The sequence below is a fragment of the Streptomyces sp. NPDC006435 genome (genome assembly GCF_040612315.1).
Taxonomy (GTDB): Bacteria; Actinomycetota; Actinomycetes; order Streptomycetales; family Streptomycetaceae; genus Streptomyces.
In genome coordinates, this window is sequence record NZ_JBEXPY010000041.1 from 1 (window position 1) to 55,831 (window position 55,831).

50 protein-coding genes and 2 pseudogenes (1 of these 52 cut by a window edge) are annotated in these 55,831 nt (G+C 73.0%); 24 read left to right on the forward strand and 28 right to left on the reverse strand.

Annotation, left to right across the window (positions count from 1 at the left end):
• From ABZZ04_RS30585 to ABZZ04_RS30595, 3 genes and pseudogenes are all read right to left on the reverse strand, one after another.
• Window positions 1–143, reverse strand: a pseudogene (locus tag ABZZ04_RS30585) (electron transfer flavoprotein subunit beta); the annotation flags it as partial.
• 201 nt (window positions 144–344) lie between these two features.
• Window positions 345–851 carry a flavin reductase family protein gene (locus ABZZ04_RS30590; RefSeq protein WP_356935470.1) on the reverse strand — a complete coding sequence of 169 codons (507 nt, stop codon included), beginning with the start codon at window positions 849–851 and terminating at the stop codon, window positions 345–347.
• A 196-nt stretch (window positions 852–1,047) separates the two neighbouring features.
• Window positions 1,048–1,374 (reverse strand): thioredoxin family protein, encoded by a 327-nt coding sequence (locus tag ABZZ04_RS30595; RefSeq protein WP_356935471.1) that lies wholly within the window; start codon window positions 1,372–1,374, stop codon window positions 1,048–1,050.
• A 218-nt stretch (window positions 1,375–1,592) separates the two neighbouring features.
• Here ABZZ04_RS30595 and ABZZ04_RS30600 point away from each other — a divergent pair, with 218 nt between their 5' ends.
• On the forward strand, window positions 1,593–2,315 hold the full coding sequence (locus tag ABZZ04_RS30600) for a lysophospholipid acyltransferase family protein (protein ID WP_356935472.1): 723 nt from the start codon (window positions 1,593–1,595) through the stop codon (window positions 2,313–2,315).
• Between the two features lie 155 nt (window positions 2,316–2,470).
• Here the strand turns inward: ABZZ04_RS30600 and ABZZ04_RS30605 are convergent, their stop codons facing one another.
• Genes ABZZ04_RS30605 through ABZZ04_RS30615 form a run of 3 tightly spaced genes read right to left on the reverse strand, consistent with a single transcriptional unit; the run spans window position 2,471 to window position 5,720 of the window.
• Window positions 2,471–3,550 carry a low specificity L-threonine aldolase gene (locus ABZZ04_RS30605; RefSeq protein ID WP_356935473.1) on the reverse strand — a complete coding sequence of 360 codons (1,080 nt, stop codon included), beginning with the start codon at window positions 3,548–3,550 and terminating at the stop codon, window positions 2,471–2,473.
• Window positions 3,529–4,296: an SDR family NAD(P)-dependent oxidoreductase gene (locus ABZZ04_RS30610; RefSeq protein WP_356935524.1), complete on the reverse strand. Its 768-nt coding sequence runs from the start codon at window positions 4,294–4,296 to the stop codon at window positions 3,529–3,531. Before ABZZ04_RS30610 ends, ABZZ04_RS30605 begins: the two co-directional genes overlap by 22 nt.
• A 26-nt stretch (window positions 4,297–4,322) precedes the next feature.
• On the reverse strand, window positions 4,323–5,720 hold the full coding sequence (locus ABZZ04_RS30615) for a DUF6421 family protein (protein WP_356935474.1): 1,398 nt from the start codon (window positions 5,718–5,720) through the stop codon (window positions 4,323–4,325).
• Window positions 5,721–6,004: 284 nt separating this feature from the next.
• Here ABZZ04_RS30615 and ABZZ04_RS30620 point away from each other — a divergent pair, with 284 nt between their 5' ends.
• The gene (locus tag ABZZ04_RS30620; protein WP_356935475.1) at window positions 6,005–6,688 is read left to right on the forward strand and encodes a glycerophosphodiester phosphodiesterase family protein; all 684 of its coding nucleotides are present in this window, start codon (window positions 6,005–6,007) and stop codon (window positions 6,686–6,688) included.
• 30 nt (window positions 6,689–6,718) lie between these two features.
• On the opposite strand, the gene ABZZ04_RS30625 is transcribed toward ABZZ04_RS30620, so the two are convergent.
• Window positions 6,719–7,270, reverse strand: coding sequence for a GNAT family N-acetyltransferase (locus ABZZ04_RS30625; protein ID WP_356935476.1), 552 nt, complete (start codon window positions 7,268–7,270; stop codon window positions 6,719–6,721).
• Between the two features lie 125 nt (window positions 7,271–7,395).
• Between ABZZ04_RS30625 and ABZZ04_RS30630 the strand changes: the two genes are divergently transcribed.
• A complete protein-coding gene (locus ABZZ04_RS30630; protein WP_356935477.1) occupies window positions 7,396–7,782 on the forward strand; it encodes a VOC family protein in 387 nt (128 codons plus the stop codon).
• Between the two features lie 17 nt (window positions 7,783–7,799).
• On the opposite strand, the gene ABZZ04_RS30635 is transcribed toward ABZZ04_RS30630, so the two are convergent.
• Entirely contained in the window at window positions 7,800–9,218 is a 1,419-nt protein-coding gene (locus ABZZ04_RS30635) for a PLP-dependent aminotransferase family protein (protein WP_356935478.1), read from the reverse strand.
• A 104-nt stretch (window positions 9,219–9,322) separates the two neighbouring features.
• Here ABZZ04_RS30635 and ABZZ04_RS30640 point away from each other — a divergent pair, with 104 nt between their 5' ends.
• From ABZZ04_RS30640 to ABZZ04_RS30670, 7 genes are all read left to right on the forward strand, one after another.
• Window positions 9,323–10,576: a Tm-1-like ATP-binding domain-containing protein gene (locus ABZZ04_RS30640; protein WP_356935479.1), complete on the forward strand. Its 1,254-nt coding sequence runs from the start codon at window positions 9,323–9,325 to the stop codon at window positions 10,574–10,576.
• Between the two features lie 99 nt (window positions 10,577–10,675).
• Window positions 10,676–11,500 carry a phosphoenolpyruvate hydrolase family protein gene (locus ABZZ04_RS30645; protein WP_148837925.1) on the forward strand — a complete coding sequence of 275 codons (825 nt, stop codon included), beginning with the start codon at window positions 10,676–10,678 and terminating at the stop codon, window positions 11,498–11,500.
• Between the two features lie 138 nt (window positions 11,501–11,638).
• Window positions 11,639–12,232, forward strand: coding sequence for a DUF5134 domain-containing protein (locus ABZZ04_RS30650; RefSeq protein ID WP_356935480.1), 594 nt, complete (start codon window positions 11,639–11,641; stop codon window positions 12,230–12,232).
• 85 nt (window positions 12,233–12,317) lie between these two features.
• Window positions 12,318–13,253, forward strand: coding sequence for a M56 family metallopeptidase (locus tag ABZZ04_RS30655; protein ID WP_356935481.1), 936 nt, complete (start codon window positions 12,318–12,320; stop codon window positions 13,251–13,253).
• A 33-nt stretch (window positions 13,254–13,286) separates the two neighbouring features.
• Window positions 13,287–14,000 carry a phosphatase PAP2 family protein gene (locus tag ABZZ04_RS30660; protein WP_356935482.1) on the forward strand — a complete coding sequence of 238 codons (714 nt, stop codon included), beginning with the start codon at window positions 13,287–13,289 and terminating at the stop codon, window positions 13,998–14,000.
• Window positions 14,001–14,134: 134 nt separating this feature from the next.
• Window positions 14,135–14,836: an HAD-IA family hydrolase gene (locus ABZZ04_RS30665; RefSeq protein WP_356935483.1), complete on the forward strand. Its 702-nt coding sequence runs from the start codon at window positions 14,135–14,137 to the stop codon at window positions 14,834–14,836.
• A gap of 69 nt (window positions 14,837–14,905) precedes the next feature.
• Complete coding sequence (locus ABZZ04_RS30670; RefSeq protein WP_148837920.1) at window positions 14,906–15,085, forward strand: hypothetical protein; 180 nt, start codon at window positions 14,906–14,908, stop codon at window positions 15,083–15,085.
• Between the two features lie 159 nt (window positions 15,086–15,244).
• Here the strand turns inward: ABZZ04_RS30670 and ABZZ04_RS30675 are convergent.
• The 3 genes and pseudogenes from ABZZ04_RS30675 to ABZZ04_RS30685 form a co-directional block, all read right to left on the reverse strand.
• Window positions 15,245–15,854: pseudogene (locus ABZZ04_RS30675) on the reverse strand (hypothetical protein); the annotation flags it as partial.
• A 353-nt stretch (window positions 15,855–16,207) separates the two neighbouring features.
• The gene (locus ABZZ04_RS30680; RefSeq protein ID WP_356935484.1) at window positions 16,208–16,588 is read right to left on the reverse strand and encodes a helix-turn-helix domain-containing protein; all 381 of its coding nucleotides are present in this window, start codon (window positions 16,586–16,588) and stop codon (window positions 16,208–16,210) included.
• Window positions 16,589–16,760: 172 nt separating this feature from the next.
• Window positions 16,761–17,177: an acyl-CoA thioesterase gene (locus ABZZ04_RS30685; RefSeq protein ID WP_356935485.1), complete on the reverse strand. Its 417-nt coding sequence runs from the start codon at window positions 17,175–17,177 to the stop codon at window positions 16,761–16,763.
• A 339-nt stretch (window positions 17,178–17,516) separates the two neighbouring features.
• Between ABZZ04_RS30685 and ABZZ04_RS30690 the strand changes: the two genes are divergently transcribed.
• Window positions 17,517–20,537, forward strand: coding sequence for a carbohydrate binding domain-containing protein (locus ABZZ04_RS30690; RefSeq protein ID WP_356935486.1), 3,021 nt, complete (start codon window positions 17,517–17,519; stop codon window positions 20,535–20,537).
• 138 nt (window positions 20,538–20,675) lie between these two features.
• On the opposite strand, the gene ABZZ04_RS30695 is transcribed toward ABZZ04_RS30690, so the two are convergent.
• The 4 genes from ABZZ04_RS30695 to ABZZ04_RS30710 form a co-directional block, all read right to left on the reverse strand.
• Window positions 20,676–21,773, reverse strand: a complete 1,098-nt coding sequence (locus ABZZ04_RS30695; RefSeq protein WP_356935487.1) for an NADH:flavin oxidoreductase/NADH oxidase — start codon at window positions 21,771–21,773, stop codon at window positions 20,676–20,678.
• A gap of 125 nt (window positions 21,774–21,898) precedes the next feature.
• Window positions 21,899–22,300, reverse strand: coding sequence for a hypothetical protein (locus ABZZ04_RS30700; RefSeq protein WP_356935488.1), 402 nt, complete (start codon window positions 22,298–22,300; stop codon window positions 21,899–21,901).
• A gap of 235 nt (window positions 22,301–22,535) precedes the next feature.
• The gene (locus tag ABZZ04_RS30705) at window positions 22,536–23,060 is read right to left on the reverse strand and encodes a hypothetical protein (protein ID WP_356935489.1); all 525 of its coding nucleotides are present in this window, start codon (window positions 23,058–23,060) and stop codon (window positions 22,536–22,538) included.
• Window positions 23,061–23,257: 197 nt separating this feature from the next.
• Window positions 23,258–24,256, reverse strand: a complete 999-nt coding sequence (locus ABZZ04_RS30710; RefSeq protein WP_356935490.1) for a hypothetical protein — start codon at window positions 24,254–24,256, stop codon at window positions 23,258–23,260.
• 159 nt (window positions 24,257–24,415) lie between these two features.
• Here ABZZ04_RS30710 and ABZZ04_RS30715 point away from each other — a divergent pair, with 159 nt between their 5' ends.
• The gene (locus tag ABZZ04_RS30715; protein ID WP_356935491.1) at window positions 24,416–25,009 is read left to right on the forward strand and encodes a GNAT family N-acetyltransferase; all 594 of its coding nucleotides are present in this window, start codon (window positions 24,416–24,418) and stop codon (window positions 25,007–25,009) included.
• 12 nt (window positions 25,010–25,021) lie between these two features.
• Here ABZZ04_RS30715 and ABZZ04_RS30720 read toward each other — a convergent pair whose 3' ends face one another.
• On the reverse strand, window positions 25,022–25,738 hold the full coding sequence (locus tag ABZZ04_RS30720; protein WP_356935492.1) for a cupin: 717 nt from the start codon (window positions 25,736–25,738) through the stop codon (window positions 25,022–25,024).
• A 200-nt stretch (window positions 25,739–25,938) separates the two neighbouring features.
• Here ABZZ04_RS30720 and ABZZ04_RS30725 point away from each other — a divergent pair, with 200 nt between their 5' ends.
• Window positions 25,939–27,027, forward strand: a complete 1,089-nt coding sequence (locus ABZZ04_RS30725; protein ID WP_356935493.1) for an exo-alpha-sialidase — start codon at window positions 25,939–25,941, stop codon at window positions 27,025–27,027.
• 163 nt (window positions 27,028–27,190) lie between these two features.
• On the opposite strand, the gene ABZZ04_RS30730 is transcribed toward ABZZ04_RS30725, so the two are convergent.
• Window positions 27,191–27,868: a uracil-DNA glycosylase gene (locus ABZZ04_RS30730; RefSeq protein ID WP_356935494.1), complete on the reverse strand. Its 678-nt coding sequence runs from the start codon at window positions 27,866–27,868 to the stop codon at window positions 27,191–27,193.
• Window positions 27,869–28,051: 183 nt separating this feature from the next.
• Between ABZZ04_RS30730 and ABZZ04_RS30735 the strand changes: the two genes are divergently transcribed.
• On the forward strand, window positions 28,052–29,125 hold the full coding sequence (locus ABZZ04_RS30735) for a BadF/BadG/BcrA/BcrD ATPase family protein (RefSeq protein ID WP_356935495.1): 1,074 nt from the start codon (window positions 28,052–28,054) through the stop codon (window positions 29,123–29,125).
• 95 nt (window positions 29,126–29,220) lie between these two features.
• On the forward strand, window positions 29,221–30,144 hold the full coding sequence (locus tag ABZZ04_RS30740) for a hypothetical protein (RefSeq protein WP_356935496.1): 924 nt from the start codon (window positions 29,221–29,223) through the stop codon (window positions 30,142–30,144).
• A gap of 93 nt (window positions 30,145–30,237) precedes the next feature.
• Here ABZZ04_RS30740 and ABZZ04_RS30745 read toward each other — a convergent pair whose 3' ends face one another.
• The 7 genes from ABZZ04_RS30745 to ABZZ04_RS30775 form a co-directional block, all read right to left on the reverse strand.
• Window positions 30,238–31,308 carry a lactonase family protein gene (locus ABZZ04_RS30745; RefSeq protein ID WP_356935497.1) on the reverse strand — a complete coding sequence of 357 codons (1,071 nt, stop codon included), beginning with the start codon at window positions 31,306–31,308 and terminating at the stop codon, window positions 30,238–30,240.
• Window positions 31,309–31,434: 126 nt separating this feature from the next.
• The gene (locus ABZZ04_RS30750) at window positions 31,435–32,943 is read right to left on the reverse strand and encodes an FUSC family protein (RefSeq protein WP_356935498.1); all 1,509 of its coding nucleotides are present in this window, start codon (window positions 32,941–32,943) and stop codon (window positions 31,435–31,437) included.
• Window positions 32,944–33,213: 270 nt separating this feature from the next.
• Complete coding sequence (locus ABZZ04_RS30755; protein WP_356935499.1) at window positions 33,214–34,371, reverse strand: glycosyltransferase family 4 protein; 1,158 nt, start codon at window positions 34,369–34,371, stop codon at window positions 33,214–33,216.
• A gap of 268 nt (window positions 34,372–34,639) precedes the next feature.
• Window positions 34,640–35,311: a response regulator transcription factor gene (locus ABZZ04_RS30760; RefSeq protein WP_356935500.1), complete on the reverse strand. Its 672-nt coding sequence runs from the start codon at window positions 35,309–35,311 to the stop codon at window positions 34,640–34,642.
• Entirely contained in the window at window positions 35,308–36,657 is a 1,350-nt protein-coding gene (locus ABZZ04_RS30765; RefSeq protein WP_356935525.1) for a sensor histidine kinase, read from the reverse strand. The genes ABZZ04_RS30760 and ABZZ04_RS30765 overlap by 4 nt, the downstream gene beginning before the upstream one ends.
• Window positions 36,658–36,682: 25 nt before the next feature.
• On the reverse strand, window positions 36,683–37,843 hold the full coding sequence (locus ABZZ04_RS30770) for an acyltransferase (protein WP_356935501.1): 1,161 nt from the start codon (window positions 37,841–37,843) through the stop codon (window positions 36,683–36,685).
• On the reverse strand, window positions 37,836–38,840 hold the full coding sequence (locus ABZZ04_RS30775; protein ID WP_356935502.1) for an alpha/beta hydrolase: 1,005 nt from the start codon (window positions 38,838–38,840) through the stop codon (window positions 37,836–37,838). Before ABZZ04_RS30775 ends, ABZZ04_RS30770 begins: the two co-directional genes overlap by 8 nt.
• Before the next feature lie 228 nt (window positions 38,841–39,068).
• Here ABZZ04_RS30775 and ABZZ04_RS30780 point away from each other — a divergent pair, with 228 nt between their 5' ends.
• The 3 genes from ABZZ04_RS30780 to ABZZ04_RS30790 all read left to right on the forward strand — a co-directional run bounded on the left by ABZZ04_RS30780 (window position 39,069) and on the right by ABZZ04_RS30790 (window position 44,801).
• Window positions 39,069–39,554: an Lrp/AsnC family transcriptional regulator gene (locus ABZZ04_RS30780; RefSeq protein WP_356935503.1), complete on the forward strand. Its 486-nt coding sequence runs from the start codon at window positions 39,069–39,071 to the stop codon at window positions 39,552–39,554.
• A 247-nt stretch (window positions 39,555–39,801) separates the two neighbouring features.
• Window positions 39,802–40,989, forward strand: coding sequence for a serine/threonine-protein kinase (locus ABZZ04_RS30785; protein ID WP_356935526.1), 1,188 nt, complete (start codon window positions 39,802–39,804; stop codon window positions 40,987–40,989).
• A 317-nt stretch (window positions 40,990–41,306) separates the two neighbouring features.
• A complete protein-coding gene (locus ABZZ04_RS30790; RefSeq protein ID WP_356935504.1) occupies window positions 41,307–44,801 on the forward strand; it encodes a M28 family peptidase in 3,495 nt (1,164 codons plus the stop codon).
• A gap of 60 nt (window positions 44,802–44,861) precedes the next feature.
• Here ABZZ04_RS30790 and ABZZ04_RS30795 read toward each other — a convergent pair whose 3' ends face one another.
• Window positions 44,862–46,313, reverse strand: coding sequence for a helix-turn-helix transcriptional regulator (locus ABZZ04_RS30795; RefSeq protein ID WP_356935505.1), 1,452 nt, complete (start codon window positions 46,311–46,313; stop codon window positions 44,862–44,864).
• A gap of 736 nt (window positions 46,314–47,049) precedes the next feature.
• Here ABZZ04_RS30795 and ABZZ04_RS30800 point away from each other — a divergent pair.
• From ABZZ04_RS30800 to ABZZ04_RS30815, 4 genes are all read left to right on the forward strand, one after another.
• Window positions 47,050–47,712, forward strand: a complete 663-nt coding sequence (locus ABZZ04_RS30800; protein ID WP_356935506.1) for a DedA family protein — start codon at window positions 47,050–47,052, stop codon at window positions 47,710–47,712.
• A 164-nt stretch (window positions 47,713–47,876) separates the two neighbouring features.
• The gene (locus ABZZ04_RS30805) at window positions 47,877–49,013 is read left to right on the forward strand and encodes a sensor histidine kinase (RefSeq protein ID WP_356935527.1); all 1,137 of its coding nucleotides are present in this window, start codon (window positions 47,877–47,879) and stop codon (window positions 49,011–49,013) included.
• A complete protein-coding gene (locus ABZZ04_RS30810; protein ID WP_356935528.1) occupies window positions 49,010–49,645 on the forward strand; it encodes a response regulator transcription factor in 636 nt (211 codons plus the stop codon). Before ABZZ04_RS30805 ends, ABZZ04_RS30810 begins: the two co-directional genes overlap by 4 nt.
• Before the next feature lie 186 nt (window positions 49,646–49,831).
• On the forward strand, window positions 49,832–51,160 hold the full coding sequence (locus ABZZ04_RS30815) for a geranylgeranyl reductase family protein (RefSeq protein ID WP_356935507.1): 1,329 nt from the start codon (window positions 49,832–49,834) through the stop codon (window positions 51,158–51,160).
• Between the two features lie 53 nt (window positions 51,161–51,213).
• On the opposite strand, the gene ABZZ04_RS30820 is transcribed toward ABZZ04_RS30815, so the two are convergent.
• Both ABZZ04_RS30820 and ABZZ04_RS30825 read right to left on the reverse strand, forming a co-directional pair.
• Window positions 51,214–52,701 carry an esterase gene (locus ABZZ04_RS30820; RefSeq protein WP_356935508.1) on the reverse strand — a complete coding sequence of 496 codons (1,488 nt, stop codon included), beginning with the start codon at window positions 52,699–52,701 and terminating at the stop codon, window positions 51,214–51,216.
• A gap of 203 nt (window positions 52,702–52,904) precedes the next feature.
• Window positions 52,905–53,735, reverse strand: coding sequence for a LysR family substrate-binding domain-containing protein (locus ABZZ04_RS30825; protein ID WP_356935509.1), 831 nt, complete (start codon window positions 53,733–53,735; stop codon window positions 52,905–52,907).
• Between the two features lie 58 nt (window positions 53,736–53,793).
• Here ABZZ04_RS30825 and ABZZ04_RS30830 point away from each other — a divergent pair, with 58 nt between their 5' ends.
• The gene (locus ABZZ04_RS30830; protein ID WP_356935510.1) at window positions 53,794–54,198 is read left to right on the forward strand and encodes a DUF5997 family protein; all 405 of its coding nucleotides are present in this window, start codon (window positions 53,794–53,796) and stop codon (window positions 54,196–54,198) included.
• A 38-nt stretch (window positions 54,199–54,236) separates the two neighbouring features.
• On the forward strand, window positions 54,237–54,890 hold the full coding sequence (locus ABZZ04_RS30835; RefSeq protein WP_356935511.1) for a GntR family transcriptional regulator: 654 nt from the start codon (window positions 54,237–54,239) through the stop codon (window positions 54,888–54,890).
• Window positions 54,891–55,002: 112 nt separating this feature from the next.
• Here ABZZ04_RS30835 and ABZZ04_RS30840 read toward each other — a convergent pair whose 3' ends face one another.
• Window positions 55,003–55,831, reverse strand: the 3' portion of a protein-coding gene (locus ABZZ04_RS30840) for an MFS transporter (protein ID WP_356935512.1). The gene runs 485 nt beyond the window's last position; only the last 829 of its 1,314 coding nucleotides appear in the window; its start codon lies beyond the right edge, outside the window — the gene reads right to left on this strand; its stop codon occupies window positions 55,003–55,005.

Here is a 55,831-nt window from a genome sequence, read left to right on the forward strand (position 1 = left end):
AACGCCTGCTCCACCGCGTACTCGTCGAGCTCCGACAACAGACCGTCCACATCCTCACGGTCCACCGTCAGATCATCGGCAAAACGCCGCTCACCCGTGGCATCGGGCACGTACTTCACACAGACAACGATCCTCAAGCTCACGCCGGCTCTCCTACTGCATCGTCTTTTCCGGGCTGCCTTGTTGCACGCAGCATAGGCGCCTGATGGGGTGGCTTCCGGTCGGGGTGACCGGCACTCCGAACGAAATATTACTAGCCAGTACACCCAGCGGCCCGCTGATGGGCAAGCGCTCCGGGCTGTGATCTGGCCTACGCCCGGAGCCCTTGTGCCGCCTGGCCGTTCTCAGTCCCGCAGGGTGGTGAAACGGCCCTGGTGATAGAGCAGCGGACGCCCGCCTCCGGCCGGGTCCCCGACCACGGCCTCGGCGATCACGATGTGGTGGTCGCCCGCCGGGATCCGCGCCGCCACGCGGCAGACCAGCCACGCCGACACGCCGTCGAGCAGCGGCACGCCCTCGGGCCCGTTGCGCCAAAAGGTGGACGGGCCGAACCGGTCGGCACCGCTGCGGGCGAAGGTGGCGGCCAGCTCCTGCTGGTGCTCGCCGAGTATGTGGACGCCGACGTGCTCGGCCTCGGCCACGACGGGCCAGCTGGAGGACGAGGTGCCCACGCCGAAGGAGATCAGCGGGGGTTCGGCGGCGACGGAGGTGAGGGAAGTGGCGGTGAAGCCGACCGGCCGGTCACCCGTCGCGGTGATCACCGCGACTCCGGCGGCGTGCTGCCGGAAGACGGAGCGGAGGAGTTCGGCAGAGGCCGCGCGGGGCGCGCCGAGCCCGGGGGAAGCCGTCATGGAGATGTCCTTCTGCGAAGAGGGTGTACGGGGCCGTGGTTGCTCAGGCACCCGGACAGCGCGCGCTCGCGTTGCGGGCGAGGTCCACGTGGGCCCGGCCGTGGAGAAGGATTTCAGGCGGCACAGCGTCAGACTGACGATGCGTGGTGGGTGCAGTCAAGGGTGTTCCGCAATGTGGGAGATGCATCACGGTCAGTCACAACGCCTGCCCCAGGGCCGCGACCACGTCGACGGTGCGCGGCTGTCCCGCGGCCCGGCGGACGATCCTGCCGTCGGCGTCGAGGACCAGGACGGTCGGCGTCCGGCTGATCCCCAGCTCCCGCACGAGAGTGAGATGCGCCTCGGCGTCGATCTCCACGTGGGCCACGCCGTCCACCATGCGCGCCACCTCGGCAAGGGTGCGGCGGGTGGCCCGGCAGGGCTGGCAGAACGCGCTGGAGAACTGCACGAGCGTGGCCCGTTCCCCCAGTTCCGCGCCGATCCTGGCCGCGTCGAGCGTGCCACCGATTCCCTGCCCGTCCACCTTCTGCCTCCTGTCGGAACTCCTCGCAGGTGGTCAGCACCACCGCCCGGCGGGACATTCCCGCCGGTTCCACGTGACGAGAATCTCGCGCCCCGTGCCCTCTGAGACTGGCCACCGCGTCCCACATGGGGCACGATCGGCGCCATGCCGCAAACCTACGGCTGCGTAACTTCCGCCGGGAGAACCCTCCTCAGGCGCTGAAGAAGGGTCTTCCCCAGATGGCAGAACTCGTCTATCGGCCGGTCATCGGCGCCGCCCTCACGTTTTTCAAGGCGCTTGACCTGAAGATCGACACTCAGGGTTCCGAGCACATCCCGAAGACCGGTGGCGCGGTGCTGGTGAGCAATCACATCAGTTATCTGGACTTCATCTTCACCGGGCTCGCGGCGCTGCCGCAGAAGCGGCTCGTCCGCTTCATGGCGAAGGATTCGGTCTTCCGGCACAAGGTCTCCGGGCCGCTGATGCGTGGCATGAAGCACATCCCCGTCGACCGCAAGCAGGGCGAGCACGCCTACGCCCACGCGCTCACCTCGCTGCGTTCCGGCGAGATGGTCGGGGTGTTCCCCGAGGCCACGATCTCGGAGTCGTTCACGCTGAAGAGCTTCAAGTCGGGCGCCGCCCGGCTGGCCCAGGAGGCCGGCGTGCCGCTGATCCCGATGGCGCTGTGGGGGACGCAGCGGCTGTGGACCAAGGGCCGGCCGCGCAATTTCAAGCGCAACCACTTCCCGGTGACGATCCGGGTCGGCGAGCCCGTGGAGGCGCCTGCCGACCAGTACGCGGGCGCGATCACCCGGCGGCTGCGCGAACGGGTCCAGGAGCTCCTGGAGGCGGCCCAGCGCGCCCATCCGGTGCGTCCGAAGGACGCGACCGACACCTGGTGGGTGCCGGCGCACCTCGGCGGCACCGCGCCGTCCCCCGCCGAGCTGCGCGAGAAGAGCTGACGCGGCCGGTTCCGAAGCCGAAACGTCACTCCGGGGAGCAGCGGGCCGGTGCCCGCTGCTCCCCGGAGTCCGTTCGGACCGGTCCGTTCTCCGGGCATGCGGACGGCCGGGAAGTCGGTGACTTCCCGGCCGTCCGCATGCCGGTCCGGCGGTGGCTACCTCGCCAGTTCTTCCTTCAGCGCGAGGAGGAACGCGTCGACGTCCTCCTCCGTCGTGTCGAAGGAGCACATCCAGCGCACGTCGCCGGCCGCCTCGTCCCAGAAGTAGAAGCGGAAGCGCTTCTGCAGCCGCTCGCTCACCGCGTGCGGCAGCCGGGCGAAGACCGCGTTGGCCTGGACGGGGTGGAGGATCTCGACGCCGCCCACCGCGCGCACCCCCTCCGCGAGCCGCTGGGCCATGGCGTTGGCGTGCCGGGCGTTGCGCAGCCAGAGGTCCCCGGCGAGGAGTGCCTCCAGTTGCACGGAGACGAAGCGCATCTTCGACGCGAGCTGCATCGAGAGCTTGCGCAGGTGCTTCATCGCGCGGACGGCGTCCGGGTTCAGGACGACCACGGCCTCGCCGAAGAGCGCCCCGTTCTTCGTACCGCCGAAGGACAGGACGTCGACGCCGACGGTGTTGGTGAACGTGCGCATCGGCACGTCCAGGGACGCCGCGGCGTTGGCTATCCGGGCCCCGTCCAGGTGGACCTTCATGCCGTGTCCGTGGGCGTGGTCGCAGATGGCGCGGATCTCGTCGGGGGTGTAGACCGTGCCCAGCTCGGTGTTCTGGGCGATCGACACGACCTGCGGCATGGCCCGGTGCTCGTCGTCCCAGCCGTACGCCTGCCGGTCGATGAGCTCGGGCGTGAGCTTGCCGTCCGGGGTGGGCACGGTGAGCAGCTTGAGACCGCCCACCCGTTCCGGCGCGCCGCCCTCGTCCACGTTGATGTGGGCGGACTCGGCACAGATCACCGCGCCCCAGCGGTCGGTCATCGCCTGGAGGGCGACGACGTTGGCGCCTGTCCCGTTGAAGACCGGGAAGGCTTCGGCGGTGGGGCCGAAGTGGCTGTGCATGACGCGCTGGAGGTGGTCGGTGTAGACGTCCTCGCCGTAGGCGATCTGGTGACCGCCGTTGGCGAGGGCGATGGCCGCGAGGATCTCCGGGTGCGTGCCCGCGTAGTTGTCGCTGGCGAAGCCGCGTACCTGCGGGTCGTGGTGACGTCGCGCGTCGGTCCTTACGGTTGTGGGGTCAGCCACAGGCGCTTTCCGTTCACTTCCGGGGCGGGCCGGTCCCAGACGCCGGCGATGGCATCGGCCAGGTCCCCGACGTCGGTGAAGCCCGCGAATTTCGCATTCGGGCGCTCGGCGCGCATGGCGTCGTGCACCAGTGCCTTGATGATCAGGATCGCAGCCGCCGTCCTGGGCCCCTCCTCGCCCCCCGCCTTGCGGAACTCGTCCGCGAGGGCGAGGGTCCATGCCTCGGCGGCGGCCTTCGACGCGGCGTAGGCGGCGTTCCCGGCGGTGGGCTTGCTCGCCCCGGCCGCGCTGATCAGCACGTAGCGGCCCCGGTCGCTGCGCTGCAGACCCTCCTGGAAAGCCAGCGAGGTGTGCTGGACCGTGCGGATCAGCAGCTTCTCGAGCAGGTTCCAGTCGGCGAGGTCGGTCTCGGCGAAGGTCTTGCTGCCGCGCCAGCCGCCGACGAGGTGGACCAGTCCGTCGATCCGGCCGAATTCCTTCTCGGTCCTGTCCGCCCATTCCCGGGTAGCCCCGAGGTCGAGCAGGTCGACGGTGTCGCCGGTGACGGTGGCGCCGCCGTGGGCGTAGCGCGCCGCGTCGACCGCCTCGGCCAGGCGGGTGGCGTCCGCGTCGGAGGCGACGACGGTCGCACCGGCCTCGGCGAGCCGCAGCAGGGCGGCCCGGCCGGCCGGGCCCGCGGCCCCGGCGACCGCGATCACAGCACCTTCGAGAGCACCGCTCCCGTTGCCCTTGCCGTTTGCGTTCATGGCCACCGCCTCCTCGGATCCGGCGCTCACGCGGCTGCCTTCTCGGCGTCCGCGGCGGTGATCCCCTTGGTGGAGGCGATCACGTTCTTCAGCTTCTTGGCGAGCGCCTCATAGAACATGCTCAGGGGAAACTCGTCCGGAAGCACATCGTCGACGAGCTTACGCGGCGGCTGCGACAGGTCCAGCGCCTCGGGGCCCTTGGCCCAGCGGGAGCCGGGGTGCGGGGCGAGGTAGGTGGAGACCAGGTCGTACGCGGCGAACCAGTGGACGAGCTTGGGGCGGTCGATGCCGTCGCGGTAGAGCTTCTCGATCTCGCCGCAGAGCTGGTTGGTGACCTGCGGGGCGCGGTCCCAGTCGATCCTCAGCTTGTTGTCGGTCCAGCGGATCACGTCGTGCTTGTGGAGGTACGCGAAGAGCAGCTGGCCGCCGAGGCCGTCGTAGTTGCGGACGCGCTCACCGGTGACGGGGAAGCGGAACATCCGGTCGAACAGCACGGCGTACTGCACGTCACGGCCCTGGGCGAAGCCGTCGGCCTCCAGCTTCACTGCCTCCTTGAAGGCGGTGAGGTCGCAGCGCAGCTCCTCGAGGCCGTACATCCAGAACGGCTGGCGCTGCTTGATCATGAAGGGGTCGAACGGCAGGTCGCCGTGGCTGTGCGTCCGGTCGTGGACCATGTCCCAGAGCACGAAGGCCTGCTCGCAGCGCTGCTGGTCGCCGACCATCTCCTGGATGTCCTCGGGCAGCTCGACGCCGAGCAGCTCGACCGACGCCTCGGTGACCCGGCGGAAGCGGGCGGCCTCGCGGTCGCAGAAGATGCCGCCCCAGCTGAAGCGCTCGGGGGCCTCGCGCACGGCGATGGTCTCCGGGAAGAGCACGGCGGAGTTGGTGTCGTAACCCGAGGTGAAGTCCTCGAAGGTGATGCCGCAGAACAGCGGGTTGTCGTAGCGGGTCGCCTCGAGCTCGGCCAGCCACTCGGGCCAGACCATCCGCAGCACGACCGCTTCGAGGTTGCGGTCCGGGTTGCCGTTCTGCGTGTACATCGCGAAGACGACCAGGTGCTGGAGCCCGTCGGCGCGGTCCGCGGCCGGCTGGAAGGCGAGCAGCGAGTCGAGGAAGTCAGGCACGCCGAAACCGTCCGCGGCCCAGCGGCGCAGGTCCGCGACGAGGGCGCGGTGGTAGGCGGCGTCGTGCGGCAGCAGCGGGGACAGCTCCTCGACCGCGGAGATCACCCGGTCCAGGGTCGCCCGGGCGGCGTCCGGGGTGGGCGCGCCCTCGGCCTCGAAGTCGATGGAACCGTCCTTCGACTGCCAGGGGCGGATCTCCTCCACGGCATTCTTGAGCGTCGGCCAGGCGGAGTGCTCGATCACCCGCTGCTCCGTAGCTATGTCACCCGTGGTGACGTCCTGCACAAGAATTTCCGTCATAACACTTCCTCCACGGGAGAACCTCGCGTCAAGCAACCGTATACATGTGCGGTTGCTAAGGACAAGTGGACCCTCAGTAAATTATCCTGCCCCACCCCCATGGTCACCGCGATTCTTCCTGTATGAAACCGCGTCAGCGGTGGCTTCCGTCGGTCATGTCCCTCATCCGGCCCTGGCCGGACCGGGCCGCCCGCACCGGGTTCCCGCCCGCCGCACCGTGATGCTTCGGCGCCTTGTGGGTAGGAGTCGCACGCGCAGGAGGCCGTCGACGGAAGCGGGTTGCCTTGTCTTTTCTCACCATCGGTCACCGCGGGGTGATGGGCGTCGAGCCGGAGAACACGCTCCGCTCGTTCGTCCGCGCGGAGCGGGCCGGGATGGACGCCATCGAGCTGGACCTTCATCTGAGCAAGGACGGCGCGCTGGCCGTCATGCACGACGCCGAGGTCGACCGCACGACCGACGGCACCGGGCCGATCGCCCTGAAGACCCTGTCCGAGCTGCGCGCGCTCGATGCCGGGCTGGGTGAGCGCGTACCGGTCTTCGAGGAGGTGCTCGACGCCGTGCGGGCGCCCCTGCAGGCGGAGATCAAGGACGCGGACGCGGCCCGGGTCCTGGCCGGGGTGATGCTGCGGCGCGGGCTCGTCGACCGGGTCGAGGTGTCGTCGTTCCACGACGGGGCGGTCGCCGAGATCGCCCGGCTGGTGCCGGGCGTGCGGACCGTGCTCATCGCGAGCCGCTGGGACGGCGACGTGGTGGAGCGGGCGAAGGCGGTGGGGGCGGCGACCCTGGCCCTGAACATCCGCCGCCTCACCCTGGAGGTGGTCGAGCGGGCGCACGCCGAGGGGCTGAAGGTTATCGGCTGGGTGGTGAACACCCAGGACCACCTGCGGCTGGCCCGTGCCCTGCGGCTGGACGGCGCGACCACCGACCACCCGGAGATCCGCCGCGCCGGCCGCTTCACCGCATGAGCATGAGCATGGGGACGAGGACGGGTCCGGTCAGACCAGGTCCTTGACCAGCAGCTCGAACTCGAGGTCGTCGCGCTGCGGAATACCGAAGCGCTCGTCGCCGTACGGGAAGGGGGTGAGCCTTCCCGTACGGCGGTATCCGCGCCGCTCGTACCAGGCGATCAGCTCGTCGCGCATCGAGATCACGGTCATGTGCATCTCGGTCGCTCCCCAGTCCTCCCGGACCACGCGCTCCGCCTCGGCGATGATCACCTTGCCGAGCCCCTCCCCCTGCAGCTCGGGGCGGACCGCGAACATCCCGAAGTAGGCGGCCTCGCCCCGGTGTTCGAGCTGGCAGCAGGCGACGACGACGCCGTCGCGCTCCACCACGAGCAGGCGGCTGCCGGGTGCCTCGACGACCTGGCGGACCCCGTCCGGGTCCGTCCGCTGCCCCTGGAGGATGTCCGCCTCGGTGGTCCATCCGACCCGGCTGGAGTCCCCGCGGTACGCCGATTCGATCAGCGCCACGAGGGCGGGCACATCCGCGTCGCCCGCGTCGCGGAAGGTCAGTTGTCCCGGGTTTTGGGCAGGAGCTGTGTCCATGGCGATGGCTCTCCGAATTCTCTGCTGTGGCCGTGCCGGAGCAGGGTAACCCCCGTGCCGCGACCCGACCGGTGGTGTCCGCCGCGGGACGGGCGGGGCCGAGCGGGCAGCTCTAGGGTCGGGGCATGGTCCATGTGCTGAGCAGTCGGATTCTGCTGCGTCCGGTCGATCCCGAACGGTCCCGGGGCTTCTACGGGGAGGCCCTCGGGCTGCCCGTCCACCGGGAGTTCGGTACGGGCCCCGAGCGGGGCACGGTCTACTTCCTCGGCGGAGGTTTCCTGGAGGTCTCCGGGCGGGCCGCCGAGCCCCCGGTGCCCGGCCTCGAACTGTGGCTGCAGGTCGCGGACGTGCGGGCGGCCCACGAGGAGCTGTCGGCCCGGGGCGTCGAGGTGCTGCGGCCGCCGGAGCGCGAGCCCTGGGGGCTGGTGGAGATGTGGATCCGTGACCCGGACGGGCACCGGATCGTCGTGGTCGAGGTACCGGCGGACCATCCGTTGCGCTACCGGCCCTGAGCCCTCGCGGCGGGCCCTCAGTGCGTGGTGCGGCTGCGTTCCGCGCAGTCGGCCAGCAGCGGCAGGGCCCGTTCCAGGCCGCCGTCGTGGTCGGCGAACGGGAGGCGCAGGTGGTGCCGGAAGCCGTCCACGGCGGAGAACGCGGGGCCGGGGACGATGAGCACCCCCGCGCGGCGGGCCAGCTGGGCGGTGGCCTCGGCGTCCGCCCAGGGGATCTCCACCCAGAGGGCGGAGCCTCCCACGGGCCGTTCCCACCGCCAGCCGGTCCCCCGGTCGCGCAGCAGCCGTTCGGTCTCCGCCAGGCGTTCGCGCAGCCGGGAGCGGCGCAGGGCGCGGGCCTCGGGCAGTTGCCGGAGCAGTTTCACGGCCACCACCTGGTCCACCACCGGGCAGGCCAGGTCGACGGACCGCTTGATGTCCGCCAGGCGGCGGATGACGGTGGTGGAGGCGCGGATCCAGCCCAGTCGCAGGCCGCCCCAGAAGAGCTTGGACAGCGTGCCGACGGTGGCCGTCGCGGCGGGCGGCAGCAGCCCGGCGAGGGAGACCGGTGCGGCGTCGTGGTGCAGGGACAGTTCCGCGTAGGCGTTGTCCTCCACGGTGTACAGGCCCTGTTCGGCCAGTACGGCGGCCCAGGCGCGGCGGGTGTGCTCGGTCATGCCGCGCCCGGTGGGGTTGTGGACGGCCGGTTGCAGGTAGACCAGGCGCGGGCGGACGTGGCGGGCCAGTCGGACCAGGGCGGCGGCGTTGTCGCCGGGGGCGGTGTCCGCGGGCAGCGGGACCAGCCGGGCGCCGCGGGCCCGTAGCGCCTCGAGGGCGCCCCGGTAGGTCGGGTCCTCCACGACCACCGTGTCACCCGGTTCGACCAGCCCCTGGGTGATCAGCCAGACGGCCTGCTGGGACCCGGCGGTCACCAGGATCTGCTCCGGGGAGGTCGGCAGACCCGCGGCCCGGTGGTAGGCGGCGATCCCCTCGCGCAGCTCGGGCAGCCCGTACGGCAGGTATCCGTCTCCGGTCAGCGCCGCGGAGAGGTCCCGGGCCGACAGGTCGCCGACCGCCTCCGCGACGGCGGGCAGCCCGTCCAGCGCGCCGCTGGACAGGTCGATGCCGCCGTCCCTGGTCCCGAAGCTGGCCAGCCGCCCCTCGGTCACGGGTTCGCCCATCGCCCCGGAGCCCCGCAGCCGGGAGCCGCTGCCCTGCCGGCTCTCCAGCCAGCCCTCGGCCTCCAGCATCCCGAACGCGGCGGTCACGGTGCTGCGGCTGATCCCCAGGGCCGAGGCGAGGGCGCGCTGCGAGGGGAGCAGGGTGCCCGGCGCCACGTCCCCGCGCTGGGCCAGCTCGCGCAGCGCCTGTGCCAGCAGCCGGGGCAGCGGGCCGGGGCCGCCCCTGGACCATCCGGTCAGCAGACGCGACAGGCGGGTGGGAGGAATCCGGTCCATGACCCCATCATGGCCCGCCCCAGGCCAATTGCCGTCAAGTGGTCTTTGCCGCCCTCCGGTGCCCGTCCCATGATCGGGGGAACGCCGTTGCAAAGGAGCAGAACATGGCGACCGTGGTGCTCGTCGGGACGCTGGACACCAAGGGGGCGGAGTACGCGTGGCTCTCGGAACGGCTGCGCGCGTCGGGGTGCGACGTGGTGCTGGTCGACGCCGGGGTGCTGCCCCCGCCCGCGGGCACCCCCTCGGGCGATGTCGACGCCGCGGCCGTCGCCAGCCGCGCCGGGTACGACCTGGAGGCGCTGCGCGCCGCCGGGGACCGGGGCGCCGCGGTGACCGCCATGGCCCGGGGCGTCGAACTGGTCGTCGGCGACCTGCACCGCGAGGGGCGGCTGCACGCGGTGCTGGCGGTGGCCGGCAGCGGCGGATCGTTCATCGCCGCCCGGGCGATGCGGTCCCTGCCCGTCGGCGTCCCGAAGGTGCTGGTGTCCACCATGGCCGGCGGGGACGTGTCGCCGTACGTGGGCAGCAGCGACATCACCATGATGTACAGCGTCGTCGACGTGGCGGGCATCAACTCCGTGTCGTCGCGGATCCTGGGCAACGCGGTGGCCGCGACGGCGGGCATGGCCGTCCACCACGAGCGGAGCCTGACCGAGCCGCAGGTCCACGGGCGCCCGCTGATCGGCGCCACCATGTTCGGCGTCACCACTCCCGCCGTCGACGCCGCGCGGCAGCGTCTGGACGAGCTCGGCTACGAGGTCCTGGTCTTCCACGCCACCGGTGCGGGCGGCCGGGCGATGGAGAAGCTCGCCGCGGGCGGCTTCCTGGCCGGCGTGCTGGACCTGACCACCACCGAACTCGCGGACGACCTGGTCGGCGGCGTGCTGAGCGCGGGCCCCGACCGGCTCACCGCGGCGGGCCTGGCCGGTCTTCCGCAGGTCGTCGCGCCCGGCGCGCTGGACATGGTCAACTTCGGCGCCCGGGAGACCGTCCCCGAACGCTTCGCCGAACGGCACCTCCTCGTGCACAACCCCACCGTCACGCTGATGCGCACCACCGCCGAGGAGATGGCGGAGCTCGGCGGGTCCATGGGGCGGAAGCTGGCCGCGGCGCAGGGCCCGACGGCGGTCCTGTGGCCGCTGGGCGGGGTCTCCGCCGTGGACGCCCCGGGCGGTCCCTTCCACGACCCGCAGGCCGACGCGGCCGGGCTGGCGGGCCTGCGCATCGCCCTGCGGGGCAGCGCCGTCGAACTGCGCGAGCTCGACGCCCATGTGAACGACCCGGCGTTCGCCGTCGCCGCCGCCGACCACCTGCACCGCCTGATCGGCGCCCACGGGCGCCCGGCCGCGTCCGCCTGAGCGGGGCGGACACCCGATACCGAGCGGACGGCCGGCGGCCCGGCCGTCCGCACCGGGCGGCACGCCCCGCCCGCACCACGACCGAACAGGAGCCCCACCGTGAACCGAAACCAAGCCCTGGCCCGTCTGACCAGGCAGATCCACTCCGGCAAGGCCGTCATCGGCGCGGGTGCGGGCACCGGTCTGTCCGCCAAGTGCGCGGAGGCCGGCGGCGTCGACCTGCTGATCATCTACAACTCCGGCCGCTACCGGATGGCCGGCCGGGGCTCGCTGGCGGGCCTGCTGCCCTACGGCGACGCCAACGCCATCGTGCTCGACATGGCGGGCGAGGTCCTCCCCGTGGTGCGGGACGTCCCCGTGCTCGCCGGGGTGTGCGGCACCGACCCGTTCCGGATCATGGGCAACTTCCTCGACCAGTTGAAGGCCGTCGGCTTCACCGGTGTGCAGAACTTCCCCACGGTCGGCCTGTACGACGGGAAGTTCCGCGAGAACCTGGAGGAGACCGGCATGGGCTTCGGGCTGGAGGTCGACATGATCCGCCAGGCCCACGAACGCGATCTGCTCACCGCGCCGTACGTCTTCGACGCCGAGCAGGCCACCGAGATGGCGCGGGCCGGCGCGGACGTCCTCGTGCCGCACGTCGGGCTGACCACCAAGGGGTCCATAGGCGCCTCGACCGCGCTCACCCTCGACGAGGCGGCCGCCGCCGTGCAGGAGATGCACGACGCCGCCAAGCTCGTCAATCCCCACATCGTCGTGCTCTGCCACGGCGGCCCGATCGCCGAGCCCGAGGACGCCCGCTACATCCTGGAGCACACCTCCGGCATCGCCGGGTTCTTCGGCGCCTCGTCCATGGAACGGCTGCCGACCGAGCGCGCCATCACCGAGCAGGCGCGCGCCTTCAAGTCGCTCACGGTCGGCTGAGCGAGGCACGGGAGCACACGGCGCGGCGGTGAACACCACCTCCGCGCGCTCCCGTGCACCCCAGTGCGCCGCGTACGGCGTTCCCGGGCCGGGCATCGACCAGGGGGACCACGTCGTGCGTCCAGGGGGAGGTGCGCTGTGCACGGACCGGCGATGTCGGGGTGGCTGCTGATGGCGTTGTGCGCGCTGACGGGCGCGTACTGCCTGCTGCGCACCCGCAGCGAGACCGGCGAGGGGCTCAGGACGGCGCGCGCGGAGGCGCTGATGGGCTTCGGCATGGCCGCCATGGCGGTGCCCGCGGCCGTCGTGCCGCCACCCTCGTGGGGGTGGGCGGTGTACGCGGTGCTGTTCGGCGCGGCGTCGTTGCGCGCGTTGTGGTTCTCCCGGCACAGCGGGCACCACCTGCACCACCTGGTGGGTTCGGCGGCGATGGTCTACATGGCGTTGACGATGGCGCCCGGCGGGGCCGCGCACGGCGGGCACGGAGGACACCCGGGCCACGGCGCGGCGGCCACGGCCGGTGGAATCCCTTTGCTGACCGGGCTGTTGCTGGCCTACTACGCGGTGTACGTGGTGCGGTCGGGGGCCCGGCTGATACCCGTGGCCGCCGCGGCGGGCGGGGGCGACGGCGGCGGTCCGGCGAAGGGCGGCTGGGGGGCGCGGCCCGAGCTGGCGCTCGCCTGCCGGCTGGCGATGGGGATGGGAATGTTCGCGATGCTGCTCGCTCTTTGAGACGCGGGACGCGGCAAACCGTGGCGTGCGTCACTTGCCGTGCACAGCCATACCCGTGGGTACCGCGCCCTCATAGGCTGACGCCATGTTGGTCTCCCTGGTGCTGCTGTCGCTCGGTGCACTGGCTGCCGTCCTGACCCCGCGGCTGATGGCGCGGGCCCGGTGGCCGGAGCGCGAGCCCGTGGTGGCGCTGTGGGTGTGGCAGTGCGTGGTGGCCGGGGTGCTTCTCTCCTTCGCGCTCTCCATGACGTTCAGCGCGGCGGCGGCCTGGCAGGCCGTGCGCGGCCACGTCTTCGCGCCGGCGCCGCGGGCCGTGGTGGACGCGTACGCCCTGGGCGGGCACGGGCAGTGGTCCGCCGTCATGGCCGTGCTGCTGGCGCTCGGCGGGGTGTGGTCCGCGATGATGCTGGCCCGGGAGATCCACCGGGCCCGGGTGCGTCGCAGGCGGCGTCGTGCCGAACTGCGGCTGCGGGCCCCGTTGCTGCCCGGCGAGGAGCCCGGCAGCGGCCGTCTCGTCGTGCTGGAGGGGAAGCGTCCGGACGCCTGGTGGCTGCCGGGTGCCGCGCCGCAACTGGTCGTCACCACCGCGGCACTCAGCCGTCTGAAGGGCCGTCAGCTCGATGCGGTGCTGGCGCACGAGCAGGGGCACGCGAAGGCGCGGCACGACTGGCTGCTGCACTGCTCCGACGCGCTCGCGACCGGGTTCCCGCAGGTGCCGGTGTTCGCGGCCTTCCGGGACGAGATGCACCGGCTGGTCGAACTGGCCGCGGACGACGTGGCGTCGCGGCGTTTCGGACGGCTGACGGTCGCGCTCGCCCTGGTGGAACTCAACGAGGACCGGGGCGTGTTCGGCCCCGGCCCGGCGCCGGACGCCGATCTGCCGCTGCGGGTGAACCGTCTGCTGGCCCCGGTGGAGCGGCTCACGGCCGGCCGTCGGCTCCGGCTGACCGCGGCGGCCACGCTGGTGCCGGCGGTTCCGCTGCTGGTGGCCTTCCTGCCGGGACTCAGCGCCCTGGGATAGCCCCGGACGCCGTTCTTCCGCGAAGATCGCCCCATGTCGACGGCAACCCCGACGCCCGCCCGGTCCGCCGGGACGCGTCCTCGTGTCACACCCTTCTCGGTCGGTGCGGTCTGCGCGGTCCTCGGCCTGGCGCTGCTGGCCCTCGTCGCCGCCCGGTGGTCACCGCTGATGGCGGCGGACCGGGCGGTCGCGACCTCGCTGCACCGCAGAGCGGTGACCGAACCCGGGCTCGTCCACGTGAACCGGATCCTCAGCGACTGGGTGTGGGATCCGTGGACGATGCGCGTCCTGATCGCGGTGGCCGTGGTGGCGCTGTGGTGGCGCGGGGCACGGCTGCTCGCGGGCTGGGTGGCGGTGACGAGCCTGCTGTCCACGCTGCTCCAGCAGGGGCTGAAGGCCGCGGTCGGCCGGGAGCGGCCCCAGTGGCCCGATCCGGTGGACAGCGCCCACTACGCGGCGTTCCCGTCCGGTCACGCGATGACCGCGACGGTGAGTTGCGGCCTGTTGCTCTGGCTGCTGCACCGGCACGGCACGGGGCCCGGGCCGTGGTGGACGGCGCTGGTGGCGGCCTCCGTCTCGGTGATCGGGGTGGGGATCACCCGGCTCTACCTCGGTGTGCACTGGATGAGCGACGTGCTGGGCGGGTGGCTGCTGGGGGTGGCCCTGGTGGGGTTCTCGATCGCCGGGTTCGTACACCATGAGCGCCGCGACCACTCCGCCCGGGAAGCCCCACCGCATCACCCCTGAAGCCGTGCGGCACCGCGCCTGAAGCCGCGCCATGCCCTTGAAGCCGTATCGCGTCGCCCCTTGGGCACGGGCCCGGGGGCGGGCACCCTGGGCCGTCTTGTCGCGCCGCTCCCCGACCGGGGAGGATCGTCCCCATGCAGATCAAGGGTGTGCTCTTCGACTTCTCCGGGACCCTCTTCCGCATCGAGTCGGTCCGGTCCTGGTTGCGCGCGGTCCTCGTGGAGCGGGGGGTGGCGGTGGACGAGGCCGACTTCGAGCGGTACGCGCGGGAGCTGGAGGCCGCCGGAGCGCTGCCGGGCGGTCCGTCCCCCCGGCACGTCCCCGCCGGGCTCGCCGCCGTGTGGGCCGCCCGCGACGAAAGCGCGGAACTGCACCGGGAGGCGTACACGGCCCTGGCCCGGCAGGTGGACCTGCCGGATCCGGGGCTGTACGACGCGCTGTACGAGCGGCACAGGTCGCCCGACGCCTGGCGCCCCTACCCGGATGCCGCGGAGGTGCTCGGCGCGCTGGGTGCCGCCGGGGTCCGGATCGGCGTGGTCAGCAACATCGGCTGGGACCTGCGGCCGGTCTTCCGGGCCCACGGGCTGGACGCCCCGGTCGACGCGTACGTCCTGTCGTACGAGCACGGCATCCAGAAGCCGGATCCACGACTCTTCCACACCGCCTGCACACTTCTCGGACTGGATCCGGCGGATGTGGTGATGGTCGGCGACGACCGGCACGCGGACGGCGGGGCGGCGGCGCTGGGCTGTGACGTACGCTTCGTGCAGCATCTGCCGGTGGTGGAGCGGCCCGACGGACTGCGGACGCTCGAACTGGTACCGGGCGTTGCCTGACAAGCATGTGAGAGATGTCCCTGACGCCCAATGGGTCGGATTATCACATCGTGGCCTTAGCCTGTATGTATGTCCCGTTCTCCGTGCTCCTCCGATTCCACGCGTACCGCCGCCGTGGTGAACGAAGAAATTCGCGACCTGTGGCAGCGCTCGGGCGGCTGCCTGTCCCCGGAGGACGAGGAGCAGTACCAGCGGTTGCTGGTGGAGTGGGCCGCGGCGACGCACGGAAGCACCCGGTCCGCCGCCTGACCCCGCCCTTCCGGCGGCGACGGCGTACGGCCGCGCCCGACTCCTCCCGGCAGCCCCGCACCGTCCCGCGGTGACCGTCGGCGTGCCGCCGGGCGGAAGCACCCCGCGGCACGCCCCGGTCACGCGGTGGAACCGGATGATTCCCCTCCGGACCGGCCGGCCGGCCGTGGTGACGGCGTCGGTGGTGAGGGGGCCGTGCTCGAATCGAAGCAGCCGATCTCCATCGGCTGCTTCGACGAGTCGGTGAAGTCCCACATCGGGACTCCACCCCGGTACCATGCCTGGACCATCGGGTCGCGGCCCTCGACCGGGACGATCGAACCGTCGTGGGCGACGCAGACCCCGGTGTCGACGTGCGGGGGCCGGCAGTCCGGGAACGTCTCGCTCGGCGAGTACGAGGAGGCGTACACGTACACGTTCCTGCGTTCGGGCACCGGGGTACGGGTGTGCGAGCCGGGGCAGAGGGCCTGCGAGACCGTCCTCGGGGACTTCCGGTCGCCGATGCCGAAGATCCGGAAGCCTTCGTGGTCACCGGCGCAGGCGGACTTCCCCTGGAAGGCCAGGTCCGTGTTCAGCCCCTTGAGGGCGCCCTTGGGACGTTGGCGAAGTGGGTGGTGCTGCCGCTGTGGACCATCCCGTCCACGCCGGGCACCCCGCCGCTCCTGACGGCGGCCGCGGGCCCGGCCGTCAGCAAAGTGGCCGGCGGACAGGCGGCGGCCGCCAACACGCCCAGGCGTCTGCGCCGCGCCGGGATCGTACGCAACGAAATCGCTTGCGTCCTCCCCTGCGTCCGGACGCAGTTGAACGGTTCACGGTCCCCGGCAGTGTGGTCCTTCCCGCGGTGATCCCGACAGACGGCGACGGAGACGTGCCGAAAGTTCCCGGCCGCCGTCACGAGGAAGCGTGTCAGCACGGCCACAACCGACCCATGGGGCAATGGAGGTCCACTTTCCGATCCGCCGTCAGGCCATGTGTGTACACAGGTCCGCACCCGTCGCGGTCGCCCTGTCCGCAGCCCTGTCCTGAGCGCGTGCGACGCGGACGGCGGCGAGGACCGTGCCGCCGGGGCGGGGCGGGCGGGGGGCCTTCGGCGGTGGCGCCGGGCGTTTGCCGGGGAATCGGCTAACGGTCCTCGCCGATGCGCCGCGCCTGGAGGTTCGCCGCGTCGAGGATGCTGTCGAGGAGCCCGGGGAACAGCGCCTCCAGGTCGTCGCGGCGCAACCCGTTCATCTTGGCCGTTCCCCGGTAGATCTGCTGGACGATCCCGCTCTCGCGCAGCACCCGGAAGTGGTGCGTGGAGGTGGACTTGGACACCGGGAGGTCGAAACAGGAGCAGCTGAGTTCCCGGTCGGCGGCGGCCAGTTCGCGGACCACCCGCAGCCGCATCGGGTCGGAGAGCGCGTGCAGCACGCCCTCGACGCGGATCTCGTCCCGCGCGGGATGGTCGAGCACGCGTCCGCCGGCCTCGGCGGCGCTTGCGGCAGGGGCGCTGAGAGGGGTCACGACGGCTCCGTTCCTGGCCTGTCCCGGCCTTCCGGCGGCCGGTCTCCCGTGATCGGTCCGGCCCGCCCCCCATACTACGAAACCCATCGTAGTTCGGGAGCGGAAGGCCGCCGCGGGAGACATCCGTCGAGTACCGCCCCGGTGCCGGACACCTCCGGCCCGGCCGACCGGGTCAGCCGGTGAGCAGGTCCGGGTTGTCGGCGAGCGAGGCGAGGTGCCCGGCCGGGTCGGAGATCAGCTTGCGGGCCGTCAGGTCCAGCATCCCTGCCACGCCGGTGACCTCCGCCGCGACGGTGCCGTCCTCCTTGAGTATCTGCTGCGCGACCGTGAACGTCTTCCCCTCGGCGTACACGAACCGGCAGGTCACCCGCACCCGGTCGCCGCCGCGCAGCTCCCGCAGGAACTTCACCGTCGTTTCGAGTGCCACCGGGCCCACGCCGCTGGCCAGCAGCTTGTCCTGCGGCAGGCCGGCCGCGCGCAGCAGCTCCCAGCGCGCGTGCTCGGCGTACTGCAGATAGACGGCCTGGTTGAGATGGCCCTGGGTGTCGAGTTCGTAGCCCCGGACGGTCACGTCCACAGAAAAGGTCATGGACGTCCCAACCCCGCAGCGCATTCCGTCATTCCCCGCCGCCTCGCCCTCACCCCGTTTCCGTTCCTCGCCCCCGCCCCCGCCCCCGCCCTCCGGACGCATCTCTCCCCGCCCCGAGCCCGTGCCGCAACCCTTTACGCGTCCGTCACGCCCCGGTACCTTCCTTGCCGCAAGAGATTGCAGAAAAATTCCGACAGATCTTGCTGTCCGGAACGGACTGCTCGCCCGAACCCCGAGGCGCGTCAGGGTTCTCCGGCGGGACCTCGCAGGCGGTCGTCGAGCGCCTGCGCCGTTGGCCGCCCCGGCCGCCCGGCCGTGGGCCCTCCCCTGGAGACGCAGATGAAACGCACCCCCCTACGGCTGCTGAGACGCCCCCTGGCGGCAGCCGCGGCCACCGCAGGAATTCTGGGACTTCTCGCCGCCGCACCGGAGTCCGATGCTCCGGCCGCCGTTCCCGTGGCGGCGGCGGAGAACACCGCGACGGTCTTCTACTACACGAAGACGAAGAACTGGGCGGCGTACGACCTGCACTACGCACCGGACGGCGGAAGCTGGACGACCGTGCCGGGAGTACGGATGGAGGCCGCCTGCACAGACTGGGTGAAGAAGACCGTCGATCTGGGCTCCGCGTCCGGGCTGTCCGCGACGTTCAACGACGGGGCGGGGGTCTGGGACAACAACGCGGGGAAGAACTACGCCCTGGGCACCGGCTCCGTCACCGTCAAGGACGGGGTCGTGGCCCACAGCGATCCGTGCGCCGGCACCGGTGGCCCGGACCCCTCGCCCTCCCCGACCGGCTCGGGGGCCGCCACCGTCTACTACTCGACCGCGACGGTCGGCTGGACCACCACCAACATCCACTACCAGCCCTCGGGCGGGACGTGGACCACCGTCCCGGGCGTGGGCATGGAGCCGGCCTGCACCGGCTGGACGAAGCGGTCCGTCGATCTCCCCGAAGGGGCCTCCCTGCGGGCCGCGTTCAACAACGGCAACGGGGTCTGGGACAACAACGGCGGCCGTGACTACACGATCCCGGCGGGCGTCTCGACGGTCGAGAACGGCACGGTCACCGCCGACGCCGAGGACCCGTGCGCCGAGGAGCCGGCCGACACCGAGGCCCCGTCCGTGCCGACGAAGGTCGCCGCCGACGCGGACGGGGTGTCGGTCGTACTGACGTGGGAGCCGTCCACCGACGACCGGGGCGTCACCAAGTACCAGGTCACCCGGACCGGCGGCACCAGGGGAACGACGGTCGTCGACGTCGGTTCCACCGTCCACTCCGACACGGACCTGGAGGAGCGGACGGCCTACAGCTACACGGTGAGGGCGGTGGACGCGGCGGGCAACGTGTCCGCGGCTTCGGCCCCCGCCACCGCGACCACCGGGGAACGGCCCGCCACACCGGCCGCCGGGAAGCCCCTGGGCACCGACCCGCGCAAGGACCCGATCTACTTCGTGCTCACCGCGCGGTTCAACGACGGCGACCCCTCCAACAACCGGGGCGGCAGCCAGCACGTGAAGTCCGGCAACGCGGCCAACGACGACCCGATGTTCCGCGGCGACTTCAAGGGCCTGGTCGAACGGCTCGACTACATCAAGGGGCTGGGCTTCTCCGCCGTCTGGATCACCCCGGTGGTGCTGAACCGGTCCGACTACGACTACCACGGCTATCACGGCTACGACTTCTACGAGGTGGACGGCCGGCTGGAGTCCGCGGGCGCCTCGTACCAGGACCTGATCAACGCCGCCCACGCCAAGGGCATGAAGATCTACCAGGACGTCGTCTACAACCACTCCTCGCGCTGGGGCGCCAAGGGCCTGTTCACGCCGACGGTGTACGGGGTCCGCGACGACCAGTGGAGCTGGTACTACGACGAGAGGAACGAGGGCTTCGAGTACGACGGCGTGAGCGTCGAGACCAAGTCGGGGAAGTCGTACTACAACGGCGACCTCTGGTCCACCGCCGAACCCTCCGGCAACACCTGTCTCAACTGGGGCAAGCCCACGGGCGGAACCTCACCCGAGGGGTACAGGCTCTACAACTGCCAGTGGCCGAACCCCACTTCCGGCATGTTCCCGAAGGCGTACTACCACAACTGCTGGATCGGCAACTGGGAGGGCGAGGACGCGCGCAGCTGCTGGCTGCACGAGGACCTTGCCGACTTCGACACCGAGAGCGCACCCGTCCAGAACTATCTGATCGGCGCCTACGACAAGTACATCGACATGGGGGTGGACGGCTTCCGCGTCGACACCGCCGTGCACATCCCCCGCACCACCTGGAACCGCCGATTCCTGCCCGCGATCCAGGAACGTGTCGACTCGCGGTTCGGCGCGCAGGCCGCGAAGAACTTCTTCGTCTTCGGCGAGGTCGCCGCCTTCGTCAACGACAAGTGGAACCGCGGCTCGGTCAACCACTCGGCGCAGTTCTACACCTGGAAGGAGCGCAAGGAGTACGACGCCGACGACGCGAAGGCCGCCCTGGAGATGTACGACTACGAGCAGCAGCAGGGCACCGGTTCCCAGCCCACGTCCGCCAACGCCTTCCTGGACGGCAACACCTACCGGACACCGGACCGCAGCCGGTTCTCCGGCATGAACGTCATCGACATGCGGATGCACATGAACTTCGGTGACGCCACCAACGCGTACAACAACGGCAAGGACTCCGACGACAGTTACAACGACGCGACGTACAACGTCGTGTACGTCGACAGCCACGACTACGGCCCCAACAAGAGCAGCGAGCGCTACGCGGGCGGCACCGACGCCTGGGCCGAGAACATGTCGCTGATGTGGACGTTCCGCGGGATCCCGACCCTGTACTACGGCTCCGAGATCGAGTTCCAGGCGGGCAGGAAGATCGACTGCGGGCCCAGCTGCCCGCTGGCGACCACCGGCCGGGCGTACTACGGCGACCACCTCGCCGGCACGGTCGCGGCATCCGACTTCGGCAAGGTCTCGTCGGCCACCGGCGAGGTCGCCCGCACGCTGGAGAAGCCGCTGGTCAAGCATCTGCAACGGCTCAACGGGATCCGGCGTGCCGTGCCCGCGCTGCAGATGGGCCAGTACTCCACCGAGGGCATCACCGGCTCCATGGCGTACAAGCGCCGCTACACCGACGCCGCGAGCGGGGTCGACAGCTTCGCGCTGGTGACCGTCACCGGCGGCGCCACGTACACCGGGATCCCCAACGGCACCTACAAGGACGCCGTCACCGGGGACACCCGGGTGGTGTCGGACGGCAGGCTCTCGGTCGCGGCGCCCGGCAAGGGCAACCTCCGGGTCTACGTCCTCGACCTGGGCGGTGACAACGCGGCCCCGGGCAAGATCGGCACGGCGGGCCCGTACCTGAAGTAGCCGGACCGGACCCGCGGGCCGGGGCGGTTCCCCCGGCCCGCGGATCCGCCCGCCCGCGGGCTCTCCGGCTCGCGGCCCCTCCGATGCGCGGGGCCTCCGGAGCGCGGGGCCTCCGGAGTGATCGGCCGGAGGGCCCGGTCAGACCGCCCGGAGGTACTGGTCCGGGACATGGATGTCGGCGCCCAGTTCACGGGCCGCCTGCTGGGCCCACGACGGGTTGCGCAGCAGTTCGCGCCCGAGGAGCACCGCGTCCGCCCGCCCCTCGGTGAGGATCTTCTCGGCCTGCTGCGGTTCGGTGATCAGGCCCACCGCCGCCACGGGGAGCGAGGTCTCGTTCCTGACCCGCTCGGCGAACGGCACCTGGTACCCCGGTCCGGTCTCGATGCGGGCGTGCGGGGCGTTGCCGCCGCTGGAGACGTCCAGCAGGTCGACGCCGTGCGCCTGGAGCTCCCCGGCCAGCCGCACGGTCTCGTCGACGGTCCAGCCCTCGCGCTCGTCCTCGTCGTTCTCCGTGAGCCAGTCCGTCGCGGAGATACGGAAGAAGACCGGCAGCTCCTCCGGCCAGACCTCACGGACCGCGTCGACGACCTGGAGCGCGAGGCGGGCGCGGTTCTCGAAGCTGCCGCCGTACTCGTCGGTGCGCCGGTTGCTGTGCGGGGAGAGGAACTCGCCGATGAGGTACCCGTGCGCACCGTGCACCTCGGCGACCTGGAACCCCGCCTCGACCGCGCGGCGCGCCGCGTCGCGGAACTGGTCGACGACGCCCCGGATCTCCTCGGTGGTCAGCTCGTGCGGCACGGGGTGGCCGTCGTCGAAGGGCAGCGGGCTGGGGCCGACGGGCGTCCAGCCGTGCGCCTCGGGTCCGACCGGGGCCCCGCCCAGCCAGGGAGCCGCCGTGGACGCCTTGCGTCCGGCATGCGCGAGCTGGATGCCGGGGACGGAGCCCTGCCCCTTGATGAAGTCGGTGATGCGACGGAGGGCGGCGACCTGGGTGTCGTTCCAGATGCCGAGGTCGGCGGGGCTGATCCGGCCCTCGGGGCTGACGGCCGTCGCCTCGGTGATGATGAGCCCGGTGCCGCCGATGGCCCGCGCCGCGAGGTGGGCGAAGTGCCAGTCGGTCGCGACGCCCGCGTCCGGCCCGACGGGAGCGGCGCTGTACTGGCACATGGGTGCCATCCAGACCCGGTTGGGAATGACGAGCGACCGCAGGGTGTAGGGCTCGAAGAGGGCACTCACGTCGGACTCCGTTTCGACGGGTACGGAAGAATCGTTAGTACGATACACACCGTACTACGACGTCCGTCAAATTACGATGCCTCTCGTACAAGGGAGGGTCCGGCCGGGTGGCCGGGGGAACTCCGTCACCCGCCTCCGGCCCGCTGCCGCAGCGCGATGCCGGCGTCCGCGTCGTACGCCTGGGTCCAGCTGCGCCCGGCGCCCGACCTCCAGGTGACGTGCGCGGTGGCCCCGTCGACCCTGATCTCCTCCACCGTCATGGTCCGGTCGCCGTCCCGCACGTCCCCGCGCCGCAGCTCGCGCGCCCTGACCGTGACGGGCTCCGCCGGCCGGACCCTCTCGGCCTCGTCCGCCGCACGGACGAGGGCCGCCGCCAGTTCCCGGGCCCGGTCGGGGGTGCAGCTCAACGAGAGCCCGCCCGACGGCGCAGAGGCCCTGAGCCCGACCCGCGCCCCGGCGGGAACCACTTCCAGGGACGCCCCGCGCCCGTCGCCGTCCTCGAACCCGCCGCCGTGTCCGCCCGTCATCGCCGCACTCTCCGTTCCTCGCCCGGTCCGCCCGCCGGTCCGGTCACCCGGATTCCAGCACACGGGCGCCCCTCCACCGGGAAGGGGCCGACACCGGACCGCTCCCCCGGTCGACGCCGCCGTCCGGTCGCCGTCATGGACGACGCCGCGTCGTCGGACCGCCCGGGCCGCCCGACGCGCGCGGGAAGCGCACGGCGGGCGGCCTCCGCCGGAAACGGATTCCGGAACCGTCGGCTCAGGCGTGCCAGATCTTCACGTAGCCGACGTTGTTGTTGTAGATCTCGTCACCGAAGCTCTCCGGGAGGGTGAAGGACTTCGAGTGGGTCTTTGCGATGTTGGTCAGCTTGAGCTTGTTGCACTGGCCGTATCCCCTGATCGACGAAAGGCTGTCCTTCCAGTCGTCGCTGGGCTCGAACCCGTACCCCGCGCCGTCGCACGTCCCGTAGTCGCCGTAGATGTCGGACACCATCTTGCCCTTGTAGCCGCCGTCCGAGTACCACGTCATCAGCTTCGTCGACGCGGCGGCACGAAGACCCCGGCGGGCCTCTTCCGGGGAGTTCGACGAGCACGACTCGCGGAGCGTCTCCAGCTTCCCGGAGGCGTCCTTCTGCCCCACCACCTTCGCGCAGTACTTGGTCGCTGCGGATCCATCCGCCGGTGCCGCGGTGGCGGGAGCGGCCAGGGCGGCGGAACCGGCGATCATCGCGGTGCCGATCACGCCGGTTGCGATCTTCCCGATCCGGGAACGGTTGAACTTCATGGGAAATCCCCTCTCTTGTGGAGAGCAAGCGGCATATGAGTTGCCATATCCCGTTCTTGCCTCGGTGTACGAGAAAGGTCGCAGCAGCCCACGGCGGCCGGGAAGACTGTTCGGCCGAGGCCGAATGTGGGGTCGGGCCGTTCCGGATGCCGAGCCGGTGGACGGGGCGCGGCGACACCGGCGCTCGGGGTCGGCGTTCAGGACTCCAGCGCCTCGCGTATCTGCCTGCGGGTCAGCTTGTGCCCGACGCGGGTGGACAGCCGGTGCAGTTCGGGTCGGCCCAGGTCGTGCGGGAGGCCGGCCAGGGCGCGTACGGCCGCGCCGGTCGAGGAGGTCCGCAGAGGAGGGCGTTCGACCAGGGCGCCGAGGACGCGGATCGTTCCGGGGCACGGCGGGAGCAGCGGGAGCAGCCGTACGAGGCCCACGAGCGCGGGCAGGTTGTACGGGTCGTAGGCGCCGTCGTCGCGGCCTCCGCCCTCGGCGGCGAGGTCCAGCCAGGGGATCACCGTGTCCCGGACCCGTCCGGGTCCGAGCGGATCGGTGAGGGCGAGCGCCCGGCGGTCCCAGGACCGGGCGGGGCGCCTGGCCGATGCGCGCAGCGCGTGCTCCACGAGGGCGTGCCAGGGACCGCCGAGCGCGGGCAGTTCGGCGAGGACCCGGTCGGCCCAGCGGTCACCGGGGCTGAGCACGGGTCCGCGCAGCCGGCCGAGCACGGGCTCCACGCACTCCCGCGGCCAGGAGCCCTCCAGGGCGGAGCGGCGGAGCAGTCCGACGACCTCGTCGTGCGGCTGCCTGCCCGCGTCGAGCAGCGCGTGGGCGCAGGTCCACAGGTCGTCCTCCGTCCCGCAGGACCACAGCCGGTCCGCCTTGTCCCTCAGCAGCGCCTCCCAGGCGTCGCACCAGGAGCGTTCCGCGAAGCCGCGCGACACGGCGGCGAGCAGCACCGCGGCGCGCCTCCCGGCATCGGTGCCGATCCGCTCCGAGGCCATGTGCTCGGCGAACGACCGGGCCAGACCCAGGCGTTGGCCCTCCGGCAGACCCCGCAGCACGGCCATGACTCCCAGGCCGTCGTCCCACCATCCGCTCCCCGGCAGGAGCAGGGCGTGCGACAGCGCCGCGGGGTCGCCCTTGTCGACGAGCCCCTGGACGTACTCCACCCGCTCCCGCGACTCCCACGGCGATGTCACCGGTTCCATGGCTCCCGACCGTACGGGCCGCCACTGACAACGCCGGGCCGCCGTCCGGTGGGCGTCGCGACGGAATCCCACCGTCCGCCCGGCCGTGGGGCGTCCGCCCGCCGGCCACGGGAAATGTCCGTTGCGGGCCGGCCGTGTCCCTGCGTAGCGTCACCGGTCATGACGCCCCCTGCCCTGAGCACCGCACGCCTGTGTCTGGAGCCGTACACGCCCGGCGACGAGGAGGACTTCGTCGCGCTCTTCCAGGACATCCGGGTTTCCCGCTGGATGGGCAACGGACCCTGCACCGAGGCCGAGGACCGCGCCCTGTTCGGGCGGATCTTCAGCAAGGTGTACGCGCGGGACCTGTTCGACGTGTGGGCGGTCCGGCACGAGGGCCGGTTCGTCGGGCACGCCGAGATCAAGCCGTCCGAGGAGGTGGGCGGCCACGAGATCGTCTACGCGCTGGCCGCCACCGCGTGGGGGCGCGGGTTCGGCACCGAGATCGCGGAGGTGCTGACCGGCTACGGCCTCGGCACGCTCGGGCTCCCCGAGGTGCACGCCACGGTGGACGCCGAGAACGCCGCGTCCCTGGCCCTGTTGGGCCGGATCGGGTTCCGGCACGTCCGGGACATGGTGGAGGACGACGGCGGCACGACCCGGGTGCTGACCCGTTCCGCCCCGTCCCGCCCCGAAGTCGACGCCGACGCCGACGCACGGGTCCGACCTCTGCCCGCATCCGGCCCGGAACCGGGGCCGGCGCCGTGGCCGTGAGGCTCCGGCCGGTCATCCCCGGTAGACGTCCAGGTGGCCGCACATGCCGAACTTCCCGTGTTCGGAGGGCCGTTCCGCGTGCACGCGGGCGTCGGCGAGGTAACCGCCGTCCCCGCGCTCCAGTGCGTCGAGCCGTTCGCCGGTCGCCGCGGCAGCGGCGGCGGCTCCCCGCCGCCAGCGGCCGCGCCAGTCCTCGATCCGGGGGCGCACCAGCGCGGCTGCGGCCCGGTGGAAGGCGGCGAGCGGGGCGGGGTCGCCCGCCTCGGTGGACTCGCGCAGGGCGAGGAAGCCCTCGATCGCGAGGTCGCGGCGGGCCCGGGCGGCCCGTTCCCGTTCCGCCTCGGAGCCGTCGACGGGCAGGGCGACCGCCGCCCGGTAGGTCTCCGGGTCCGTCAGATGCTCCGGCGGCAGGGTGAGCACGGCGTCGCCCGCCTCGGGCAGCCCGCTGTTCTCCATCAGGACGACGACGCGCAGCCCGTCCTCGTCGACGAGCCGGTGGATCGTGCCCGGCGCGAACCGGACCAACGCACCGGGCGACAGCGGTGTCCGCCGGAATCCCGAGGCGGTGAGGGTCTGCACCGAGCCCGCGCCCCCGACCACCACGTACCCCTCGGAGCAGGTGAGGTGGAGATGGGGCGTCCCGCCGCGCAGGCCGTCCGCGGTGGGCCAGTCGTAGACCCGCAGGTGGGACACCGCGACGGCGCCGGGCAGCCCCTCGAAGGTGGGCACAGTCGCTCCTCCGTCTTCCGTCCGGGCGGGAGCCCGCAGTCCGAACACTCGGCAAGCGCTTTCCGCGCCTGCCCGCACCGTACTCGCACCGCCCCGGCCGCGACAGACCCCGGATGCCGGTACCGCCCTGCGGGCCAGTGTCAGTGGCGGGGTGCAGACTGACCCTTATCCGACACAACGGCGTTTCGGGAGGTTCGGTCATGACCGACGTACTGCTCACCGTGGGCACCCGCAAGGGACTCTTCATCGGCCGCAGGCACGATGGCGCGTGGGAGTTCGACGGCCCGCACTTCAATTCCCAGGCGATCTACTCGGTCGCCATCGACACCCGGAGGAAGGTCCCCCGGCTGCTGGTCGGCGGCGACAGTTCGCACTGGGGCCCGTCGGTCTTCCACTCCGACGACCTGGGCGGGACGTGGGTGGAGCCGCGGCAACCGGCCGTGAAGTTCCCCGGGTTCACCGGGGCGTCGCTGGAGCGGGTCTGGCAGTTGCACCCGGCGGGCCCGGAGGCGCCCGACGTCGTGTACGCGGGTACGGAACCCGCCGCGCTGTTCCGGTCCGAGGACGGCGGGGAGTCGTTCGAGCTGGTCCGTCCGCTGTGGGAGCACCCGACGCGTTCGCAGTGGGTGCCCGGCGGTGGCGGCGAGGGGCTGCACACCGTCCTGACGGACCGGCGGGACGCCCACGCCGTGACCGTCGCGGTGTCCACGGCCGGAGTGTTCCGCACCAGGGACGGCGGCGCGAGCTGGGCCCCGGCGAACAAGGGGGTGTCGGCGGTCTTCCTGCCCGATCCGAATCCGGAGTTCGGCCAGTGCGTCCACAAGGTGACCAGGGACGCGGTCGACCCCGACCGGCTCTATCTCCAGAACCACTGGGGGGTGTTCCGCAGCGACGATTCCGGGGACAACTGGACCGACATCGGGCGGGGTCTGCCCTCGGACTTCGGTTTCGCCGCGGCCGCGCACCCGCATCGTCCGAACACGGTGTACGTCTTCCCGATCAACGCCGATTCCGACCGGGTGCCCGCCGAGCACCGCTGCCGGGTGTTCCGTACCGATGACGCGGGCGGGACCTGGGAGCCGCTGTCGGCCGGTCTGCCCGACGGCTCCCACTACGGCACGGTGCTGCGGGACGCCCTGTGCACGGACGACGCCGATCCGGCGGGCGTCTACTTCGGCAATCGCAACGGCGAGGTGTACGCGAGCGCGGACGACGGGGACAGCTGGCAGCAACTCGCCTCGCACCTGCCGGACGTCTTCTGCGTGCGGGCGGCGGTCATCGGCACCTGACCACCACCGTCGACCGGTCCGTGCGACCGGTCCCGCCCCGCCCACGACGCCCCTCCCCCGCGGACCCGGCCCCTCCGCGGGGAGGCCGGGTCCGTGCCGTTCCGTTCCATGCCGGTCCGGGAAGGCGCGTCGTGTCGTCCGGCGCGGTGCTCTCGCGGTCGCGCTACGGCAGTCGCCAGTCCACCGCCGGGGCGCCCTGGCCGAGCAGGAGTTCGTTGGTGCGGCTGAACGGGCGCGAGCCGAAGAAGCCGCGGTCCGCCGACATGGGCGAGGGGTGCGCGGACTCGATCGCCGGGTAGTCGCCGAGGAACGGCCGCAGGTTGCGGGCGTCGCGCCCCCACAGCACGGACACCAGTGGTTTGCCGCGCGCGGCCAGTGCCCGGATGGCCTGTTCGGTCACTTCCTCCCAGCCCTTGCCGCGGTGGGCGCCCGGCTTGCGGGGGGCCGTGGTGAGCGCCCTGTTCAGCAGCAGCACCCCTTGGCGTGTCCAGGGCGTCAGGTCGCCGTTGGACGGGCGCGGCAGGCCCAGGTCCGTATGGAGTTCCCGGAAGATGTTCTCCAGGCTGCCGGGCACCTGGCGGATCTCGGGGGCCACCGAGAAGCTCAGTCCCATCGCCATTCCGGGTGTCGGGTAGGGGTCCTGACCGACGATCAGGACGCGCACCTCGTCGAAGGGCTGCTGGAACGCGCGCAGGACGTTCGCCCCGGCCGGCAGGTAGGTGCGGCCCGCCGCGACCTCCGCCCGCAGGAAATCGCCCATCGCGGCGATGCGTCCGGCCACGGGGGCGAGTGCCTCGGCCCAACCGGGCTCTACTACTTCATTCAAGGGTCGTGGTGCCACGGTGGATCACTCTACCGGCGTAGTCGGACAACTCCCGTCCGTTCCCACCCGCATCGGCCCGCATCACCCCACATCGGCCCGGAGCCGCCCGGGCCGGCGCGACGGCCGCTCCCCCGGTTCCGGCCCGCGGGGGTGGGGATAGGCTGCCGCCGTCGTGATCCCCTTCCCCGTTGGAGCCGGTCCATGAGCTCAGCCAGGCGTTCGCCGGAAAGCACCGCTGCGGCACCGGGGCCGTACGTGCTCGGCGTGGACTCGGGCGGTTCGGGGCTGCGGGTGGCGCTGGGCACGGTCGACGCGTCCGGTCCGGTGGCGACGACGGTCTGCGCCGGGCCGGTGCGCACCGGCCCCGCCGGGATCGACGCGGACCACCTGCTGGAACAACTGCTGCCCGCCGCCCGCCGGTTGCTCCGGGAGCACGGCGGCGCGGACGACCGCGGGATCGGGGCCGTGGCGATCGGCGCCGCCGGGATGGCGACGCTCGGCGGACAGTTGCGCGCGGAGCTGCCGTCGGCCCTGGAGAAGGCACTCGGGGTGCGGCGACTGGCCCTCGCCGCCGACGCGGTGACCGCGTACGCGGGAGCGGTCGGCCAGCGTCCGGGCGCCGTCGTCGCGGGCGGCACGGGCATGATCGCGCTGGGTACGGACCTGCGGAGCTGGCGCCGGGCCGACGGCTGGGGGCACCTGCTGGGCGACAGCGGCGGCGGTGCCTGGATCGGCCGGGCCGGGCTGGAGGCGGCCATGCGCGCCCACGACGGGCGGCGCGGCGGGTCCGCCGCGCTGCTGGCCCGGCTGGAGGCGGTGTTCGGACCCGCGCCGGAACTGCCGGGGCTGCTCTATCCGCGTACCGACCGGCCCGCCGTGCTGGCCTCGTTCGCGCCCGAGGTCGCGGCGTGCGCCGGGGACGACCCGGTCGCCGCGGGCATCCTGCGCGAGGCCGCCGGGCACGTCGCGGACGCGGCCGCGGCGGTGTGCCCCGAGGCCGGGGCGGACGGCGAGCCGTGCGAGGTGGCGCTGACGGGCGGCCTGTTCCGGATGGGCGATCCGCTGCTGCGGCCGTTGCGCGAGGAACTGGCGCGCCGGCTCCCGCGGGCACGGGTGGTCCCCGGTTCGGGTGATCCGCTGACGGGCGCGCTCGTCATCGCCCGGGCGCTGGCGGCCGGGAACCTGCTGCTGCCCCGCCATCCGACACTGCTCGGCGTGCCTGGTGACGGGCCTGCGCGAGGATTCGAGCAGGAGACGACAGAGCAGGACAGTTAACTGTTATGCCACTCATCGGATAAAAGGGGACAGATGTCGCCCGTCCGGGCCCTCCCCGAACAGAGGCGCACCCAAAACCAGTAGCATGCGGCGCCATGAGCACCCCCACTGGGCCCGCTTCCGGCCTGCCTGTACGAATGCCGCGACCTCGCCAGTCCGGACGGCACCGCCGCCCGGAGCCCGTGGTCGCACCCGAGGGCGCCGCCGCGCTCGTCCTCGCCGTCCCCGGCACCCCCTCCTCGGCCACCCGCGGTCTGGCCGAGGAAGTGATCAGCATCGCCCGTTCCGAGCTGCCCGGCCTCAACGCCCGGATCGGTTACCTCGACGGTGACGACGCCGAGTACCCGGCGCTCTCCTCCGTGCTCGCCCACTGCGCCGCCGAGCGCGTCGCGCGCTACGAGCAGGCGCAGGCAGCGGGCCGCGAGGTCGCCGAGCCCGAGGGGCCGTCCGCCGTCGTCGTACCGCTGCTCGCGGGGCCCGACAGCGCCCTGATCCGGCGGATACGGCAGGCGGTGATGGACAGCGGCACGCAGGCCGAGCTGACCGACGTGCTGGGCCCGCACCCGCTGCTCGCCGAGGCGCTGCACGTACGCCTCTCCGAGGCCGGGCTGGCCCGCGCCGACCGGGCGAGGCTCTTCACGGTGGCCACGGCCGCCGACGGCATCGTGCTGGCCACGGTGGGCGGCGAGGAGGCCGTGCAGGCCGCCGGGATCACCGGCATGCTGCTGGCCGCCCGGCTGGCGGTGCCCGTGATGGCCGCGGCGCTCGACGTGGAGGGTTCCGTCGCGTCGATCGCCGAGCAGCTCACCGCGTCCGGCTCGGTGCAGCTCGCGGTGGCACCGTACCTGGTCGGTCCGGAGATCGCCGAGGGGCTGCTGGACGCCGCCGCGAAGGAGGCCGGCTGCGCCACGGCCGAGCCGCTCGGCGCGTACCCGGCGATCGGCAAGCTCGTGCTGTCGATGTACATGACGACGCTCGGGATCACGCCGGTGACGCCGCAGGGCGCCCAGGCGCACTGACCCGGTGCCGGGGGTTCCCGGCCGTCCACGATCGCCGTGCGGGACCGGTCCTCCGGTCCCGCACGGCGATCGTGTCGTGTACGGGGTGCGGTCTCAGCCGAAGACCACGCAGGAGGCGGCCGGGACGTCCAGTGAGCCGGCGCGCTCCGGGACGCCGGTCTCCGGGTCGATGTCGAACCAGGTGACGTCCCCGGACCGCTCGTTGGCCGCGTACAGCCGTCGCCCGGTGGGGTCGAGCGCGAGGTCGCGCGGCCAGTGCCCGCCGCAGTCCACGGTCGTGACCGGGGCGACCCGCTCGCCGGTTCCGTCGAGCGCGAGGACGGAGATGCTGTCGTGTCCCCGGTTGGCGGTCCAGAGGAACCGTCCGTCGTGCGAGACGACCGCCTCGGACGGGTACGTCACCGTGTCGCCGTCCGCCGATGCCCCGTCCGGCAGCACGGGCGTCTCCCCGACCGGCTCCAGGACTCCGGCGGCGGCGTTCCACCGGCACGTGGTGACGGTGGGTTCCAGTTCGTTCAGGACGTAGGCGTGGCCGCCCGCGGGGTGGAAGGCCAGGTGGCGCGGGCCCGTGCCCGGCCGCAGGGGCGTCTCGCCGTGCGGCCGCAGCGCCCCGGTGGCCGGGTCGAGTGCGCAGATGCGTACGGAGTCGGTCCCCAGGTCCACGGACAGGACCCAGTTCCCCGACGGGTCCGGCAGCACCTGGTGGGCGTGCGGGGACCGCTGGCGGTCGGGGTTCGGGCCGCTGCCCTCGTGCCGGAGCACGGACGCGGCCGGGCCGAGCGAACCGTCCGCCCGGACGGGCAGGGCGGTGACGCTGCCGGAGTTGTAGTTGGCGGTGAGCAGGTGGCCGCCCGCGAGTGCCAGATGGGTCGGGCCGCCGCCGTCCACCGGTCGGGTTCCGTCGATCGGCCGTGGTACGTCGCCGGTGACGTCCAGCGCGGCAGCCGCGCCGTCCTCGGTCTCGCTGACCGCGTAGAGCACGCCGCCGTCCGGTCCCGTGCCCCGGCCGAGGGCGAGGTACGAGGGGTCGGGCACCGCGTCCGTGGCGCCGAGGGCGGTCAGCGCCCCGGACTCCCCGTCCACGGCGGCGACGGTGATCCCCGGTCCGCCCGCCGAGGTGAACGAGCCGATGAACGCCCGTGTCGCACCGCTGTCGCTGCCCATCGCACTGCCCCTCTCAGCCGACTGATCACGGCCGTGCGTGCGGCCGTGATCTTCCGGGGCGACGGTAGCAGTGACCGCCTTGGTACGGACCAGCGCCTCGGCCGTCGGCCGGGGCGGCGGGGTGTCTCACGCTCCGACCAGTGGCGCCCCGGGGTCGGAGCGCAGCGGTGCGGCGAGTTCGGCGAGCGCCCGTTCCAGGCCGTGCAGATGGGCGAGCGCGGGCCCGGCCGCGGCCGGGTGCGGCGGGAGGCTCGGCGCGGTGTCCGCCCCGTGCGGCTGCTTCGGGGTCGTCAGGGCCTCCACGGACGCCTCCACGCGCCAGCAGGCGGCGGCGAGCCGGGCGTCGTGGCTGGCTTCCGGGTCGGCCGCGACGGAGGCCAGGCCGCGCACCTCGCGGGCGCAGTCGTCCAGCAGCGCGAGCACCTGCCCGGCGCGGACCCGGCGGGCGCGCAGCGGGCTCAGCGGGTGGACCAGCGGGGCCAGGGACAGCCGTACCCGGCCCAGGAGCGCCTCCAGTTCGGCGATCCGGGCCGCCGGGTCCGCGGTGGGCGATCCCGAGAGCCGGGCGGCGGCCTCCGCGGTGCAGGCGTGCACGCAGCGCAGTGCCCGCTGGATCCAGGCGTCGGTCGTGGCGTGCGTGGTGACGGGCAGTACGAGGAGCACCGCGAGCATCGCGCCGAGCGCGCCCACGCCGGTCTCCGCCAGCCGCAGCGCGAGCAGCGCCGGGTCCAGTACGCCGAGGAGTCCGTAGAGCGCGCCGGCCATCACCGTGACCGAGAGGACCATCCAGGTGTAGGAGACCGCCGCGGTGTAGAAGATGCCGAAGACCCCGGCGGCGACGAGGATCGCGGTGGGCACGGGCGCCCCGTGCAGCGGGACGACGACGGCCAGGCCGACGGGGACGCCGATCAGCGTTCCCAGGATCCGGCGGAAGCCGCGCACCAGCGTCTCGCCGCGCGATGCGGTGTTCACGAACACCCACCAGGTGGCGCCCACGGCCCAGTACCACCGCTCCTCGGAGAGGAGCAGTCCCGCCGCGAGGGCGAGGGCGGCGCCGACGGTCGCCTGGACCGCCTGGCGCGTGGTCGCCCTGGCCAGGCCCCGGCCGGTCACCGGGGCGAGCGCGACGGCGGGCGGCTGCCGCCGCTCGTAGCACCACAGTCCGAAGCGGACGGTCGACGAGACGAGCAGCGAGAGGGCGATCGCGGTGTACAGCTCGGGCAGCTGTCCCGGCAGGGTGTGGAGGAACTGCGCGGTGAAGAAGGCCATGAACGCGAACACGCCGAGCGAGTGGCCGCGCGGCCCCCAGCGCCGGGCGTACACACCCGCACCCACGATCGCGAGGAAGACCGCGTCGCGGGCCACCGGGTGGTCGTGCAGCCCCGCGGCGAGGGCGAGCACGGGGAAACCGACGACGGGCAGCAGGGCCGTCGTGACCGCCTGGCCCCGCACCGTGGTGTCCAGCACGGTGAACATGGCCAGCAGCGCGGCGAGCCCGCCGGTGATGGCCGCGACGAGCGAGTGGCCGGCCAGTCCGCACAGCGCGACGGCCGCTCCGATGCCGAGGACGGCCCGGAGGGCGCCGCGCAGCCGCGCCCGGCCCGGGTCCGGGGAAACGAACATCCTCTTCAGCACCGCATGCTCCCGCTTCAGCGCACCGGCTCCGTGCACCGGCATGAAAAAGGCGCCGCGGAGATCCGCAGCGCCATCGACGGGTACATCACAACATCTTTCCGAATCATGGCTCAACTCGGTACGAAAGCGGTGGGCCATTGGCACAGTGAACCGGTCGTCCGGCGCACCACGGGTAGGCCAACGGACTGGCCGCGTGCCGCGTCCGGGCCGTCCCGTCGCACCGCGGACCGGCGGCGACGGGACGGCGCTCCCGCGGCGGGGACGGCCGGGTCAGGGCGTGTCCGCCGGTGCCGTCGGCGTCCGCTCCCCGACGGGGGTCAGGAGGTGGGTCAGATGGCGGGCCGACGCCTCCCAGGACCAGGTCTCCTCGACCCAGGCACGGCCGGCGGCGCCCATCGCGGCCCGGTCGGGGTCGAGGAGCATCCCGGTCAGCGCCTCGGCGACGGCCGTGTGGTCGGTGCCGTCCACGACCCGGCCGGTCCTGCCGTCGAGCACGGTGTCCGGGGCGCCGCCCGAGTCGCCGACGACCACCGGCAGCCCGCTCGCCGCCGCCTCCAGGAACACGATCCCGAGCCCCTCGGCCTCCAGTCCGGCCCTGCGGGTGCGGCACGGCATCGCGAAGACGTCCGCCGCGGCGTAGTAGGGGGGCGTGTCGGTGTGCGACACACCGCCCACGAAGCGGACGGCTCCCCCGCCGTGGCGTTCGGCCAGTTTGCGCAGCCGGGCCTCGTCGGGGCCCTGCCCGACCACCACCAGCACCGCTTCGGGCACCTTGCTCCGGATCAGGGGCAGGGCCCGGATCAGCATGTCCTGGCCCTTGCGGGGGACGAGCCTGGCGACGCACAGGATGACGCGCGACCCGTCCGGGCCGAGTCCGGCCCGCAGGTCCGTCGCGGCGTCGGCGGGCGGCCGGTACGCCTCGGCGTCGACGCCGGGCACCAGCCGGCTCATCCGCACCCCCGGGCCGAGGGCGGGTTCGATCCGGTCTCGCGTGTACTGCCCCAGGTAGGTGACGACGTCGACGCCCCGGCCCATCCGGCGCATGAGTCCGCGCGCGCCGGGGGTCCGGGCCCACCAGATCTCGTGGCCGTGCGTGGTGGCCACGATGCGCCGCACGCCGCTGCGGCGCAGGGCCGGTGCCATCAGGGCCAGGGGGGCGGCCGCCCCGAACCAGACCCGGTCGCAGCCGTGGCTCCGGGCTATCTCGACGGCCCTGCGGGTCGCCCGGCGGGTCGGCAGCAGCATGCGGCTGCGGTCCCGCACGACGGGGAACGGGAGCCGCGCGTCGTAGGCGGTGTCGCCGGGCTCGTGCGAGGTGTAGACGACCACGTCGTCGTCGGGCACGCGGGTGGCCATCGCGTGGACGAAGGTCTCGATGCCGCCCTGGCGGGGCGGGAAGTCGTTGGTGATGACGAGGGTGGAGCCCATGGGTGTGTCGGTTCCTTCGGCTGGACGGGATCGGTCGGTCCGCGGGAGGCGGGCGCGGGTGCGGTTTCGCACCGTGGCGGCGCGGTTTCGCACCGTGTTCGGATGTCGGGACGGGGCGGCCGGGCGCGGTCCGTACGGCAGGGTTCGGCGCCGCACGGCCGCTTTCGGGCAGGCGGATGTCTCCGGGCGGGCGCCCGTTTCCGGGCAGGCGGAAACAGGCGGCGTGTACGGGTGGTGGCAGTGGTGGTGTCGGGCCGGTGGTGCCGGGTCAGTAACCGGTCGGGCGCACCAGTCCCGTCTCGTAGGCGTGGACCGCGGCCTGGGTCCGGTCGCGCAGCCCCAACTTGAGCAGTATCCGGCCCACATGGGTCTTCACGGTCTGCTCGGCGACCACCAGGCGTACGGCGATCTCGGTGTTGGACAGGCCCTGCGCGATCAGGGAGAGGACCTCGGTCTCACGTTCCGTCAGATTTTCCGTGCGGCCCTTCGCCGGGGGGCGCGGCGCGGCGCTCACCCGGGCGAACTCGGCGATCAGCCGCTTGGTGATGTTCGGGGCGAGCAGGGCCTCTCCGGCCGCCACCACCCTTACCGCGTGGGCGAGTTCGTCGGCCGATGCGTCCTTCAGGAGGAAGCCGGACGCGCCCGCGCGCAGCGCCTCGTAGACGTACTCGTCGAGGTCGAAGGTGGTGAGGACGAGGACCTTGACGGTGGCGCCGTCGCGTCCGGTGATGCTGCGGGTCGCCTCGATCCCGCCGAGCCGGGGCATGCGGATGTCCATCAGGACCACGTCCGGGTCGAGTTCGGCCACCTTCTCGACGGCGTCGACGCCGTCCACCGCCTGGCCGACGACCTCGATGCCGGGTTCCGCGTTGAGCAGCACCGTGAAGCCCTGCCGGACCATCATCTGGTCGTCGGCGATCAGAACGCGAATGGCCGTCATCGGTTGTCCTCGGTGGGCTCGGCGGGGGCGGTGTGCCCCGCTGGGGGCTGTGCGGGCAGTATCGCAACGACTTCGTAGCCTCCGTCCGGGGTGGGCCCGGTGACGATCTCGCCGCCCAGCATCGCGGCGCGCTCGCGCATGCCGAGCAGGCCGTGGCCCGCGCCCGGCGAGGGCGGCACCGCCCGGTCGGGGGCGGTGTTGGTGACCCGGACGGTGATCCCGGAAGCACCGTGGCCGATCTCCACCCGGACCCGGGCGCCGGGTGCGTGCCGCATCGCGTTGCTGAGTGCCTCCTGCACGATGCGGAAGGCGGACAGTTCGACGCCCGGGGACAGCGGGCGCGGCTCCCCGGTGGTCCCGGCGGTGACCGCGACCCCGGCCCCCCGCGCGTTGCCGATGAGTTCGTCCAGCCGGTCGAGGGTGGGCTGCGGGGCGTGCCGGGCCGCCTGCGGGAGGGGGTCCTCGGAGCGCAGCACGCCCAGGACGCGGCGCAGTTCGGTGAGGGCGTCGACCGCGTTGCGGCGGATGCCCTCGACGTTCTCCCGCAGTTCGTCGGACGGGTTGTCGACCAGGTGGGGGACGACCTGCGCCTGGATGGAGATGACCGACATGTGGTGGGCGACCACGTCGTGCAGTTCCCGGGCGATGCGGTTGCGTTCCTCCAGCAGGGTGCGCCGGGCGCGTTCCTCGGCGGTGAGCTCCTCCTGCACGACGAGCCGGGTGCGGGCCACGACCAGGCCGCGCAGGGCGGCGCCCATCACCGCGGCGACCAGCAGGACGGCGGCGGCGATCCCGGGGCCGGGGCCGTCGCTCCAGGGGACGGCGGAGCCGCAGGCGAATCCCACCAGCACGGTGATCGTCAGGGCCTCGGCGGTGATCCGGGGTCGTACCCGCAGGGCGAGCAGGAACAGCACACCGGCCTGCACCGCGATGTTGGCCTCGCTCCAGGGGAACGCCACGTGGTCGGGGATGGCGATCCCCTCCCGGGGGAACACCATCCGGCCGGAACCGGCGTTCGCGGCGAACGGGGTGATGACCACCATGACGATCACCGACGTCCACCAGGCCGGGACCGGACGGTACAGGGCGGCGACGAACGCCACCGACTGGACACCGGCGAACAGGAGGGCGAGCAGGAGGCCCGTCCCGAGTTCGAAGGTGTACTGGTTGGTGCTGGCGACGAGCAGGACCGCCGCGAGCAGCACCAGCGGCACCATGATCACCGGTCGCCAGTCCAGCCAACGCGGCCGCCCGTACCGCCCGTTCGGATCGGCGGCCGATGTCATGAGGTCCTTGTGCAGGGTACGGGGCAACTCCCGCAGCACCCGCGCCGACCGCTTCGCCATGTCTCCCCGGTTCACGGGTCGCACCTTATGCACGTCGTGCCGCCGCCCGTCGAGGGCGTCCCTCGCGGACGACCAGGCTCTTCCTCCGCGACCGCCCCTGCTCGTGGCCCCGGAACGCCGCCCAGCAGACCGTCAGCGCGAGGGCGAACACGGGCAGCCAGGCCAGCCGGGCGAGCACCCAGCCGGGATGGTCGGGGACGGTGTGCAGACCCGTCAGGACCCCGCCCGCCGACAGGCCGAGCGCGGTGACCGCGATCATCGCGGTCTGGTGCCACAGGAACACCGTCATCGCGGAGAGGTTCAGCACCGCCACCGCCGCCCAGACGGCGGGGCGTCGCAGCACCCGGCGCAGCGGGCCGAGCAGCAGCAGCGCCGCACCGCACTGCGCGAGGCCGAAGGTGACCACGGCGAGGGTGGGCGGGTCGAGGTTGGAGACCTCCGTGCCGGGCACGCCGACCATGGCGGCGGGGTAGCCGCCCCAGCCGACCAGTCCGGCGGTGGCCGCGGCCCCGCCGAGCAGCAGGGTCCAGCCGGTCCGGCGGCTTCGCAGCTCACCGCGTGCCCACGCCGCGCCCAGGCAGTACGGCACCAGCCAGCCGGCCGCCACGTTGACCGAGGCGAACGCGGTGGGCGCGTCCAGGCCGAACCGGTAGAGGTCGACGACGAGCACGACGGCGAACGGCCAGAGCGGGTGCAGCCTCGCCACCAGCGGGGTGGCCGCCGTCAGCGCCGCGAAGACCGCCAGGAACCACAGCGGGGACCAGACCAGTTTGCACAGGGCCCGCACGGTGTCCTGGTCCGTTCCGGAGACCAGCATCGTGCACGCCGCCACGGTCCACACGGCCAGTACGACGGCCACCGGGCGCAGCAGCCTGGTCATGCGGGCGCGGAGCCACTGGCCGTAACTCCCGCCGCGGGCCCGGGCGCGGGCGTGGCTCCCGGCCGCGGCCTGTCCGCCGACCAGGAAGAAGAGCGCGAGGGTCTGGAGGACCCAGGAGGCCGGTACGAGTCCGGGCAGGTGCTGGAGCGGGCTTGCGCCGCGCAGGGTGCCGCTGTCCGCGACCAGGGCGGTCACCAGCCAGTGGCCGAGGACCACTCCGAGGATGGCGACGGCGCGCAGGGCGTCGACGGCGCGGTCGCGGTCGGCGGGGGTGGCGGCGTCGATCCGCCGGACGAGGTCATGCACGGCGTCCTCCCGGGGCCGGGGCGGACGCCGCGTCCGCGACTCCGCCGTCCGCGGGCTTCCTCCCGGTCACGATCCGGGCCATGTTCCTCAGCGATTCGGAGCCGCTCCGCAGGTAGTCGCTGTGACCGGCGGAGCCCGCCGCGAAGATCTCGGCGCCGAACCCGGGCGAGACCGGGTCCGTCCCGAACCCGATGTCCGCGAAGGGCAGCCGGAGCTTCACGTGGGGCACGTCGGCGATCCAGTCGCCGCTGCCGCGGCCCGCCCAGACGGTGGCCCTGGTGTTCAGGGCCGCGGCGTTCCCGTAGCCGGTGCCGGGGCTGCCGTACAGGACGATGTCGGCGACCCGCAGACCGTGCGCGGCCCGCGCGCAGACGACGGAACCGTAGGAGTGGCAGAGCAGGGTGGTCCGGGCCGTGGGTCTCAGTGTTCTCAACTCCCCGATGAACGAACGCAGTCCGGGGGCCGCCTCGGCGGCCCGTCCCGAGGTCAGCGAGGTCGTGCTCACCGTGGCCGGCGTCCGGTAGCCGAGCCAGGCGATGACGGCCGACCGCCCGCCCAGTTCCTCGCGCAGTGCGAGCGCTCCCTTGCGCAGCCGCCAGTAGTGGTCGAGGTCGACGCCCGCGCCCGGGACCAGCACGGCGATCCGCTCGGCGCGGGACAGGTCGCCGACGACCTCGACGCCGCGGCCCCCGTCGCGTCCGTCGAAGGAGAGGAACCGGCGGTCGGGTCCGGCCATCGCGCGCAGCGCCCCGGCCCGCCCGTGGTCCTCGTGCCGGGCCGCCGCCCGCCCTGCCGCGTCGATGTCGGCGCGGGTCGCGGCGTACCGCTCGGCGAGGGCTCCGGGGTCGGCGGTGTGCAGCGGTGCGTGTGCGGCCGGGGCGGGCGCGGGTACGGCCGAGGGAACCGCCGCGCCCGAGACCGGCACGGCCACCGAGGCGGCCACCAGAGCGGTGAGCAGGCCGCGGCGCAGTCGGGTTCCGCGCGGATGGGACGGCATGACGGGTGTTCCTTCCGTACCGGGTCGGCTGGGGCTTCGGGTACAGAAGTTATGGACGGCGCTCCGTAGTCGGCGTCCCACCGGGGTGTGAACCTTCTCCGTAGCTCTGAGGGACTACAGGTATGAGACGACATCGAGCCGGGCCGGACATGTCCGTCAGACCCGCCTTTCGCACCGTTGGTACATTCGCAGCCCCGACCGACCCACCAGGAAGAGACCGACGGAACCATGGCGGTGGACGCCCTCGACACCCGCATCCTGCGGTTGCTCATCGAGCAGCCGCGCACCAGCGTCCGCGAGTACGCGCGCATCCTCTCGATCGCCCGGGGCACCCTCCAGGCCCGGATCGACCGGCTGGAGCGGGACGGGGTGATCACGGGCACGGGACCGGTGCTGTCCCCGGCCGCGCTGGGGCATCCGGTCCTGGCCTTCGTCCATCTGGAGGTCACCCAGGGGCATCTGGACGAGGTGGGCGAGGCGCTCGCCGCGGTGCCGGAGATCGTCGAGGCGTTCTCGACGACGGGGGGCGGCGATCTGCTGGCGCGGGTGGTGGCCCGGGACAACGGACACCTGGAGGACGTGATCCAGCGGCTGATCCGGCTGCCGGGCGTGGTCAGGACCCGTACCGAGGTGGCGCTGCGCGAACGGGTCGCGCACCGGCTGCTGCCGCTCGTCGAGTCGGTGGGGCGCACGGCGGCCGGTGGCCGGAAGTGATCGCCGGTCCGGCGTGCCGAGGGGCCCTGGGACACCGGTCGGCCGACCGGCCGTCCGCCGACGGTACGGGACGGGGCGGGACGGGGTTCGGCGGACCGATATCCTGATCTTGCCGCGCGCCCCCCACCTCGCCCCGATCCCGTCGGGTCGCCGCCGTGGCAGCAGAAGCGGCCCACGATCCGAAATTGGTGCACAGGTGCTGGTAGCTGGTCGGTACCGGTTGATATCCCCCATCGGCCGCGGCGGCATGGGGGAGGTGTGGCGCGCCGCCGACGAAGTGCTCGGCAGAGCGGTCGCGGTGAAGCTGCTGCTGGGCGACCACGCCGACGAGTCGGCCACCGCCCGGTTCCGCCTGGAGGCGCAGACCGCGGCCCGGCTGAGCCACCCCCATCTGGTGGCCGTGTTCGACTTCGGCGCCTGGGAGGACCGCTTCTTCCTCGTGATGGAGCTCGTCGAGGGCAGGAGCCTGGGCGATCTGCTCGCGGCGGAGGAACGGCTCGGCGCCGAACAGGTCGCCCGGATCGCGGGTCAGGCGGCCGCCGGGCTCGCCGCCGCCCACCGCCAGGGCATCGTGCACCGCGACATCAAGCCCGGAAACCTGATGCTGGACGCCGAAGGGTCCGTCAAGATCGGCGACTTCGGCATCGCCCAGTTCGTCGACGACCCCTCGGCCGCGCTGACCACCACGGGACAGATCGTCGGCACCAGTCTCTATCTCGCCCCGGAGCGGGCCCTGGGCCGCACGGCCGGCTCGGCGTCCGACATGTACTCCCTCGGCTGCGTGATCTATCAGCTCCTGCTGGGGCGCCCGCCGTTCCGTTCGGACACGGCGACCGCGACGCTCTATCAACATGTCGACACCGCGCCGGTGCCGCTGCGTCAGCAGGGCGTCGACCTGTCCCCGGCCTTCGACTCCTATCTGCTGGGGCTGCTGGCGAAGCAGCCCGAGGACCGGCCCGGCGCACAGCAGGTCGCCGACTGGTTCCAGAGCGGTGCCTGGCGGGGACAGCCCGAGCCGCTCCCGCTGTACTCCCCCGCGCCTCCGGCGGCGACCGGCGCCCCCCGCACCCCGCCGCCGGGTGCGGGCGCCCCTCATGTCCCGGCGCCCGCGCCCGCGTTCGCGCCCTCGCCCGGTTCCGACCCACAGGCCGGGGGCCCGGCGACATACCGTCTGCCGCAGCAGGCCGGTGGCCACCGGCGGCGCGCGGCCGAGCGGCCGGCGTCCGGCCGGCGGGCCGCGCCGGACCGTCCGCTCACCGGTACGCGCGAGGCGATCAGGCGGCGCCCGCGGGTGGCGAGCGCCATCGCCGGCACGATCGCCTTCATCGCGGCGGTTTACCTGGGGATGACCCTGTTCTCCCCGGACGACGGGTCGGACGGCACCCCCGAGACCGGTTCGACCGCGACCACCGGGCCTGCGGCACCGGCTCCCTGACCGCACGTCGGCCCGGATCCGGGCAGAACGGCCGCACATCGGGGCCGGGGCGACAGCCCCGGCCCCGATCCTGTTCCCGGCCCGCCCCGATCCCGTTCCCAGCCCCGGCCCCGTTTCCGGCTGTCGTGCGATCGCACCACCGCGGCTTGACCAAACTTGCCAAGTCCCTCGGCGGCCAACGCAGTTCATTGACGAGTTCATGGCGACGTGTGAGTGTTCGGTCGCTCGATCACGGGCGCCGGGAACCGGCGGCCGCCGCCGTCGCGTCTCCGTGCGCTGCTGTCCGCGATCGAGGACCCCCTACACAAGGAGCCTCGATGAAACGCAGACCGTTGACGGCCGGGACCACCCTGGCCGTCCTCGCCGGAATGCTGGTGGTCACCAGCGGCCAGTCGGCGTCCGCCGAACCGTCCCCGCCCGCCCCGTCCGCCCTCTCGGCCGCGGTGTCCGCCGCCGACCGGGCCGCCGCCAGCGGCCTCGACACCCTGGCCAAGGGGCCCGAGGAGCGGTACGAGCGGCAGATGGTGACCCCATGGGTCAAGGGTCTGTACTCCGTCGCGTACCAGCGCACCTATCGCGGCCTGCCCGTCGTCGGCGGGGACGCCGTCGTGGTGGCCGACTCCAAGGGCCGGGTCCGCGGCACCCAGTCGGCGGTCTCCCGCCGGATCAACGTGCCGACCGCCCCGACCGTCTCCGCGAAGAAGGCCGAGGCCACCGCCCGCAAGGAGCTCCGCACGGTGCGGCGGGTCGAGTCGCAGCGCCTGGTGGTGCGCGCCACCGAGAAGACCTCCCGGCTGGCCTGGGAGACGGTGCTCTCCGGGCGCACCGCCAAGGCCCCCAGCAAGCTGCACGTCTTCGTGGACGCGGGCACCGGCAAGGTCCTCGACAGCTACGACGACGTCAAGGCCGGCACCGGCAACAGCCAGTGGAACGGCCCGTCCCCGCTGGCCATCGACACCACCGCGTCGGGCAGCAGCTTCTCGCTGCGCGACCCGAACCGGCCCGGTCTGAGCTGCGCCGACTACGGCACGGGCAGCGTCTTCAGCAAGTCGAGCGACTCCTGGGGCAACGGCAGCGCCACCAGCAAGGAGACCGGCTGCGTCGACGTCATGTGGGGGGCGCAGCACGAGTGGAACATGCTCAAGGACTGGCTGGGCCGCAACGGGCACGACGGCAACGGCCGCAGCTGGCCGGTGAAGGTGGGGCTCAACGACGTCAACGCCTACTGGGACGGCTCGTCGGTCTCCATCGGCCACAACAACGCCAACCAGTGGATCGGCGCGATGGACGTGGTGGGCCACGAGTTCGGCCACGGCATCGACCAGTACACGCCGGGCGGCGCCAACAACGAGTCGGGGCTCGGCGAGGCGACCGGCGACATCATGGGCGCCCTGACCGAGGCGTACACCAATGAGCCCGCCCCGTACGACGACCCCGACTACACGGTCGGCGAGAAGATCGACCTGGTCGGCAACGGGCCGATCCGGGTCATGTACGACCCGTCGCGGACCGGGGACCCGACCTGCTACAGCTCCTCCATACCCAACACCGAGGAGCACGCGGCGGCCGGCCCGCTGAACCACTGGTTCTACCTGCTGGCCGAGGGCTCCAACCCGGGCGGCGGCAAGCCGTCCAGCCCCACGTGCAACAACTCCTCGATCACCGGCGTGGGCATCCAGAGCGCCGGCAAGGTCTTCTACGGCGGCATGCTGCTCAAGACGAGCGGGATGACGTACAAGCGCTACCGCACGGCCACGCTCACCGCCGCCAAGAACCTCGACGCCGGGTGCACGCTCTTCAACCGCACCAAGGCCGCGTGGGACGCCATCAGCGTCCCGGCGCAGAGCGGCGACCCGGTCTGCACGCCGAGCGGGAACAACGACTTCTCGATCTCCCTCGACCCGTCGTCGGGCTCGGTGCAGCCGGGCAGCTCGGTGACGGCCGCGGTGCGCACCTCGGTCAGCTCCGGGAGCGCGGAGGCCGTCGCGCTGACGGCGAGCGGTCTGCCGAGCGGGGTCACCGCCTCGTTCAGCCCGTCGTCGGTGCAGTCCGGCGCGTCCTCGACGATGACCGTGTCGGCGTCCTCCGGCGCCGCGCCCGGCTCGTACACCTTCACCGTCAAGGGCCAGGGCACCCAGAGCCACACCGCTCAGTACACCCTGACCGTCGGTGGCGGTGGCACCCCGGGCGGTGACGCGCCCGACATCAGCGTCGCCAACGTGCAGGCGCACCTCACGCAGCTCAACACCATCGCCTCGCAGAACGGCGGCAACCGCCGGGCGGGCAGCGCCGGTTACACGGCCTCGGTCGCCTATGTGAAGAGCAAGCTGCAGGCCGCCGGGTACACCGTCACCGAGCAGACCTGCACCGGCTGCACCTACCGCGGCAACAACCTGATCGCCGACTGGCCGGGCGGCCCGTCCGACCAGACCATCATGTTCGGCGCCCACCTCGACGGCGTCTCGGCCGGCCCCGGCATGAACGACAACGGCTCCGGTTCGGCCACCCTGCTGGAGAACGCGCTCGCCCTGGCCCAGCGCAACCCGACCATGACCAAGCACGTCCGCTTCGCCTGGTGGAACGGCGAGGAGCAGGGCATGCAGGGTTCGGAGTACTACGTCGGCCAGCTCACCTCCGCCCAGCGCAGCGCCATCAAGGCGTACTACAACTTCGACATGGTCGCCTCGACCAACGGCGGCTACTTCATCAACAACCTCAACTCGGCCGCGTCCGCCCCGATGAAGGAGTACTGGGACTCGCTGAACCTCTCGCCGGAGGAGAACATCGAGGGCCAGGGACGGTCCGACGACTACTCCTTCCAGCAGGGCGGCATCCCCACCTCGGGCTACGCCACCGGCGCCAGCGACACGAAGACGTCGGCGCAGGCCGCCAAGTGGGGCGGCACGGCGGGCCGTTCCTACGACCCGTGCTACCACTCGTCCTGCGACACCACGGCCAACATCAACGCGACCGCGCTCGACCGCAGCGCGGACGGCGTCGCCCACACGCTGTGGAAGACGTCCGTCGGCACCACCGCCCCCGGCGACGACTTCTCCGTCTCGGTGAAGCCGGTCACCGGCAATGTGCAGCCGGGCGCCTCGGTCACCGCGACCGTGTCGACCGCGACCACCGGCGGCTCCGCGCAGTCCGTGAAGCTGTCCGCCTCCGGCGCGCCGAGCGGTGTCACCGTCTCGTTCGACCCGGCGTCCGTGCAGTCGGGCTCCTCCTCGACGATGACCGTCTCCGCCGGGGCGCAGACCGCGGCGGGCACGTACACCATCACGGTGACCGGGACCGGCAAGGCCACCCACACCACCACGTACTCCCTCGTCGTCGGTGGCGGCGGCAGCTGCCAGGCCCGGCAGGTCGTCGTCAACGGCGGCTTCGAGGACGGTGTGACCCCGTGGACGCAGACCGACGGTGTGATCAACAACCGGACGTCCGAGAAGCCCGCGCACGGCGGCTCGTACACGGCGTGGCTCGGTGGCTGGGGCTCCACCCACTCGGACACGGTCTCGCAGTCGCTGACCGTCCCGTCGGGCTGCTCGGCCTACAAGCTGTCGTTCCACCTGCGCACCGACACCGACGAGTCGGCGGGCGACCCGACGGCGTACGACACGTTCACCGTCAAGCTGGGCACCAGGACGCTCGCGACGTACTCCAACACGGACGCCACCGGCTCCTACGTCCAGCGGACCTTCGACGTCGGTGAGTTCGCCGGCCAGACGGTCACCCTCGGTTTCACCAGCAACGAGGACGCCTATCTGCAGACCAGCTTCGTCGTGGACGACGTCGAGCTGAACGCCGGCTGATCATCCGTCGGTGATCCACCGGGGCGGGGCGTGCACATGCGCGTCCCGCCCTCCGCCGTCTCAGCGCACGACGGCGGCCAGCCGGCGGAGGAAGTCCTCGGTCTCCGGCCGGTCGTCCCGCCGGGACGCCAATCTGCCGTGCAGGCCGCGCAGTTCCTGTCCGAGCAGGGTGGACGAGGTGATCTCGGTGGTGTCGAGCACGGGCCGGGCGATGGCGACGGCCGCCTGCGGGTCCTGGGCGCAGGCGTGGGCGTCGGCCATGCGGACCAGGAACAGCTTCCGCGCCGAGTGCATCCCGGGCGGGAGCAGGTTCAGCGCGGCGCGGGACGCCCCGACCGCGCGCAGCGCCAGCCGGCGGTCGCCGGTCGCCGCGGCGAGGTCCCGCAGCGCCCCCGCAGCGCCGGACTCGACCCGCAGCCGCACGGAGGCGACGGACAGCCAGGGCGCCTCGGTCTCGTCCCGTTCACCGACCCGGTCCAGCTCCGACCAGGCGTGCTCGATGTGGTCCAGGGTCCGTCGCGTGTCGCCGCGGACGGCGTGGCCGCGGGCCTGGTACAGGTCGCTCATGGCCCCCGCCCAGTACCGGCCGGCGGCCACCTGCCGGATCGCGCCCCCGTAGGCGAGGGCGGACAGGCCGTCGCCCTCCAGCCGGGCCAGGGTGCTCATGTCGCCGAGCGCGGCAACCTCCGTCCCGACGTGCCCGGCCATTCCGGCCCAGACCAGTGACCGGTCGAGCCAGGCCATCGCCGTCGCGTTGCGGCCCCACAGCAGCCTCAGACAACCGGCCGACTGCGCGTACTCGGCCGCCAGCGGCGCCAGTTGGCGCTGGTAGGGCGCCGCGGGCAGGGCCATCCAGCGGAGCATCGCATGCAGGGTGCGTTCGACCACGACGGTCGCTCCGGGCCAGGCCCGTTCCTCGTCGGCCCGCAGGCAGACGGCGAGCAGCGCCGTCAGGGCGTGCACCGTGTCGGTGTCCAGCGCGGGGCGGGACGCGGTGGCCGGGTCCAGCGCACAGAAGGCCGTGTGCAGGGCGACCACGTCGTCGAGCGCGGGAACGGCGCACCCGTCGCGGCCGTGCACCGGGCACACCAGCCCGTAGGTGGGCAGGCTCCGGGGCAGTTCGGTGTCCGGCGGCAGCATGGCGAGCAGGGAGCCGCCGGCGGGTTCCCCGGGCAGCGGGCCGGTCCGGGCGGGGGCCGGTGCGGGCGGCGCTCCCCCGGCCTCCTCGCCCTGGCCCGCCGCGCTCTCGGCCTCGGCCGCGGCCTCGCAGGCGGCGAGGAGGTCGCCGCCCGCCGTCATGAGTTCGTCCAGCCTGCGGGCCAGCGGCAGCGGCGTCCTGCGGGTGCCGTGCTCCAGTTTGCTGATGGCGGTGTGGTCGTATCCGACGCGGGCGCCCACCTGGGCCTGGGTGAGCCCGGCGCGCCTGCGCCACTGCCGCAGCCTGGTCCCGAAGTCCTGCCACACCTCCGAGGCACGGGCGTCCGGCAAAGGGCCCATGCCCTCGGTGATCACCCGGAACTCCGCGCGACCCCGTCGAACTCCCCACCCGTGCCACGCTCATGGCTCATGGTCGGGAAGAATAGCGAGCACGCGCGCCCGCTGTCCCCTGTGCGAGGTAAAGATGGCGTCTTCCCATTGCCTCCCGTTCCGTCCCGCGTACGACCCTCCGGCGTCGGGGCGCGGCGGGTTCCCAACGGTGCGTCATGTTCCGTCCGGCGCACGCGTGGTGGGGAGGGAAGGGCGGATGCGCCGTCCCGCCACGAAGAGTCCCGGAAGATCCGCATGAGTGGGTCGCGCACCGGGCATATGACGGGTTACCGATCAGGAGGTGATGGCAATGGGCCGCATCAGGATCGTCCGACGTCCGCAAGCGCCGTCCCGGCCGGCGCCCCTCGATCTGCGGACTCCGTCCGGCCGCCCGCTGCCGTACTGAGCGCGGGCCCGGCACACCGCCGCCCCGGCCGGGGGCGGCGGACGAATTCCCCGGCCGTCGTGTCCGCGCGGCACCATGACCTGACGGCACCGCGGCCTCGTGACACCGCGGCCCGGCAGCCTCGCGACCTGGCGGCACCGCGACCTCGTGGCCTCGTGACCTCGCGATTGAGGAAAACCGCAGGGTGGCGGACGCGGAGGACCGCGCCGGGTCCGGGGGGTGATCCTCGTACCGGCGCCGACCGCCGATTCCTAGCGTTGTCGGTGAGGCGCGACGGACTTCTCGCGCCCGTCACCACCGGCCGGGAGTCAGGTAATGGATTTCGTGCAGTCGGCCCTTCCGCAGGAACCCGCGGGAGGCGTCGCGGGCTGGGCAGCCGATCTCGTCGACGCCATGGGAGGTCCGGGAGCCGGCCTCGCCATCGCCCTGGAGAACCTCTTTCCACCGCTGCCCAGCGAGGTCATCCTCCCGCTGACCGGCTTCGCGGCGGGACGGGGCGTCATCTCCCTGGCCTCCGCGCTCCTGTGGACCACGCTCGGTTCCGTGGTGGGCGCGGTGGCCCTGTACTGGCTCGGGATGCTCTTCGGCCGCGACCGGATGCATGCGATCTGGGCGAGGCTGCCACTGGTGAAGGCGTCCGATCTGGAGCGCACGGAGCGGTGGTTCGCCAGGCACGGCACCAAGGCCGTCCTCCTCGGCCGCATGGTGCCGATCTTCCGGAGCCTCATCTCCGTACCGGCCGGGGTGGAGCGCATGCGGCTGCCGCTGTTCGTGTCGCTGACCGCCGTGGGCAGCCTGCTGTGGAACACGGTGCTGGTGATGGCCGGGTACTGGCTCGGCGACCGCTGGGACCTGGTGGAGACCTATGTGGGGGTCCTGTCCAAGGCGGTTCTCGCCCTGGTCCTGGTGGCGGTCGCCGGATACGTGTGGCTGCGCCTGGGCGCCCGTGAGCGGGGCCGGCACCGGGGCGCCGCATGATCCCCCGGCCCGTGTCCCCCGCCCGTCCCGGTCGGGAACCGGCTTGCCGCACCCGTGACCTGCGGCTAGCCTCGGCGTCCGTGCAGGGGGACATCGAGGACCGTACGGACGGCCGCGGTCCGGGGCCGGCCGGCCCGGAACGCGAGGGGGAAAGCGCACCGGCGGTGCGCAGGCCCTCTCGGCTCCTGCGGACCGCGGGCACCCTTCTGGGCTGCTGCACCGCTCTGGCGGGACTCCTCCACTTCGCCGTCGTGGGCGCGCTGACGGGCCCGTTCCTCCTGTGGCCCCGCACCCGTCGGCGTGCGCGGGCCGTGCTGAGCGCCGGTGCTCGACGGCTCGTGGAACTCGAACGCGGGCGCCGCGGCTTCTTCTTCGACGACCGGTTCCCCACCCGCCGGGCCTCCGACCCGGAAGTGCTCCGCCACCTCGCCGTGCACACCTGGGCGGGCGTGCTGACGGGTGCCGTGCTCGCGCTGCTCGCCTACGGGGTCGTCCTGGCCGGTGTGCTGGTGGCCCGGCTGCCCCACTCCCCGTCGGGTCCTCTCAACCTGCTGGCGCAGGCCGTCCTCGGCGGCCTCATGCTCTTCCTCGGCCTCCAGGGGCTGGTCTCCCTCTGCGCCCTCGACGCCCGGCAGGCGCGCGAGCACTTCGGCCCCTCCGAACGGGAGTTGCTGGAGCTGCGGGTCGCGGAACTGGCCGCCAGCCGGGCCGAGGTGATCCGGGCCGTCGACGCGGAACGCAGGCGCATCGAACGCGATCTGCACGACGGGGTGCAGCAGCGGCTCGTGGCGCTGGCCATGCTGCTGGGACGGGCGCGCCGCAACCGGACGCCCGAGCAGGCCGCCGCGCTGCTCCGGCAGGCGCACGAGGAGGCCGGGGAGGTCCTCACCGAACTGAGGGAAGTGGCCTGGCGGGTCTATCCGTCCGCACTGGACGAGCTGGGTCTGGAGGAGGCACTGGCCGGGGTGGCGCAGCGCTGCGTCATTCCCCTGCACATCGCGTTCGACGTGCCGCTGCCGCTGCCCCGGCCCGTGGAGACGGCCGCCTACTTCGTGGTGTCGGAGGCCGTGACCAACGCGGCCAAGCACTCCGGCGCGGCGCACATCAGCGTCAGCGTCAGCGGCGACGGGCACGGGCTTTCGGTGCGGGTGCGGGACGACGGCACCGGCGGCGCGGACCCCACCGGCAGCGGCCTGGCCGGGCTGCGCGGCCGGGTGGACGCCCTCGACGGCCGCCTGTCCGTCGACAGCCCCTCGGGGGGACCCACCACCATCGTCGCGGAGCTGCCGTGCGCGTCATGATCGCCGAGGACTCGACCCTGCTCAGGGAGGGCCTGGTCCGCCTGCTCGCCGAGGAGGGCCACGAGGTCCTCGCCGCGGTGGGCGACGGGGACTCCCTCGTCCGGGCGGTCGAGGCGGACCCGCCCGACGTCGTCGTCGTGGACATCCGCATGCCGCCCACCCATACCGACGAGGGGGTGCGGGCCGCGCTGGAGATCCGCGAACGCCTGCCCGGCATCGGTGTGCTGGTGCTCTCCCAGCACGTGGAACGCAGTTACGCGGTGCGGCTGCTGTCCGCGAACGCCGAGCGGATCGGCTACCTGCTCAAGGACCGGGTCGCGCAGGTGGACGAGTTCCTCGACTCGTTGGAGCGGGTCCACGCGGGCGGCGCTGCCATCGACGCCGAGGTGGTGCGGCAGTTGGTGATCAGGACCACGCACACCGACCCGCTGGCCGGGCTGACGCCCCGGGAGCGCGACGTGCTGGAGCAGGTCGCGCAGGGCCGCACCAACGCGGCCATCGGGGAGCAGTTGCACCTCTCGGTCAGCTCGGTCGAGAAGCACCTCAACTCCGTCTTCGACAAGCTCGGTCTGGCGCGCGCCACCGGCTACAGCCGACGGGTGCTGGCGGTCCTGCGCTATCTGGAGTCGTAGGCGGGCCGGGGCCGGCGGCCCCGGCCCCGCGCTGCCGCGACCGGGGCGCCGCGCACCGGACCGACGTCGCGTCAACCGGCCGCCGGACGGCCGGGCCTGGTTCCGCCCGGCCCCTTCCTGATCGATGATGATGCCCGGGGATGCCGTCCCCGGTACGGCACCGGCTGTTCCAGGAAGGGGTTCCCGATGCGGGAGACGACGCCAGAGCGGTCACCGGCCGACGCCCGGTCCGACCAGGGGTCGGACCAGGACGCCCAGGTCATCGTGGTGGGGGCGGGGCCCGCGGGCTCGGCCGCGGCCTTCCATCTCGCCAGAGCGGGTGTGGACGTCCTGCTCCTGGAGAAGTCCCACTTCCCCCGGGAGAAGGTGTGCGGGGACGGTCTGACGCCACGCGCCGTGCACCAGCTCATCAGGATGGGCGTCGACATCAAGGCGCCGGGGTGGACCCGGTCGCGCGGAATGCGCTGGGTGGCCGGGGAGCACCGGGTGCACATCGACTGGCCCGCGCTCGGGCGCTACCCGGATTTCGGGCTCTCCCGGAGCCGGCACGACTTCGACGACATCCTCGCCCGACACGCCGTGGCCGCCGGGGCCCGGCTGCGTCCCGGCATGAAGGTGACCCATCCGCTGACCGACCGGGCCGGCCGCATCACCGGCGTCACCGCCGTGACCGGGGAGAAGGAGTCCCTGGAGTTCCGTGCCCCGGTCGTGATCGCCGCCGACGGCGCCTCCGCCCGGCTCGCCCTCGCCATGGGCCTCCAGCGCGACAGGAGCCGGCAGATCGCGACGGCCGCCCGCCGCTACTACCACAGCCCGGAGCGTTCCAAGGAGGAGTACCTGGAGCTGTGGGCCGACCTGCGCTTCCCGGGGAGCGACCGCTACCTGCCCGGCTACGGCTGGATCTTCCCCATGGGCGACGGCCGCGTCAACGTCGGTCTCGGCGCGCTGCCGCACCGCCGGCACGGGAAGGCCGATCTGCGCGCCACGCTGGACGAGTGGCTGGCCCGTACCCCCGAGGCATGGGGGCTGCGTGAGGAGAACGCGGAGGGACCGGTCCGCAGCGCGGCCCTTCCGCTGGGTTTCAACCGCCATCCCCTGTACACCCGCGGGCTCCTCCTGGTGGGCGACTCCGGCGGCATGATCAGCCCCTGGAACGGCGAGGGGATCGGCCAGGCCATGGAGGCGGGCGAGGTCGCGGCCGAGACCGTCGCGCTGGCCCTCGCCCTGCCCCGGGGCCCCCGGCGGGAACAGGTGCTGCGCGGCTACCCCCTGGAGATGAACCGGCGTTGGGGGCGCTACTACCGTCTCGGCAACAAGGCCGCCGACCTGGTCTTCAGCCGGTCCGGATTCCAGCCGGTCCTCAACCGCTACGTCATGGGCTCGCCGTTCCTGCTGGACACCCTGGCCCGGCTGCTCACCAACCTCACGGACAAGCCCTCGCACGACCTGATCGACCATCTGCTCAACGGCGTCGTGCGCCTGGTGCCCGAGCCCCGGGTGCGCCGCGGGCGCTGAGCGCGGCGGTACGGGCGGCGCGCCGGGCGTTCCCCGGTGCGCCGCCCCTGCGGCTACTCGTCGATCGCGGCCCCGTACGCCGCGTCCGACGACGGCGCGTTCAGCGAACCGCCGCCGTACGTCCACGAGCCGGTGGCCGTGATCCCGCCCGGTCCGGCCCGGAGCACCCACACCACGCCGTCGCCGGTGTTCTCGCCCGGGGCGGAGACCAGCAGGCCGCGGCGGCCGTCCCGGTTCGGGTCGGCCAGCCGGACCTGACCGCCCCAGCGGTCGCCCTTCTCGGCGGTGCCCGGGACCCGTGCGGAGTTCTGGTCCCACGACCTGGCGCCCGTCGCGGTCAGGCCGTCCGCCGTGCCGCGCAGCACCCACACCGCCCCGGCGTCCGCCACTGTGCCGATGTCCTCGCCGGCCGCGCCGATCGCCACGTCCGCGTACCCGTCGCCGTCCGTGTCCTCGACGGAGAGGTCCGTGCCCCAGCCGTCGCCGCGTTCGGCCGTCCCCGGCACGCCGGGGGTGTCCTGGGTCCACCACTGCGGCGGACCGTCCGCGCCGTCGGCGCCGAGCGGGCCGCCGGGGCTGCCCCGGTACACGCCGACGAGGCCGCCGGTCGTGGTCTCGCCTCCGTCGTCGGGGCCGTTCGGTTCGCCGGTGACGAGGTCGTCGTAGCCGTCGTGGTCGATGTCGCCCGAGGCGGCGACCGGTCCGCCGCGCAGATCGCGCGCGTACGCCAGTCCCCCGGCCCGTCCGGAGAAGAGGGCCGACCAGCCGTGGCCCGGCTCGTCGCCGGTCGTGACGCCGGAGACGACGAGGTCGGCGTAGCCGTTGTCGTCGTAGTCGCCGGTGGTCAGGGACCTGGGCAGGATCCGTCGCTGTGCCGTGGTGGCGGGGCGGTCGGGCGCGGTGCGCCGCAGCGGGGCGGACCGTTGTTGCGGGGCGCTGTCGTAGACGTACAGCTCCAGGTCCTCGCGGTCGGCGACGGCCAGTTCGTCGCCGGGGGTGTCGGCACTGAAGCGCGCCGCGGCGAGGGCGCTGCCGAACCGCTTCCCCGCCGTGGGCTCCGCCGCCTCCAGCCAGTCGCTGTCCGCGCCGGTCAGTCCGCGCGGCGAGCCCCACAGGACGGTGACGCCGCCGGCGTCCGCGACCGTGCCGACGTCCTCGCCGGGGATGCCCACGACCGCGTCGTCGTAGCCGTCCGCGTCGAGGTCGCCGGTGGCCAGTGCCCGGCCGAAGCCGTCGCCCGCCTCGGGGGCGCCCGGCACTCCGGTGGTGGACTGGGTGACGACCACGGCGCGGCGGGTGCCCATGCCCGTCGGGCCGCCGTACTGCGCGGTCACGTATCCCGCGCCCTTCTTCCCGCCGACGGTGGCGCCGGGCGCGCCGACGAGCACGTCCTCGTAGCCGTCGCCGTCGAAATCGCTGTTGCGGTCGTTTGCGTGCGTTCCGCCGGGTGTACCGGCGTACGCGGCGGGGGCGGCGAGGCCGGCCCCCGCGGTCAGGAGGAACGTTGCCGCGACGACGGCGGCCGAACGGTACGTGCGCACGAGCGGCTCCTTGGTCCAAGGATGACCGGGCGGGTGCGGGGGCGACGGCCGGAAAGGGCCCGTTCCCTCCCGACGCACCGTTCGACCGCACATGGGACGAAACGGTTGTACGGAACCGGGCGACGAGTACGCCGGTTCACCCGTACGGATGGTTCCCGCCGTGCGTCATCGCCCCGTTCCGTCGCGGCGCGGTGCGCGGGCGGCTACGAGCGGCGGCGGGGCTTGCCGCGACCGGCCGACTTGCCGCCGGAACCGCTGCGCGGGTTCTTCCCCGCCGACCTGCCGTCCGTCTTCTTCCCCGTCGACCGGCCGGACGTCCGGCCCTTCGCCGCCCTGTCGCCGGCCGCGGGCTTGCGCCGGGCGCCGCCCTTCTCCGCGCGCTTGTCCTTCGCCGACCGGTCCTGGGCCGGGGGCCTGGCCCGGCCCCTCGTGCTGTTGACGGTCCGTCCGCGGACGATCCCGATGAACTCCTCCACCAGATCGGTGGTGCCGTCCTCCAGCTCCAGCCACGACAGCGCGACACGGGAGGCGGGGGCATCCGTCACCGGCCGGTACGTGAGGTCCTTGCGGTGGTGCAGGCGGGCCAGCGACTGGGGTACGACGAGCAGCCCGATGCCCGCCGCCACCAGCTCGACGGCGTCCGCCGTCGTGGCCGGGCGCTCGTTGGCCGGCCGGCCGGGGAGCCGCTCCCAGTCGAGCGTGTCGTCGAGGGGGTGCAGCACGATCTCGTCGGCCAGGTCGGCCGCGGTGATCTCGTCGGCCGCCGCCACGAGGTGGTCCTTCGGCACCACGACCACGGTCGTCTCGGTGTAGAGCGGGATCGCGCTGAGGGCCGTCCGGTCGATGGGCAGCCGTACGAGACCTGCGTCGGCGCTTCCGTCCCGCAGCATGTCGGGGGCCTCGGCGGCCGACACCCCGACGAGGGTGAGCGGGACGTCGGGCAGCCGCTCGTTCCAGACCCGCACCCACTTGGCGGGGGTCACGCCCGGGACGTAGGCGAGCCGGAACGAGGGAGTTTCTTCCGAACATGTCACCCCGCCAGGTTACCGGCCCTGGTCGGAGGTAGCTCACATGCTCGATACCCTGGACACCATGACGTCGCACAAGACCGCCCAGACGATGAAGCCCGCGACCGCGGCGAAGAAGCTGGGTGTGTACCTAGAGGCCACCCCCGCCGAGTTCCAGGAGGGTGTCGTCTCGCGCACCGAGCTGAACGCCCTGCAGTCCGATCCTCCGCAGTGGCTGCAGGACCTGCGACGCAACGGCCCGCACCCCCGCCCGGTGGTCGCGGCGAGGCTGGGCGTCTCGATCTCCGGTCTCGCCCGGGGCGGGATCACGCAGGCCCTCACGACGGAGCAGATCGACGCGCTGAAGCAGGAGTCCCCCGAGTGGCTCCTGAAGGAGCGGGCCACCCAGGCGGAGGTCCGCAAGGAAGCGGTGCGGATCAAGGAGAAGAACGCGGCGCGCGACGACCGGGCCGACGGCCCTCGCTCCTGACGTCCCCCGTCCCCGCCATGACGGAGGAATCATCGGTTATGACAGAGTCCGGACCCTTCGAGCCGGAGTCGGAGCGTGTGACCCGGCAGTTGCGGGACGACATCCTCGACGGGGTCCGGCTGCCGGGCAGCAAGCTCGTCGAACGTGAGATCGCCGCGGAGCTCGGCGTGAGCCGGGTGCCCGTGCGCGACGCCCTCAAGGCGCTCGTGACCGAGGGTCTGGTCACCCCCAGGCCCCGGACCTGGGCGGTCGTACGGGAGTTCACCGCCTCGGACATCGCCGATCTGGACGAGATCCGGACCTCGCTCGAACTGCTCACCTTCCGGCTGGCCGCCCAGCGGCACACCCGCGCGGGCCTCGAAAGGCTCCGTTCGGATCTCGATTCCGAACTGTCCGCCGCTCTCGCGGGTGACGCGGTGGGGGCCCGGCGGGCCGCCGCGGACTTCCACCAGACGGTGACCTCGCTGGCCGGGAACGACCTGCTCCGCGAGCTGGAGCACACGCTCCGCAGCAGGATGCGGTGGTTCCTGGCCCAGCACGACGACCTCGTGGGGGTCGCGAAGGAGCACGAGGCGCTCTACGCGGCGATCGCCGAGCGCGACGTCCAGCGGGTGGAGGAGCTCGTGACGGAGCACCTGGTGAACAGCCGCCGCGCCGTCGCGGCGCGGCGGCGCGGGACACCGGGCTCCTGAGACGCGGGAAGCGCTGCCGGGCCCGTCCGGCCCGGCAGCGCTCGTATGTTCCCGCGGCGCCGCTCGCGTTCCGCCGGTGCACCGGGGGCCCGGCCGGCGGCGCCGGGGCGCGTCAGGGGGTGGGGACGCCGCTGTACCTGAGCAGTTGGGGCACCCGTAGCGCGAGCGTCAGCAGGATCACGACGAGCAGGAGTCCGCTCAGGAACGCGGTGGTGCCGACGCCCACCGCCCCGGCGGCCGCGCCGAGCCCCAGCGAGGCGAAGGGCATGACGCCGATCGCGAGTTCCTGGAGGCCGAGGGCCCGGCCCTGCACCTCCGGCTCGGTCGTCATCAGCAGCAGCGTGGTCTGGAGCACGCCGAACGCGGCGCTCATCAGGCCGATGCACGCCATCAGCGCGAACGAGAGCGGGACCGTCCGGGACAGCGCGAACAGCGACCACAGGCCGCCCCACGCCGCGGTCCCGAGCACGAAGAGGCCGCCCTTGAACCGGAAGTCGCCGAGCATGGCTATGACGAGCGAGCCGACGAGACCGCCCAGGCCGCTGCAGGTCAGGAGCCGGCCCAGGCCCGCCGCGTCGAGCCCGAGGTTGTCCGCGAACACCGGCATGAACGCCTGGTAGACGGGCCAGAGCAGGACATTGGCGGCCAGGGTGACCAGGAGCACGGCCGCGGCGAGCCGGCCGGCCAGGACGGTGCGGAAGCCGCCGGTGAGCATCTTCAGCACGGGTTCCGGCCGGTGCGGCGCCGTGCGCCCCGCGCCGCGCAGCGGCCAGAGCGCCACGAGTGAGACCGCGTACCACGTGGTCGAGATCCACAGGGCCGCGGGCGCCCCGAATGCGCTGATCATCGCCCCGCCGACCGCCGGGCCGATGACCTGGGTCATGTTCATCGCCAGCGCGTTCAGCGCGTTGGCGTTGCTGAGGTTCTCCCGTCCGACGAGG

Excerpts from the sequence above, each read along its gene's own strand:
- ABZZ04_RS30630 (WP_356935477.1), top strand. The coding sequence starts at position 7,396 with ATGGTCCATGTGCTGAGCAGTCGGATTCTGCTGCGTCCGGTCGATCCC.
- ABZZ04_RS30600 (WP_356935472.1), top strand. The coding sequence starts at position 1,593 with ATGGCAGAACTCGTCTATCGGCCGGTCATCGGCGCCGCCCTCACGTTT.
- ABZZ04_RS30835 (WP_356935511.1), top strand. The coding sequence starts at position 54,237 with ATGACAGAGTCCGGACCCTTCGAGCCGGAGTCGGAGCGTGTGACCCGG.
- ABZZ04_RS30745 (WP_356935497.1), bottom strand. The coding sequence starts at position 31,308 with ATGGGCAGCGACAGCGGTGCGACACGGGCGTTCATCGGCTCGTTCACC.
- ABZZ04_RS30610 (WP_356935524.1), bottom strand. The coding sequence starts at position 4,296 with ATGAACGCAAACGGCAAGGGCAACGGGAGCGGTGCTCTCGAAGGTGCT.
- ABZZ04_RS30800 (WP_356935506.1), top strand. The coding sequence starts at position 47,050 with ATGGATTTCGTGCAGTCGGCCCTTCCGCAGGAACCCGCGGGAGGCGTC.
- ABZZ04_RS30640 (WP_356935479.1), top strand. The coding sequence starts at position 9,323 with ATGGCGACCGTGGTGCTCGTCGGGACGCTGGACACCAAGGGGGCGGAG.
- ABZZ04_RS30690 (WP_356935486.1), top strand. The coding sequence starts at position 17,517 with ATGAAACGCACCCCCCTACGGCTGCTGAGACGCCCCCTGGCGGCAGCC.
- ABZZ04_RS30725 (WP_356935493.1), top strand. The coding sequence starts at position 25,939 with ATGACCGACGTACTGCTCACCGTGGGCACCCGCAAGGGACTCTTCATC.
- ABZZ04_RS30615 (WP_356935474.1), bottom strand. The coding sequence starts at position 5,720 with ATGACGGAAATTCTTGTGCAGGACGTCACCACGGGTGACATAGCTACG.
- ABZZ04_RS30670 (WP_148837920.1), top strand. The coding sequence starts at position 14,906 with ATGTCCCGTTCTCCGTGCTCCTCCGATTCCACGCGTACCGCCGCCGTG.
- ABZZ04_RS30765 (WP_356935525.1), bottom strand. The coding sequence starts at position 36,657 with ATGGCGAAGCGGTCGGCGCGGGTGCTGCGGGAGTTGCCCCGTACCCTG.
- ABZZ04_RS30785 (WP_356935526.1), top strand. The coding sequence starts at position 39,802 with ATGGGGGAGGTGTGGCGCGCCGCCGACGAAGTGCTCGGCAGAGCGGTC.
- ABZZ04_RS30710 (WP_356935490.1), bottom strand. The coding sequence starts at position 24,256 with ATGGAACCGGTGACATCGCCGTGGGAGTCGCGGGAGCGGGTGGAGTAC.
- ABZZ04_RS30625 (WP_356935476.1), bottom strand. The coding sequence starts at position 7,270 with ATGGACACAGCTCCTGCCCAAAACCCGGGACAACTGACCTTCCGCGAC.
- ABZZ04_RS30775 (WP_356935502.1), bottom strand. The coding sequence starts at position 38,840 with ATGCCGTCCCATCCGCGCGGAACCCGACTGCGCCGCGGCCTGCTCACC.
- ABZZ04_RS30790 (WP_356935504.1), top strand. The coding sequence starts at position 41,307 with ATGAAACGCAGACCGTTGACGGCCGGGACCACCCTGGCCGTCCTCGCC.
- ABZZ04_RS30755 (WP_356935499.1), bottom strand. The coding sequence starts at position 34,371 with ATGGGCTCCACCCTCGTCATCACCAACGACTTCCCGCCCCGCCAGGGC.
- ABZZ04_RS30715 (WP_356935491.1), top strand. The coding sequence starts at position 24,416 with ATGACGCCCCCTGCCCTGAGCACCGCACGCCTGTGTCTGGAGCCGTAC.
- ABZZ04_RS30705 (WP_356935489.1), bottom strand. The coding sequence starts at position 23,060 with ATGAAGTTCAACCGTTCCCGGATCGGGAAGATCGCAACCGGCGTGATC.
- ABZZ04_RS30685 (WP_356935485.1), bottom strand. The coding sequence starts at position 17,177 with ATGACCTTTTCTGTGGACGTGACCGTCCGGGGCTACGAACTCGACACC.
- ABZZ04_RS30740 (WP_356935496.1), top strand. The coding sequence starts at position 29,221 with ATGAGCACCCCCACTGGGCCCGCTTCCGGCCTGCCTGTACGAATGCCG.
- ABZZ04_RS30810 (WP_356935528.1), top strand. The coding sequence starts at position 49,010 with ATGATCGCCGAGGACTCGACCCTGCTCAGGGAGGGCCTGGTCCGCCTG.
- ABZZ04_RS30660 (WP_356935482.1), top strand. The coding sequence starts at position 13,287 with ATGTCGACGGCAACCCCGACGCCCGCCCGGTCCGCCGGGACGCGTCCT.
- ABZZ04_RS30735 (WP_356935495.1), top strand. The coding sequence starts at position 28,052 with ATGAGCTCAGCCAGGCGTTCGCCGGAAAGCACCGCTGCGGCACCGGGG.
- ABZZ04_RS30635 (WP_356935478.1), bottom strand. The coding sequence starts at position 9,218 with ATGGACCGGATTCCTCCCACCCGCCTGTCGCGTCTGCTGACCGGATGG.
- ABZZ04_RS30760 (WP_356935500.1), bottom strand. The coding sequence starts at position 35,311 with ATGACGGCCATTCGCGTTCTGATCGCCGACGACCAGATGATGGTCCGG.
- ABZZ04_RS30590 (WP_356935470.1), bottom strand. The coding sequence starts at position 851 with ATGACGGCTTCCCCCGGGCTCGGCGCGCCCCGCGCGGCCTCTGCCGAA.
- ABZZ04_RS30700 (WP_356935488.1), bottom strand. The coding sequence starts at position 22,300 with ATGACGGGCGGACACGGCGGCGGGTTCGAGGACGGCGACGGGCGCGGG.
- ABZZ04_RS30815 (WP_356935507.1), top strand. The coding sequence starts at position 49,832 with ATGCGGGAGACGACGCCAGAGCGGTCACCGGCCGACGCCCGGTCCGAC.
- ABZZ04_RS30665 (WP_356935483.1), top strand. The coding sequence starts at position 14,135 with ATGCAGATCAAGGGTGTGCTCTTCGACTTCTCCGGGACCCTCTTCCGC.
- ABZZ04_RS30830 (WP_356935510.1), top strand. The coding sequence starts at position 53,794 with ATGACGTCGCACAAGACCGCCCAGACGATGAAGCCCGCGACCGCGGCG.
- ABZZ04_RS30780 (WP_356935503.1), top strand. The coding sequence starts at position 39,069 with ATGGCGGTGGACGCCCTCGACACCCGCATCCTGCGGTTGCTCATCGAG.
- ABZZ04_RS30655 (WP_356935481.1), top strand. The coding sequence starts at position 12,318 with ATGTTGGTCTCCCTGGTGCTGCTGTCGCTCGGTGCACTGGCTGCCGTC.